Origin of the sequence: Verrucosispora sp. NA02020 (assembly GCF_013364215.1) — a bacterium.
Classification (GTDB): domain Bacteria; phylum Actinomycetota; class Actinomycetes; order Mycobacteriales; family Micromonosporaceae; genus Micromonospora.
In genome coordinates, this window is the sequence record NZ_CP054923.1 from 801,134 (window position 1) to 858,804 (window position 57,671).

Here is a 57,671-nt window from a genome sequence, read left to right on the forward strand (position 1 = left end):
CCGACCTGAAGCCGGTGACCGTCGACCTGATCCGCGACGACCCGCACTTCCTCGTCTTCGGTGATGCCGGCTCCGGCAAGTCGACGGCCCTGCGTACCTGGCTGGCGGCGCTCTGCGCGCGCCAGTCCGCCTGGGACGCGCGGGTGGTGCTGCTCGATGCCCGGCTCTCCCTGCTCGACGCCGTGCCGCAGGACCACCTGGCCGCCTACGCCGGCGACCCGGACACCGCCAGCGCCTACGTCCAGCAGGTGGTCGCGAAGCTCACCGAGCGGCTGCCACCGGCCGGCATCAGCCCGCAGCGGCTACGCCAGCGGGACTGGTGGGAGGGGCCGGACATCTACGTGGTGGCCGACGACTACGACCTGCTGCCCACCGGCTCCGCGGCCCCGCTCGCCCCGCTGTCCCGCTTCCTGCCGCAGGCCCGCGACATCGGCCTGCACCTGGTGCTCGCCCGCCGGGTCAGCGGCATGGCCCGCGCCATGGCCGACCCGCTGCTCAACCGGGTCAAGGAGATGGGCTGTAGTGGCCTGATCCTCTCCGGCGACAGCCGAGAGGGCGTCGTGCTGGGCAACGAGCGTGCCGCCGCCCGCCCACCCGGCCGAGGAAGCCTCGTCGAGCGGTCCCAACCGGGCCGACTGATCCAGGTCGCGCTCCCGCCGCCCGTCCCGGAGACACCCGAGCAGGACGGTCCCGACACCGCCCCGGCGTGACCGCCCCGGCGTGACCGCCCCGGTGTGACGTGGACGGCGTGGGAGGGCCGGCGTGACGTGGACGCGTGGATTTGCCGGGTATCGGCAGCCACGACCGTCGGCCGGCGACGACGAGCACGGGCTCACGGTCCGTCTCGGGGCCTGTCGAGCTGATAGCGGCAACGAATCACCCTGCCCGACGGCGTGAACGGTTCAGCTCGACAGGGCGACACCCGAAGTAGACGTGGCGCGCGAAGTAGACGTGGCGCGGCGGTGGCCGAATATCTGCTTCAACGGCGGGCAATTCGCCGGATGTGTTGCGTGGAGTGAAGCAGAGCAGAGGCGGCACACCGGTGGGTACGGACGAGAGCCGGGGAAGGGGAGGGGTGGCGTCCCCATTACGGGACGTCGGCATAGCCCCCGTATGAGCGTGCGGTGCCACGCCCTGCCGGGGTGGGTGCCGGATGAGGGACTACCGGCTGCTCCGTGTGTCCTGCGAGGCTGGGGCCATCGTCGCCGACGGCCGTGCGCGGTCGTCCGGAGGCGGATCGGCGAGGGAGGGGTTGCTGTGGTCAGCGGGCAGGCGGATTTCAGCGAGATGTTGGCTCGGACCCAGGCGCTTGAGCACGAGGTCGCCGAGCTGGCGCAGTCGATGAGCAACTCCGAGGTGGTCGGGTCGGCGGCCGGCGGGGGCGTGACGGTCACGTTGGCCGACAGCGAGTTCCAGGCGGTGTACATCGACCCGCGCGTGATGGAGACCTGCGACGCGGACGAACTGGCCGACCTGGTGCTGGCGGCGCTGCGGGACGGGACCGAGCAGTTGCGCGTGCAGGCTGCCGAGCGGATGACGCTACTGACCGAGTCGATCAGCAGGCTGGCCGGGTAACAACCGATCGTGGACCCCACCGAGGCGACGCAGACGCCGGCCCGGCGGGCGGTGCGGTGGCGGTCGGACTTCGTCACCGCGTTCGTCGAGCACGCCGGGTCGAAGCCGGCCAGCGACCGGTTGTCGGTCAGGCTACCGACGCTGATCACGGTAACCGCGGTGTGCATGCTGATCTCCCTGGTGGTGGGGATCTTCTGGCAGCTCATCAGCCCACGATCCAAGGCCGGTGCGGCGGACCCGGGCTACGTCGCGACGGCGGGCTGGGGCTGCGACACCACCAACGACCACGGGTTCGACGTGCAGGGACGGACCGACCAGTGGCGTACGGTGGCCGACGGCGGATGGTCCGAGGGCGGCTGTCGGGGTACCTTCCAGACACTGCCGATCAGCAACGACGCCGACCAGTCGGTCCAGTGGTGGTTCGTCCCGTCCACCGGCGGGCAGTGCCGAGTCGAGGTGTACGTGCCGCGTGGCACGTCCGGCGCCGGCACCTGGGTGACCAGCGTCCGCTACGAGGTGCTGGCCGGTCGCGGCGGCGCCGCGTACGCCGAGTTCGAGATGAACCAGGCGCAGAACACCGGGCGGTGGGTGGACGTCGGCGCGTTCCCGCTGCGCACCAACGAGTTGGCGGTACGCGTGACGGCGCGGGCGGCGGGCGAGGCCGACGCGCGACTCGCGGTCTCCGCCGTACGTGCCACCTGCGGCCGGTGACGGCCGCCGGCAGGTAGTGAGCCGGAAGAGGGAGGGGAACAGTGCGAGGGCTGCGCCGGATCGTCGTGGTGTGCCTGACCGCCCTGGCCGTGCTCGGGCCGGTCGGGCCGGTCCACGCCGCCCCGGCCGACACGCCGGCCGGCTCCAAGTACTACGTCGTCGGTGAACCGATCGCCGGCCAGCGCGAGTCGCTGTACGAGATCTCGGCCCGGACCCTCGGCACCGGCCGGCGGCACCTGGAGATCTTCGAGTTGACCAAAGGCCGTCCGCAGCCGGACGGTGGGCAGCTCACCGACCCGATGGTCCTGAAACCCGGCTGGGTGCTGACGCTGCCCGCCGACGCCAGCGGTCCCGGCGTCTACGACGAGTACCCGGTGGCGACGCAGGCGGCCCCGCCCGCGCCCCGGGACCTGTCGACTCCGGGACGGCAGGGCGCCCCCGTCTTCGAGGCCATCGGGGTGTTCGCGGCCGTCATGTTGTTCGCGGTGGCGGTGGCGGTGCTCCGCGGTGGGCGTGGTGCGCGCGGCGCCACGGCACCGGCGGTGTCCGCCGCCCCGCCACCCCTGTCGGACCCGCCGCCGCTCTCCGACCCGCCCGCGCCGTCGGACGCGCCACCCGTACCCGGTCACCCGGCCCGGCCCGGCCCGCCGCCGACCGACGCCGAGCGCGAGCTGGTGCTGGCCGGGGCGCACTCCTCCGCACCGCCGGTCGTGGACCCGTATCCGGCGACCGCCACGTCACGGGCCGCGTACCTCCCGCCGACGGCGCCCGAGCGACCGGTGGCACCGGAACGGCCGACCGCACCCGAACGACCGGCGCGACCGTCGCTCGCCGGCCGTCTACGGCCGGTGGGGCCGCCCTCTCCGGAACTACCGCGCCGGACGCCGTCGCCGTCCCCGGTACCACCCCTGCCGGAGCCGTCCGCCGGGCCGCGTCGACCGGAGGTCGCTGACGACGCCACCGAGCTCAGCGCCGACCTGCGGGCCGAAGGGCTCAAGCTGAGTGTCTCCCTGAACGGGGCCCGGGACGGGGCGGCAGCGCCGTTCGGCTGGTACGGCCCGGGTGAGGCACCGCCGGCCGCCACCATGCCGCTGCTGCTCGGCGACCGCGACGGCTGGCGGCTCTATGTCGACCTGGTCCGCTGCCCGGACGTGCTGACCGTCGCCGGCAACCTGCCCGACGGGCAGCGCTACGCGCGCCGGCTGATCCGGCAGGCCCTGGCCGACGGCAACGAGGTGACCGTGGTCGGGGACGTCCTCGGCGAGTCGCTGCCGAACGGATGCAGCCGGGTGGCACAACTGTCCGACGTGGAGCCGTCGCCGACTCCGGGCATCGTGATCTGCGCCCGGCTCGCCAACGGCGACGGACGGGTGGCCCGCGAGCTGCGTACGGCCGGAGTGCAGGTGCCGGTGGTGCTCGGTGAGGTGACGCCGTCGCGCTGGTCGATCTCGGTGCGGCCGACGGAGGAGCCCGGTGTCGAGCTGTCGTGAGTGGAGTGGACTACGATGCGGCGCGCCAGCCGTGCGACAGGTGCCCGTGGGTCAGCCGACCGTGCGTCACGCGTCCCTGGGTCACGTGACCCAACTCGATCGCCATCCGGGTCAGCTCCGCCTTGTTCGTCACGTTGAGCTTGGCCCGGATCCGCTTGGCGTACGTGTTCACGGTCGCCTGGGACAGCCCCATCCGGGTGGCGATCTGCGCATGGGTGAGCCCGAGCGCGATCCAGCGCAGCGTCTCCACCTCGCGCGGGGCCAGTCCGTTCTCGTCGGCGTCCGCCGGGCGCGACAGATCGGCCGCGAACCGGTCGGCCAGTTCCGCGCCGATGTGCAGCCCACCGGTGGCGACCACGCGCAACGCCAGGCGTACGTCGGGTTGCTCGGCGTACCGGGTGATCACGCCTCGGGCCCCGGCCCGGACGGCGGAGAGCAGGCCCGGCGGCTGTTCCCAGGTGGCGCAGACCAGCGGGGCGCCACGGGTGGCGAGTTTCCCGATCAGCTCCAGCACGCTCGCGCCGGGCAGCGCCGGCAGGTCGATGAAGATCACCCGGTAGTCGGCCGGTCCGGCCTGCTCCAACTCGCCGACCGAGCCGACCGAGGGGCCGAGCGCGAGGCCCGGCTCGTCCTGCACCAGCCGCTCCATCCCGACCCGCGACAACGGCTGGTCGCAGACGATCGCGACCGTACCCAGATCCTGTTCCATCGCCGTACCCCTTCTCTGCCCGGTGCATCACACGACGGACGCGGGACTCGCCGTGTTCAGTGCGGTGATGGCGGGGACTCGCCGACCTCGGATTGAGAAAACCAGGTACCGCCGTCCGTTGAGAGGACGTGCAAGGGGGGACATCGAGGAACGGACGAGCGTCATGACCGGCAGGCCGCCGCCGACACCGGCTGCCCGGGCGCGCCCGGAGCACCGGCGCATCGACGGGCTCTACGACATCTGGCTGCGTACCGGCCCGGACGGGCTGCCGGTCGCGCTGCGGGGCAGCGGGACGCCGCTCGACGCCGGACAACTCGCCGACCTGGTCCGCCGGGGCGGTGGGGCGGGCGACGACGTCCGGATCATGATGGACGGTGGCGAGGAACACGCGGAGGTCTTCGCCGAGCTGGCCGGGATCCTCGGGCGGGACGTGCTGATCAGCCCGGCCGGCAGCATGTTGCGGTACGACGGGGACCGCGAGCCGGAGCCCAGCCTGGTGGACGCCCGGACCGGGCGGCCGGCGGAGTGGCTCGTCGTCCAGCCCCCGGCGATGGCCACCGGGCTGCCCGGTTGGTACGAGACGACCGGCGGCGTGCTGCGGCCCCGGTCCGGTGTCGTCGCCGCGCCGCTGCCCGGCGGGCTGACGCTCGCCACCCGGGCCGACTTCGTGGCCCGCCGGGCCGCTGCGGTGGACCTGGCCCCGGGTCACCCGGAACTGACCACGATCGGGGTGTCCGTCCGGGGCGGCGGCTTCGTGGTCGGCGACTACACCGGCTCCTACCAGGTGACCGGTGGGCGTCAGCTCGCCGCCGCCCTGTCGGACGTGCCGCTCTACGGCAGTGAGATCCGGATGTGGCTGCACTGGCCCTCCGACCCGGACGAGCGGCAGCGGCTGCACGCCAACCTGGCCGCGTTCGCGGACAACACCGGGGCGATCGTGTGGGCCCCGGAGCGTACCGCCGCCCTGGAGATCCTGGAGAGTTGCCAGGACCTGAGCGCGGTGGACCGCGCCGGCGGTCCGGCCGAGTGGCGTACCTACCTGCCGCCGATGGCCGCCTCACCGCGCTTCGAACCGGACCAGGACGGTCGGTTGTCCCCGGCCGGGCGGATGGTCGTCACCCCCTATCCGGGTGCGCCCCTGGTCAGCGTCGCGCCCGCGCGCCAGCGGGCGATGAACTCGCGGTACAGCAGCCTGCGGGCCCAGCACGGGCTGTTCCGGATCGATCTGACCATCCTCAACGACGGTCGGTGGGCGGTGCAGTACGCCGACTCCGGGCCGCACGCGCTCGGGCCACGGGTGCTGCAACGGATGCTGCGCACGGCCGGCTGGCAGGGCGAGGACCTGCTGCTGCTGGCGAGCTATCCGGCCTCCGCCGAGGCGGGGGTCCGCCGCTACGGCAGCCGGCTGGTGGAAGGACTCCGCGCCGAGGTGTGGGTGCTGCCGCCGGAGGCCGCGTTCGACAGCGTCGACGGTACGGCCCGCGCCGTCGACGAGCGGGGCCGTCCAGTGGACTGGCAGCGCCTCGACCTGGACGACTCGCAGCGACGCTGGCAGAGCGACGACGGCGTGCTGGTGACGGCCGAGAGCAGCAGCCGTCCGGCCGGCACCGATCGTGTCGCCGGCACCGATCGCATTGCCGTCACCGGCCGTTCGGCCGACGCCCCTTCCCGCGCGCCGGAGAGCATCGCCGCTGTCCCGGACAGCGCTGAGCGGAGCACCGCGTCCGAGGCGACGCCCTCGATCGACCGGCAGCAGGCGGGGGAGCCCGCTCTGTCCACCTCGCCCTCGGCGTCCGACGTCCGGGCGTACCCGGGGTCGCCGTGGACGGGACGCCCTGCGGCGGCGACGTCCGGCCCGGTGTCCCCGGTCCCGGTGCACGCGGTCCTGCCGCTGCCCGCGCCGACGTCCCCGGCCCCGCCTCCGGCCCCGGCGGCGTCACCGTTCCGACCGGCACCGCCGCGACCGGCTCCGGCTGCGCCGGATTCGACGGCCGTGGCCCCCTCGTCGCCGATCGTGCCCTCTACGGCCCCCGCGTCGCCTCCCCCGTCGCCGGTGGTCCCGCTGTCTCCGGCCGCCTCGCCGGTGGTTCCTCCGTCCCCGGCCGCCCAGGCGGGTGCCCCTTCGTCGACCGCCGCGCCCACCGGGGCGGACTCCTATCCGGAGCGGTCCTCGCCCGTGCCGCCGCTTCCACCGCAGGCACGGGCGGGGGGCTGGGCCCAGCCCAATCGGACCGAGCCGAGGCGCGTCGAGCGGCAGGTCGGGCCACCGCGACCGGTGGTCGGGCCGGCGGCGGGCCCGCGTCCGATCGCCGGGCCGGCGCCGACGACCCGGCCGGAGGAGAGCACCGCTCCCGCTCCGACTTCCGACCCTGGGGTCGGCTACGAGCAGGGACTGCCCTCCACCGCCGGTCCGGCCCGGGATCCCCGCTCCGACGCCGGTCCCCGCTCCGACGCCGGGGGGCGTCCCGACCGCCCCGCCCCGCCGGGTGGGCCCGAGCTTCCGGTCAGTGCCGCGCCCCGGCTCGGCACCGTCCGGCGGCCCGTCGCGCACGCGATCTACTGGATCGCCGAGCGCCCGACGGTCAACGCCGAGCCGGTCGAGCTGTACGTCGTCGCCGGCTGTTCGCCCACCGACGCCACCGGCACCGGCGCACCCACCCCGAACCTGTTCCTGGTCGGCACGCTCCGCCCGCCGGTGCCCGCCGCGCTGCGGGCGGACGAACACCTGCTGCGGGTACGCGTCCTCGCCGGTGGCGCGGTGGACATGTCCTCGATCACCGTGCACGAGCCACCGGCCCTGCACGAGCTGCTCGTCGACCGGGACGAGTCGTACCTGCTCCCGGGGGGTCTGCTGGGCCGTACCGAGCTCGTCGCCGGTTACGGCGTCGACGCCTCCGGGCGGTACGTGGAGCAGCCGGTCGCCCCGGCGACTCCACCGCTGGCGATGCGCTGCACCGGCGCCGGGCACGGCATCGAGGGGTTGCCGGCCGACCTGCCCCGCTGGCCGTACGAGGCCGAGGCGTTCGCCTATGCGCTGGTGCGCGACCCCGAGGCCACGACCCGTAGTCAGGGCCTGGTGCTGTTGCGCAACCGGCCGCGTGCCCGTCGGGGGCGGCTGCTGGTGCAGGTGCGGGTGCCGTGGCGGTGCGCCGTCGACGTGCGCGCGACCGTGGCGCAGATCGGCGACCTGCCGCAGATCCACTCGACGGCCGGATCGATGCTGGAGGCCGGCGTGAGTCTGTTGCTGCCACGCGAGGCGAACGAGCAGGTCGAGGTCGTACGGCTGCTCTCGGCGGGCCGGCTCGGCTGGCGGACGGTGGGTGAGCCGGAGATGTCGCTGGCCGACTTCCTCGCCAGCCGGGCCGATGCCACGACCCGGCCGGGCAGCACCGCCCCGACCCGGTAGGGGTAGCGCCGTCCCGACCCGGCCGGACTGCGCCGCCGGGACCAGACCTGGGCCCCACTGAGTCCTTCGGCTCACGCCGCCCGCGGCCCGGATCACTAGCGTCCCGTTTGAGCGGTGCTGGGGAAAGGTCCGGTCCTGGGGAGGGCTGCAACGATGGGTGCCAACGTGGGTGTGCAGGAGCGCGTCGAGGCGGATGCCGACCTCGATCACCGGATGCGTCGCGTCTTCGCGGCGAACGCCCAGCCGTTGTACTACTACCTTCTCCGGCTGACCCGGGGACAGGGCCAACTCGCCGAGGACCTGTTGCAGGAGACCATGCTGCGGGCCTGGTCCCGGCTGAGCGAACTGCCCGCCGACGACGCCACGATCCGCCGGTGGCTGTTCATCGTGGCGCGGAACCTCTCGATCGACGTGGCCCGCGCCCGGGCCGCCCGACCGACCGAGGTCTACGGGATGGACGTGACCTGGGCCCACTCGCCGGACGACGAGTTCGACGGCCTGCTCGACCGGTTCGCCCTGGCAGACGTGCTGCGCAAGCTCACCCCGGAACACCGGGCGGTGCTGGTCGAGCTCTACTACGGCGACGTGACGGTGGCCGAGGCGGCGGCCCGGATCGGCATCCCGGAGGGGACCGTGCGGTCGCGGTCGTTCTACGCTCTGCGCGCCGCCCGGGGCATCATCGGGGAGCCCGCCGAACTGGCGGCGTGACCGCCAAACTCCCGACGCGGCGGCTGAACGACACGGCCGCCGGGACCGTCGTGGAGTCGTGAGTCCGCACCGGGACGGGCACGACGAGGGGGCGAGGGAGATGTTGGTCAGCCGGTACCCGTCACGGGTGGGACGGTATGTGGTGGTGGTGCTCGGCGTACTGCTGGCCGCGCTGCCCGTCCTCCCGGCCCGCGCCCAGGCCGCACCGTACGTGAAGTACTACACGGTGGAGTCCACCTACGTGGGCAAGCCGGAGGGCCTGCGTGACATCGCCGAGCGCTTCCTCGGCAGCCGGGACCGCGCGGAGGAGATCTTCAACCTGAACGTCGGCCGGGCGCAGTCCGGCGGCGGCGCCCTCACCGACCCGAGTCAGCTGCGCGCCGGTTGGCAGCTCGTGCTGCCGTGGGACGCGGTCGGCAGCGGGGTCGAGTACGGCTCGCTGCCGTCTCCGGCACCCCCGAGCACCCGTTCACCGTCACCGGGAGCGTCCGCCGCGCCACCTGCCGGTACTCCGTTGATCCGCCCCACCATCGGCTCCAGCCCCAGCCCCAGCCCGAGCCCGAGCCCGAGCGGCACCAAGAACTCCGGTGCCGGGGGCGCCAAGTGCGGATCGGCCGCGAAGCGCGGTGACAAGGACCGCGCGGACTGGGCGGAGCGGCGCATGTCGCCGGAGCGGGCGTGGTCCCGCAGCCGTGGCGAGGGCCAGATGATCGCGATCGTGGACTCCGGGGTGGACGGCAGCCTCGCCGAGTTGCGGGGCCGGGTCACCCAGGGCATGGACGTGGTGGCCGGCAGCGGCCGGGGCGACGTCGACTGCCTCGGCACCGGCACCGCGATGGCCGGTATCGCCATCGCCCAGTCCGGCTCGAAGCGCACGGTGACGGGGGTGGCTCCGGAGGCGACCGTGATGCCGATCCGGGTGGTCACCACCAAGGCCGAGGCGCAGCCGGCGGACCAGGCGGCCGGCATCGAGGTGGCGGTGGCCGCCGGTGCCACCGTGATCGCGCTCGGGTCGTACGTGGACCCCAACGTCCCGGCCGTCGCCGAGGCGATCGCCACCGCCGTCAAGCACGACATCGTGGTGGTGTCCGCCGCCGACCTGGAGTCGAGCGACCCGGAGTCGGGGCTGCCGGAGCAGGGCATGTTGCGGGTCGGTGGCATCGGCGGGGACGGCAAGATGGCGGACAGTTACCGCGCCGGCGGGGTGGACGTCGTCGCCCCCGGCGTGGACGTGGCCAGCCTCGGCATCGGCGGAGCGGGTGACTTCGTCGGCAGCGGCACCCAGTACGCGGTCGCCTACACGGCCGGCCAGGCCGCCCTGGTGCGCTCCGCGTACCCGAACCTCTCGGCCGCTCAGGTGACCGAACGGATCCGGAGCACGGCCAGCCGGACCGCCGACACCCCGGAGGACCCCGCCTCCTACGGCGACGGCGTCATCGACCCGTTCACCTCGGTGAGCGCCGCGATGGAGAACGACGGAGGGGCGGCTGCCCCGAACGGCCCGTCCGCCGATGACGGCGGATCGTCGACCAGCGGTGGCCAGGTGGCGATCTTCGTGCTCATCGGCCTGGTGCTGGTGGCCGTGACGGTGCTGTCGGTGTTCCGGCTGCGTACCGTGCTGCGCTCCGACGACCGCAAGGATCCCGAACCGGAGTTCGACCCGCCCGCGAACCGTCCGACCGACCACTCCGATCCACAGCGGTTGAGGTGATCGCCCAGTGACGGGGCAGCCCGCGGTCTCCACCCCGACCAGCGCACCGTCCGGCCGGATCGAACGGGTCTCCACCCGCCCGTGGAGTCGGCACCGCACCATCTCCTCGGCGATCCGGGCAGCCCGCGACGGCGGGGTGGTGTCGGTGGTGGCCGGGGTGTACCGCGAGTCGTTGACCGTCGACAAGTCCGTCACGCTGGTGGCCGAGAACGACGGTGGCGCGGTCGAACTGGTCGCGCCGCACGGGCCGGCGCTCGCCGTACGGTCCGGGTCGGCCACGATCCGCGGGTTCGTGTTGAGCGGCTCCGGTGCCGTGGTGGTCGCCGCCACCGGCCGGATCGCGTTGGAGTCGACCACGGTCACCGGGGGCGCGGTCCAGGTCAGCGGGGACGCGTCGGCGACGCTGCGGGACTGCGCCATCCTGCGTACCGGGGCGGCACCCGGGCTCATCGTCGCCGACCAGGCGACGCTGGAGGGCACCTCGGTCGAGGTGACGGAGACCGGCGGCGCCGCCGTCGAGGCCGCCGGAAGCGCCCAGGTCACCCTGGTCGACAGCCGGATGGGCAGCGTCGGCGGTGGCGCGCTGGTGGCGGAGAACGCCACGCTGACGCTCACCCGCTGCGAGATCGGGCCCAGCGGCGGCGTGGGCGTCGAGGTCAGCGGCGGTGGGCAGGCCCGGCTGACCGACTGCCAACTGCACGACCTGGCGGCCGAGGGCATCCGGATCAGCGGCAGTGCGACGTTCGGCCCGGACTGGTGGCCGCCGCTGCGGCCGGAACACGCCGGGACGCCGGGCGCCGGGGAGACCGGCGAGACCGGTGGGGTGCTCGTTCGGCGGTGCACGATCAGCCGCGCGGCCTCCGCCGGGGTGCTCCTCGCCGGGTACGGCCACCTGCACCTGGACGAGTCCACGGTGGACGCCGCGCGGGGTCCCGGCGTGCTGGCCGGTGGCGACAGCCGGCTCTCGATGGCCGGCAGCCGGATCAACCAGGCCGGTCAGACCGCGCTCGCGGTCCGGGAACGCGCCGAGGTCCGCCTCACCGACGGTGCCTTCGCCGACTCGGCCGCCAACGGGCTCTACGCCGCCGACGACGGGCGGATCCTGATGCACGGCTGCGAGATGCGGCGCTCCGAGTACAGCGCGGTGCACCTCACCGGCACGGCCAGCGCCGCGCTGGTCGAGTGCACGATCGCCGACACCCCCGAGTTCGGGGTACGCGCCTCCGACCGCGCCCTGCTGCGGGTGGAGGGCGGCACGATCACCGGCGCGGGACTCGGCGGGGTGCAGATCGACGGTGGCGCCGACGCCGAGTTGCGTGGACTGACCGTCAGCGACTCCCGGGCCGGCGTACGCGTGGACACCCCGCACCGGCCGCTGCTGACCGACTGCGAGGTCCGCGACGTCGAGCAGACCGGGATCGAGGTCGCCCCGCACGCCGCGCTGCTGGCCCGGAACTGCCGGATCGCCTCCTGTGGCGCGGCCGGGGTGCTCGTCGACGCGTACGCCACGCCGACGCTCGAAGAGTGCGAGATCACCGACATCGGCGGCAGCGGACTGGTGCTCTGGGAGGGCGCCGCACCGATGATCCGCAGCCTGACCGTGCGGGAGTGCCGCAAGAACGGCGTGTACGTCGGTGACGGTGCGCACGGCACCCTGACCGACTGCGACATCTCCCGGACCGACTACCCGGCCGTGCACGTCGGCGTGGACGCCGATCCGGCGTTGCTGCGCTGCCACGTGCACGACGCCGGGGCCGACGTCGACCAGACCGACCAGGGCCGGGCGACCTTCGAGGAGTGCTGGAGCACCGACGTCGCCGAGGCGACCCTGCCGACCGAACCCGTCGCCGCCCGCGCGGTGCCGGCCGGTGCCGGTCCGCGCCGCGCCGCCGCCGTGCCCCGAGCCGGTGCCACCAGCAAGGTGCCGGAGTTGGCCGACCTGCTCGGCCAGCTCGACGACCTGGTCGGGATGGCCCGGGTCAAGCGGGACGTGGGCACCATGGTCAAGCTGGTGCAGACCGTCAAGCGCCGTCGGGAGGCCGGTCTCGCGCCGCCGCCGATGTCCCGGCACCTGGTCTTCGCCGGTAATCCCGGCACCGGCAAGACCACCGTGGCCCGGCTCTACGGGCAGTTGCTCGCCGCGCTCGGCATGCTCGAACGCGGACATCTGATCGAGGTCGACCGGGGCACGCTGGTCGGTGAGTACGTGGGACACACCGCCCCGAAGACCCAGGCGGCCTTCCGCAAGGCCCTCGGCGGTGTGCTCTTCATCGACGAGGCGTACGCCCTGGTGCCCACCGGTGGCGGCACCGACTTCGGCCAGGAGGCGATCTCGACGCTGGTCAAGCTGATGGAGGACCACCGGGACGAGGTGGTGGTGATCGTCGCCGGCTACCCGGACGAGATGCGGCAGTTCGTCGCGGCCAACCCGGGCCTCTCCTCCCGCTTCTCCCGCACGCTGACCTTCGAGGACTACTCGTCGGTCGAACTGGTCCAGATCGTGGAGAAGCAGGCGAGCCGGCACCAGTACCACGTCGCGGAGAACGGCCGTGCCGCGCTGCTCAGCTACTTCGACGGCGTCCTGCGGGGCGAGGGCTTCGGCAACGGCCGGTTCGCCCGCAAGGTCTTCCAGATGATGACCGAGCGGCACGCCGCACGGATCGCCGAGATGGACGCGCCCAGCACCGCCGAGCTGAGCACTCTGGAGGCCGACGACCTGCACGTGGACGACCTGGAGGTGGCCGGATGACACGGCTCGGGTGCAGGGAGGACCGATGAGCGGCGAACGGAGCCGGATCACGGTGGTCGGCACCCGCCGCCGGTTGGACGTGTCGGTGCCCTCCGGGGCACCGGTCGGCGAGTACTCGGCCCGCCTGGCCGAGATGTGCGGCCAGGACCGGGCCGACGTGCTTCCACCGGCCTGGTCCCTGGCCCCCGCCGGCCACCCGCCGCTGCCGCTGGACGCCACCCTGCTCGACGTCGGCGTGGTCGACGGCCAGGTGTTGTACCTCCGCGACGCCGCTCAGGAGCCGAACGACGCGCCACTGGTGGAGGAGATCGAGGAACTCGTCGCCGACGAGACCCACCGGCATCGCCAGCAGCGGCTCCGGGGCGGGACGATCGTCCTGAGCCTGGGTCTGCTCTGGACGACGGTGGCCGCGATCACGGCCGGACTCCGGTTCGAGGGCGGTGCCGGCACCGCCGCGGGGCTCGTCCTGGCCGGGCTGGGTCTGCTCGCCGGAGCGTGGAGCCTCACCCAGCACCGCGAGGTGGTGCCGGACTGGTTGCGGATGGCGGTCGCGTTGACCTCGGTGCCGTGTCTGGCGGCGGCCGGCATGCTGGTGACCCGGGTGTTGGGCGTGACGGCGTACCGCTGGGACGGTGCGGTGTTCGGCGCCTGCCTGGCCGCGCTGATGGCGCTGGTGGTCATCCCGACCGCCGCGTTGGTCGTGGTGCAGTTGCACCTGACCGTCGGCCTGGCGTTGGTGTCCCTGATCCGGGCGCTGGACACCGACCGCGCCGGTGCCGCCGCGGTGGTCACCGTGACGGCGATGGGGATCATCGCGGTGGCCCGACGGATCGCCGCCACCGTGGCGTCCTGGGGACAACGCCGACCGCCTGACCAGTCGGCTGCCCTGCCGGTCACGATCGGGCTGGTCGACCGCTCCCACCGCCTGCTCTCGGTGGTGCTCGTCGGTCCGGCGCTGGCGCTGACCGCCGCGCTTCCGGTGCTGGCCTCCAACGGCGGCTGGGCGGTCGCGTTGACCGCGGTGGCCAGCATCGCCCTGATGGCCCGCTGCCGGCTGGTGGCGTTCTCCGCCGAACTGCTCCTGCTCGGCATCGCCGCACTGGTCGGCTGTTTCAGCCTGATCCTCGCGGTCGTCGGGATGCTCGGCGCGGGCCCCGGCGCGACCCTGGTCGTGCTCGTGCTGGCCGGGCTCGGCGTCGCCGGAGCCGGGGTGGCGCTGAGCCTGCTGCGCCCCTCGTCACCCGAGCCGCCACGCGACGGGCCGATGGTGCACCCCTCGGCCCGGCGCCGCAGCCGGGCCGAGGTGTTCGGGGTGATCACCAGTCTGCTCATGGTGCCGTTGGCGCTGGGCGTGCTCGGCGCGTTCCGACACATGGTCGAGGTGGGTCGCAGCATCTTCTGACCCCCGGGGGGGGACGGGACCACGGCCCGAATGGGGACTTTCGGGCATCCCGCTTAGGGGTGCCATGGTGTACGACGGGTGCGGCGTGCCGCGGTGGCGGCGACCCGCATGAAGTGGCGACAAGGCGAGGTATCAGGTGCCCGGCGGCGACGGTTGCAAGGAGATCATGGCCGTTCCGGGCCGCTTCGTGCTCACCGGCGCGATGACCCAGACGACGCACCCCGTCGCCCGGGCGGTCGCGGTCGCCACTCCGGCGCCGGACGACGGCACGCTGGTCTATCTGATCGAGGAGACGCCGCGCTCCGCCGCCGGCCTGGACTACCTGCGCGGACAGCCGTTCCCCGACGCCCTGGTGCTGGTGCCGTGGGACCTCGACCGCTGGGCCACCGGAGGGCAGCCGCTCCCGGACGACCCGGAGGGCCTCGGTGGCCTCGCCGACCTCTACCGCCTCCAGGTGCAGGTGCCGGTGGGCGAGGCGCGTGCACCGCAACTGGTGCCGGTCGACGCGCGCGGCCGGGAGGCGTCGTGGGACGACGCCACGTCGGTACGGGTGCTGCCGTGGTCACACGTGGCCGGACGAGCGGCGCTGCGGGCCGCGTACGACCGGATCGTCGCCGACGAGGAGCCTGGCCGCCGACGCGTCGAGGCCCTGCTGGCCGACCTGGAGGAGATCCGGCGGGCGCTGCGGGTGAGCATCCCGCCCGGGAGCCTGGCCGCCGCGATCCACCTGGTCCGGTCCGGTGCCGAGCCGGAGGCGGCGGCCCTGCTCCGAAAGGTGCTGCCCATCGCCGTTGCCGACGTGCCGACGATGGTCGGCGGGTCAGCCCAGCCGATCGCCGCCGACGTGCTGCGTGCCACGCTGCGCGCCGCCCCGGAATCGGCAGCGCTAGTGTCCTACCGGGCACCGAACGGCGGGCCGGCGGTGGCCTGGCTGCTGCCGGACGGCGAGGACGTGCGGTGGGTCGGGGCGTCGGATTCGGACACCATGCCGATCGCCGTCCGGCTCACCGACGACTGGCGGATGGTGGCGCTGCGCGACGCGGCCACCACGGTGGTGCTGCTCGACGCGGACCATCGGCCGGTCAGCGTGGACGTCGAGACCCCGCCCGTACCCGCCCCGTCCGGCGAGACTGCCGAAGAGTGGGCGGATCACCCGCCGGTCATCGAGCAGCGCTCCGCAGAGGTGGAGGCGCGCCTGGCCGAGATGCGGCGCACGTTCATCGAGACAGGCACCGAGCTCTGGGAGTTGCGCTCCGCATCGACTGCCATAGACCATGGCCGGGACGCCGAGGAACCGGCTGCCTCCTCCGGGACTGCCGACCTGGCCGCACGGGAGTGGGAGATCGCTGCCGAGGTCGATCGTCAGCGGACGCGAATCGCCGAGCTGACCAAGATCACTGAGCACGAGCCGATCGAGGAGACGCCGGACGGCATCCTGCACAGCCACGTCTGGGTGCGGCAGGCGGTGGAGGGGCGCGCCGGATACGTCCGAATCCCAGTGCGCGTCGACGAGGCGGGCGTGCGTAGCAGACACCCGGACACGGGTGCCCTGACCGGTGAGTTCCACCTGGACCGGGGGGAGTGGTTGCGCCCGTTGCGTGGCGGTGGTCCTGGCCTGGCCCCGGCGTGGGGATCCCCGGTCGGCCCTTCCGCGACAGCCGGACCGGTCGATGCCAGTCCCGCCGCCAGCGCCTCGGGGACGACGCCGCGCAGGTTGTTGGATGGCATGCCGCAGCAGTACCGGCCAAGCCAACGGTCGGACTGGACAGCCACCCCGCTGTTCGCCGTCGTCGCACTACCGCCCGAGGTGGCCTTCACGATCGGTCTGGAGGCGAGGACGACCGAGGACCACGCTGATGTGCACGTGCTGCGGCCCGTGCTCGACGGGTCCGCCGGAATGGCCAACGGGCTGGTGGGATTCGGAGTGGGGCGACTTCCCCGGATCCCGCTGGACGGCGACGTCATCTATGTCGCCCTTGCTCAGGGCGGTATTGACGTATCGGCGAGCCCGGCCTTGGCGGCGGTTTCCCCATCGGTACCCGAGGTGCTGGGTCAGGTAACGGGTAACAACGTGCTCGCCGCGTGGCGGGTGTCCGTCGACGCGTCCGGTGCGGTCCGCTTGGGGCCGGTACGGCCCAACCCGTTGGTCGATGTCCGTGACGAGACCGGTGCGACGGTCGGACTCCCCGACGTCGACCGGCTGGACGCCGAGATCGTCGAACTCCTCCACGTAATGGTGGCCCAGCAGGGCGTAGCGCCGGGCCGAGGACAGGACGATCCGGTCCGGCCGGCGAACTATCGGTCTTTCTGGTCGATGGATCCGGACTACTGGGCGGAGGTGCGTAGCCAGGTCCGGGACAACGTCGCAGCCTTCTCCGACGAAGTCGACGTCATTCGACAACAGGGGGCATGGCAGGAACTCGCCGATCGCTTCGCCGAACGGCTTCGTGCTCCGAGAATCGAAGTGCTGCTCCTCGACATCGACGGCCAGGGCTCCTTCGATCCGAATAGCTGGATCATGCATGTCGGTCGGAGAGGTCCGCTCGACCAACGGCTGACCACGTTCATTCACGAGTCCTTTCACGTCGAGCAGCATCTGGTCATGTTCGGAGCGGTTGCGCGGTCCACGAACGACTTCGCCGTTCTTCGGGCCATGGTGTCGCAGCCCAGCATCGCCGGGTCGCTGTGGAGGCATCCCCTTCCGGTGGAGGACCCGCGTTACGACGCGGCCATCCGCACTCTGTGGGACAGAAAGGTGGTGGACCGCGAGGGCGGCACCATCTTCATGGCGCGGAACTCCGCCTCCGCTGCTCTCAGCAGGGCCAAGCAGAGGTTGGCAACGGCCGATGCCGGGTTTAATCCGGTGGTGCGGGACCGCCTCGCCGCCGACCTGACTCGTTCGTATCGCCTGTGGCTGGAGCGGACCGTGCGCGCTCTGGCGCGTCCGATGGAGATCCCGGCGTACGTGGTGGAGCGGGCCTTCACCACGGGAGGGTCCGTCCGTGACTGGCAACGGGTCCACCCTGAGGCGCCGCGCCTGCCCGGATACCGGGCCGAGACGAACGCGGCCGGTGCCCACCTGTGGCCGGAACACGCCGAGCGGCTGGAGGACCAGGCCCGACTCGTTCATCCGGCGCGCCCGCAGATCGTCGTCGAGGTGGGCGATACCGGAAACGCCGCGTCGGTCCTGTCGCAAGCGGCGGAGGTGCTTCCCGCGTCGGCGATGGTGGTCCTGGTGACACCGCATCGGCTGAGCCCGGAGGAGGCCGTCGAGCTGGCCGGACTCCTCGCCGACGACCAGGTGCTGGCCGTCGGCGCTGCTACGGCCACTCCCCCCACCGGCGATGATCGGCTGATCGAACACTTCGTCGGTCACTCACCTTGGCACGACGTGTCGATGATCCCCTTCGCGGCCTATTTCACCGTGCATCGTGTTCCACAGGCTCCCGAGATCGTGGGCTCCGGGCTACCACAGATGTCCAGCCTCGGTGGTGGGACGTTCGACGTCTTGGGGTGGCAGGCGGTCCCGGTCGGTGACAACCTGTTTGTTCGCCCGGCGGACGAATCGCCGCAGGCGCAACCGGTCCCAGCCGATGCTGCGGCCGGGGTACCCCGCCTGGTCGTCGGGGTCCCGGGCCGCGACACCCCGTGGGGTGTGGTCCAGGTTGCGAACGCACTGGTCGACTACCTCACCGGAGTGCCGAACGCCGCGTCGGATCCACGCCTTCTCCAGGTTCACCGACCTGTCGTCAAGGCACCTCCGTTGCCCGGGCTCTCGATCGAGCCGGAGCCGAACGCACCGGGCTGGACTGACCGGTTGCCCTCGCTGATCTTCGGCGCGGACATCGACCGAAACGAGCCGCGGATCGACGCGTCGGCAGGAGACCTCGGTCTCGACCGGCATCTGCTGATGTACGCCCTGCTCGGTGCAGTGGACGCCCGGCCGGCGGAGGTGATGCCCGAGCAGCTTGTCGTCGCGATCGACGAGTTGACCGACCGGCTCAGCGTGACCCGGTCGGAGTTGCTGACGGTCGGCTACGTCACCGCCATGGCGTACGGCGTCGGTGGGGTGACCGAGCCACGTCTACGCCAGGCGCAGCGACTGCTCAGGGCACTGCTCGACACGGCCCCCGGCGTTCCCATGCCGGCCGGCGATCTCGCGGTCCGGTATCTGCTACAGGCGGTCGGCCACAACTCGGACGATCACGGTGACGTCACCGGTCTCCTACGGCTCTTCGAACTGGTCGAAGCGCGGCACTCGGAGGGGAACGCCGTGAGCCTGACCATGGCCGAGCTGGCCGCCGCCTTCGACGACGACCGTCGGTGGCGGGAGAGCCCGGCGCTGTCGCCCCGGCGACTCGACTCCGGCGAGGAGACCTGGTGGCTGGGGCCACCGACCGAGCAGCACGAGGTGTCCGCAGTTCCCGGCCATATCGTCGTGGGATACGCGGCGAACACGGATCTCATGCCGGCGCAGATGCCGGTACCTGCCGGCGTCGCGGCCCTGGCGATGACCGCCGTGGCGGTCCGGGAACGCCTGCCGAGGCAGTGGGGACCAGATCCCCTTCCCCTGCTGCTGGTGCCGGTGACGTCCGAGTTGGTGGACGCCGACGGGCTGCGGACCGATCTGGCTCGGCTCGATGATCGGGTGCGGTTCGGTCAGTTCCGCATGGAGCGTTTGAACCTGATGCTCGCGGAGCCGGTGATTCGTCCCGAGACGACGCCACCGGTGGCCGTGGGGTCGGCCCATCTCGCCGGAATGCGGCGCGAGCTGATGGCGCGGGCGGAGGAGTTGCGGAGACTGCGGTCGCGCCTGGAAGAAGCGAAGCGGGAGCGTGACCGGGCGGGCCAGGACCAGGTCCGGATGGCCGACGCGATCCGGCGTATAGCCGATCTGTCCACCCGTGAGTGGAACATCCAGGCCGACATCCACCATCGGCACAGTCGGATCACCGAGTTGACCAGGCTCGTGGGCGACGGTCAGGTGACGGCGACGGCATCGGGCCTGACCAGCCACGCCAGGGTGCGGATCTCGGCATCGGACGGCCGGCTCGATTGGCTGCGAGTCCCGGTGCTCGTCGATGAGGCGGGGGTGCACAGCACCCACCCGGAGACAGGCGAGATCACCGGTGACCTTCGCCTGGTCGACGGTGAGTGGACGCCCCGCCTCCTAGGCGGCGCGCCCGGCTCGTCGCAGCGACGGGTGGGTTCGTCGTCAGCTCGGCGGAGCGGGCCCGGATCATCGTCGGCGGCTAGGACGGCCGTGCCCGGTGCGACACCGAGTGCTCCCGCCATCGTGGTGCCTGCCGGTTACACCGAGCAGAACCTGCGGCGGACCTTGCCCGACCGGTATGTCGAGAGCCGGCGGCCGGACTGGGAGACGAGACCGCTCTGGGCCTCCGTACCGATTCCGCCGGAGCTTGCCTTCACCACCGGCCTGCAGCAGCGCGTGACCCGCCACGATGATCCGGGCGGTGTCCAGCCGGTGTTCGGCGGCACCGCAGGCATGGCGAACGGGCTGGTGGGCTTCGGAGTCGGCCGGTTGCACCGGATGCCCGCCGACGGCGAGATGGTCTATGCCGTCGTGGCGTCCGGCGGGATCGACGTGTGGGGAAGCCCGGCCACGGCGGCGGCACCGCGCACCGCACCCGACGTCCTGGGCCAGTTCACCGGGACCAGCGTCGTCGCCGGATGGCCGGTGTCGGTGGACCCGCACACCGGTCAGATCATCCTGGGCCAGGCGGCGGCGAACCCCAACCTGGCGGTGCACCGGGAAGGCTCACCCGCAGCCACGTTGACGGCTCTGGACGGTGAGCTCGCCGCCATGCTTACCCGCCTCGCGGGAAAGCATGACACGAAGCTCACTCGCGGGGACGCGGTGTGGACGCCGAGCAGGGTGATCGAGGACTACGGGTTGCTGGAGGCGACGAACCCGGCCTACTGGGCGGAGCTGCGGCGTCTGGCCCGGCGTGACCAGGGTGCTCTGGGCAGCGGACGCGAGCAGCACCGTGCCTGGCAGAAGGCCAGCGACCTGCTCTTCCGGTACCTCAACGCCGGTTCCAACGGCATTCCCGCGGCCAGAACCGTCGTCACCGATCTGGCGGGGACGGGCTCCTCAGCCATGTTCGACGGAACGGGCTGGACGGTGGAGGTCGGGGAGTCGGACTCCATCGACGACCGGCTCGCGTTCTTTGCGCACGAGGGACTCCACGCTGAGCAGTATGCGCTGATGGGGCGGCTCGTCGCCGGTGCCAGCAACGACCCCGAGACGCTGGACCTGGTCACTGGGGTCCCCATTGCGCGTGAGGCGCTGTGGGCACGGCCACTCGACCGCGGCGATCCACGCTATTCGTTGGCGCTGCGCCTCTGGTGGCACCACCACTCAGAACTGGATGGGCGCATCCATGACGTACGTCGGGACGCGGCGCTGCTGCGCAGACGGACCGAGGCCCAACTGGTCAAGGCCCTGGAAATCGGGCAGTTCAGCGCACCCGTACGCCATCTGCTGACAGCGCGGCTGGTCGGCCGGACGGCACACCACTTCGAACTGGGCATTCTGCTGGTCCGACTCGGGCTGGAAGGTCCGGCGTACCGTGCGGCTCTGGACTTCTCGACCGGCGGCTCGGTGCGGGACTGGCAGAAGGTCGCTGCTGCCGAGGTGCCGTCGCTCGCCGGCTATCAGGTCGAGAGAAACGAGGCCGGGAGCCACCTGTGGCCGGCGTCGGTCGGGCGGCAGGATTCGTCCTCGCGACTGGTGCACCACTCTCGCCCCACCGTCGTGGTGGAGTTGGGTCGAGCCGGGAACGCGCTGTCGCGTCTTGCCGACGTCGTGCCGCATCTGCCGGCGGACGCTCTGGTGGCGGTGGTGACCTCCGATCCACTGACGCCGACCCAGGCGGTGGAGCTGGCCTCGACAGTCGGTGAGGGACAGACGGTGGCTGTCTCCGTCTCGTCCGGTCCTCGGATCGATCCGGCCGATCCACTGTTCGACCACTTCGTGCCGTACTCGCGGTGGCACGCACAGTCGATGAGCCTCTTCGCCGACTACTTCACCGTCCACACCGAACCGCAACGGCCCTTGCTTCGACTCAACTACGCGCTGAAGCCGCTGTACAACGTCGGAGGCGGGGTCTTCATCCGGCAGGACCTGACCGACTGGCAGATCAGGCCGGTGGGACAGACGCTCTGGGTGCGTGCCTCCGACGAGCCGGCCGGGGCGTTGCCGGTGCCGGCGGAGCCCGACAACGGAATGCCGAGGATCGTCGTCGGCGCTCCCGGTCGGGACACCCCGTGGGCGATCGTCCAGCTCGGGCTGCTGCTGGCCGAGCAGCTCACCGGTGTTCCGGACAGTCGCGGTATGCCGGACCTGGTGCAGATTCACCGGCCTGTCCTAGAGCCACCCGAGCTGCACGACCTGACCCCTGTCGAGACCGCCGCTCCATTCACCCGGCAGCTCCTGGTCAGTGCCTTCGGTGAGCACGGCGTCGACGATCCGAGGCTCACCCACACGTCGAAGATCGAGGACTTCGACATCGACCCGTACGTGTTGACGGCTGCTCTGGTGGGTGCGGTGGACCCGGCACCGCAGGCGATGTCGGAGTCCCACCTGGTCGAGGTGTTGACCGGCCTGGCCGCCAGGCTCGGCGTGACCCGCGAGGAACTTCTTCCGGTGGGTTTTGTCACGGCGTTCGCTCACGGCATCGGTCATGTCACCGTGCCACGTCTGACCGTGGTGACGCGGGCGTTGCAGGCCCTGCCCGACCGGGGGAGGGAACAGCCGGACGAGAGCCGGATCCTGAACAGTTTCCGCAGCCTGGTGCCGGACGACAACGAGCGTAGTGCCAAGCACGAACTCTTGCGGCTGCTGGAGTGGCTCGGACATCCGGGCACGACCTGGCCCGCCGAGGGACTGTCCTCCGAGTACCTACAGCAGGTGGTCGGCAGGGACAGGAGCTGGACCGACCAGGTGCTGTCGCAGCGGACGCCGGACGGCAGTGGGGTCTGGTGGTTGGGGCCGGTGGTGCAGCGGCACCTCGTCGCTCCCGTCGAGGACACCCTCGTGCTCGCGTACGCGGCTGGTGCTGATCTTCTGCCGGTGGGGATGCCGGTCCCCGGGGGTGCCGCCCTGCTGATGCGGGTGGGCCAACTGGTGCGGCGACAGCTACCGGAGGAGGAGTGGGGCACTCCGGTGCTGCTGGTCCCGGTGATCTCTGCCCCGGCCGACAGCGATCGGCTGCGGGCCGAGTTGACAGAGACGGAGAACCGGCTCAGCCTCGGGGTGACGATGGCCGATCCGGTCGTTGTCGCCGTGGAGGACGATGCGGTCGCCGACCCGATGGACCTCGACGAGAGCGTGGTCGGGTCGGCGATGGGGCAGCAGCCCGAGGACGCCGGTCGGGTGCGCCTGGCCACGATGCGGGAGCATCTCACCAGGTGGGCGGAGCATCTGGTGCGCCTGCGTGCGGACGGTGCCGGCGCTGACACGTCGACGGAGGTGGCGCGGGCCCAGTCGGAGATCGACCGGTTGCGGGAGCGCATCACCGAGCTGACCGAGGTCGTGGCGTACGGTCCGGTCACGGCGACGGGGCGGGGCCTTGTCGGTCGCGTCTCCGTGCGGCAGTGGATGGAGGGCCGCTTCCAGCGGGTCGAGATCCCGGTGTTCATCGACGATGCCGGGGTGCACGGTCTGCACCCGGAGACCAGCGAGCTGACGGTCGACCTTCGCCTGGTCAACGGCGAGTGGATGCCCCGGGTGCTGGGCGGCGCGCCCGGCTCGTCGTCGTCACGGCGGGGCGGCTCCGGGTCGTCCTCAGCGCGGCGGGGGGGCTCCGGGTCGTCCTCGGCGGGGACGGCTGCGGCCGCCTCGGCACCGAGCGTTCCCGCCATCGTGGTGCCTCCGGGGTACACCGAGAAACAACTACGGCGGAACTGGCCCGACTGGTTTGCCAAGAGCCGGCGGCCGGGCTGGGAGACGGAGACGCTCTGGGCCTCCGTGCCGATCCCGCCGGAGCTTGCCTTCACCACCGGTCTGCAGCAGCGCGTGCACGACGGCCCGGACGGCGTCATGCCGGTGTTCGACGGTCTTGCGGGCATGGCCAACGGGCTGGTGGGCTTCGGGGTCGACCGGTTGCACCGGATGCCCGCCGACGGCGAGATGGTGTACGCGGTCGTGGCGCGCGGTGGTATCGACGTGTGGGGGAGCCCAGCCACGAAAGCGGCGCCACCGACGGCCCCCGACGTCCTGGGGCAGTTCCCCGGGAGCACCGTCGTCGCCGGGTGGCTGGTCTCGGTGGACCCGGACACCGGTGAGGTCACCTTGCACAAGGTGGCGGAGAACCCCAACTTCTCGGTACGCCGCAAGGACGACCACTTCCAGCGGGTCACCCCACCGGACCCGGTTGACCTGGATGATGCGCTCGTCGCCATGCTCGCTGCGATGCTCGCCGACCCGGCCGGAAATCGTGGCACGACGCTCGTTCGCGGCGTCGAGGTCTGGCAACCGCGCAAGGCCGCCGATGAGTACGGTTCGCTGTGGGCGAGGGACCCGGCCCTGTGGGCGGAACTCCGAGTTCGGGCACGGAAGGAGTACCGCACCCTGGGCGGCGGGGACCGGCAGCGCCGCGCCTGGCAGGAGAAGACCGACCTGATCTTCCGGCACGTCCGGCGGGGGGCCGACGTCGACCTCACTCCGGCCAGATCCATCATCACCGACGTGTCGGATGAGCACCATGCGGCCAGGTTCGACGGCACGACCTGGGAGTTGGAGGTCGGGCAGTCGGATTCGGTCGACTACATGCTGGAGGGTCTCGCGCACGAGGGGGTCCATGCCGAGCAGTACACGTTGATGGGCCGGCTCGTCGCGGGTGCCACCAACGACCGTGAGGCCATGGACCGGGTGACCCGCGCCGGGCACGTGCAGGACGCCCTGTGGGCACAGCCACTGCGTCTCGACGACGAGCGCTATCCATTGGCACTGAACCTGTGGTGGAACCACTACACGAGAATCGATCTAGACCACAGCAACCTGCACATCAGGGCAGAGGAGCTGTCTTTCCGCAATGCGGCGCAGGTGCTCAAGGTCAGAGGGATCGAGCAGTTCAGTCCGCCCGTACGTCAACTGCTGGAAGCGCGGATGATCGGCCGGGCGGCCCGTGACTTCGACACCGGCGCCATGATGTTCCGGCTCGGTCTGGAAGGTGCGGCGTACCGCGCAGGCCTGGAGTTCTCGACCGGCGGTTCGGTGCGGGACTGGCAGAAGGTCTCTGCCGCGAAGGTGCCGTCGCTCTCCAGGTACCGGGCCGAGACGAGCGAGGCCGGGACCCACCTGTGGCGGGCGTCGGCCGAGCGGCAGGACTTCTCCCCGCGGCTGGTGCACCGCTCTCGCCCGACGGTGGTGGTGGAGCTGGGGCGGGCCGAGAACGCACTGTCACGTCTTGCCGGCATCGTGCCCAGACTGCCGGCGAACGCCCTGGTGGAGGTGGTGACCACCGATCCACCGACGCCGACTCAGGCGGTGGAGCTGGCATCGGCGGTCGGCGCGGGACAGGTGCTGGCCGTCTCCGCCTCGGCCGGCCTCCGGATCGACCCGGCCGATGAGCTGTTCGACCACTTCGTCCCGTACTCGCGGTGGCATGCCCAGTCGATGAGTCTCTTCGCCGACTACTTCACCGTGCACCCGGAACCGCAATGGCCCGATTTCCACCTCACCAACACCCTTGCGTCGCTGATCAATCTCGGGGGCGGCCTCTTCACGCGGACAAACCAGGTGGACTGGCAGATCGGGCCGGTGGGGCAGACGCTCTGGGTGCACACCACCGATGTGCCCTCGACCGCGCTGCCGGTGCCGGTGGAGTCCGGTCTCGGCATGCCGAGGATCGTGGTCGGTGCGCCCGACCGGGACACCCCATGGACGATCGTCCAGCTCGGACTGTTGCTGGCCGAGCGGCTCACCGGCATCGCGGACAGTCGGGGTGACCTGGGCCTGGTACAGGTCCATCGGCCCGTCCTCGACCCCCCCGAGTTGGACGATCTGCCCCCTGGTGAGACTGCGGCACCCTGGACCAGGCAGCTCCTGACCAGCGCCTTCGGTGAGGACGCCGTCCACGATTCGCAGCTTGAGCACACATCGGGCGTGGGCGACTTCGACATCGACCCCTTCATGCTGACCGCCGCTCTGGTGGGAGCGGTGGAACCGGCACCGGAAGCGCTCTCGGAGTTCCAACTCGTTGAGGTACTCAACGGCCTGGCCGCCACGCTCGGCATCACTCGTGAGGAACTGCTCCCGGTGGGCTTCGCCACGGCGTACGCCTTCGGCATCGGTCACGTCACCGTGCCACGCCTGGCCCTGGTGACGCGGGCTCTGCTGGCCCTGACCGACTATCGGCCCGACCTCGATTTCGGCGACGGATACGAGTCGAACGCGCCCAGGGACACCGGTGAGCCGATCAGAAGCTGGCTCCTCACCGATTTCCGCCGGCTGGTCCCGCAGGACGACGAGCGTCACGCCAAGCAGGAACTCGCCCGACTCCTGGAGTGGCTTGCCCAGCCGGACACGACCTGGCCGTCCGACGGACTGACCTCCGAGTACGTGCAGCAGGTCCTCGGACAGGACCGGAGCTGGATCGACGGGTCGTTGGCGCGGCGCACCAGGGACGGCAGAGGTGTCTGGTGGCTGGGGCCGGTGGCGCAGCGGCACCTCGTCGCGCCGGTCGAGGGCGCGCACGTGCTCGCGTACCAGGCGGATGCCGATCTTCTTCCGGTGGGCTTGCCGATCCCCGGTGGCGCGGCGCTGCTGGCGCGGGTGGGCCAACGGTTGCGGCGGGACCTACCCAAGGGCGAGCGGGGCAAGCCGGTGCCGGTGCTGCTGGTGCCGGTGACGAGCGGGCCAGTCGAGAACCACTGGCTGCGGTCGGACCTGACGGACTTCGAGAACCGGCTGGCTCTCGGGGTGACGATGGCCGAGCCGGTCGTCCTGATGTCGAGCGACGACGTCGACGCGGCACTCGCGCAGATGAGCCTGGACGAGGTGGCGGCCACGATGGGGCAGCCTTCCGGTTGGCCGGCCTCTGACGAATCGATCGACCCCGAGAGCCCGCTCTGGTGGACCGGCAGTCCGGTGGATCCCGTTGAGGAGCCGGTGTCGATCGGCGGAGCCACGCAGGAGTCCCAGTCATCCCCGCCGCCCGTTCCCATCGGTACGAACGGGGTCGAGGACGAGCTGGTCGTGACCCGGGCGCAGGCACGGCTGGCCAGTTGGGCGGTGCCGGACCGGCTCGTCGAGCTGCGGCGGTTGGCCGACGAGGGCCGTCCGGGCGCTGGCGACGCGCTGGCCGCCGTCGAGGCGTACCGGAGCGCGTTGGCGCGGGCCGAGAAGGGATCGCTGAACGAGGCCGGAGAGGTGGCTACCGCCTACCGGAGCATGCACGACCGGTTGGCGGCGTTGAACCTGGCGCATCTCGCTCCGCCGACCTCGCCGACCGAGACGGACGTCGCGCCTGGCGTACCGGTGCCGGCGGCCACCTTCCCGGTGGAGCTGACTCCCCCTGCCGCACCGGCCCGGCCCCGACTCGCCGATCTGATGGCGGATCCGCAGGAGGTGCGGTGGGCCGAGCGCGTGGGGGTTCCGGCTGCCCAGGCCGCCCGACTGCTGACCGACGGACGCCTGTGGTTCGACCCGACCGAGGTCGACCGACTGTCCACCGCTCTGCGATTCGACGAGGACGAGGTCCGTGACCTGGTCGATCTGGTCGAGGTGCTCGGCATGGTGCCGCTCGACCTGCCCGCCAGGTCTCGGGCCATGGGGCTCGCCGGGCTGGGGCCACTCTTCGGTGTGATCCAGGAGTTGGCGGTGTCACCCGACGACGTCGCTGCGATCGGCGACGTGCTGGTGCGGGCTGCGGCGGGCTCCCGGGACGTCGAGCCCGACGAGGGGACCTGGGCCGACCGGTTGCGGTCGGAACTTGCCGACGCCGGGGTACGCACCAACAGCGATCTCGTGTGGTTCATGCGGTTGTCCCGGCGGCTGGAGTTGGCGCCCGCCGACCGGACGAGGTTGGGGGAACTGCGAGAGCTCGGGGTGTCCCTGGAACTGCTGCACGAGTTGCCCGACGAACACGTGCGGGCGGCGCTGGAGGGCCGGCGCCTGGCCGCGACGGGTGTGGCCACCTTGGCCGCTGCCGCCGGCCTGGGCGGTCCCGTCGCGTTGGAGGCGGCGGCCGAGCGGCTGGACGTATCTCCGATCGACCTGGCGGTGGCGCTCGGCGGCCAGCTCCGGGAGGCTGCGGGCGGGGTGCCGCCCACCGGCGCGAGGGACCAACTGCGGCTCCAGGGGCAGCAGGTGGCGGACCGGCTGTTGGACCGGTTCGAACCGGGCGGGCCCACGCTGAGCGACTGGGTGCGGTGGAGCGCCCGACTGGGCTTCCCGGTGGACCAGCTCCGCCCGCTGGCCTCCGCCCCGGTCATGTCCGGGCTGATCTGGGAGGCGCTCGGGGACGTGCCGAGGGGGCGGGTAGCCGACGCGCTGGTGCCGGTGTTCCCCGCGACGGCCGCGTCGGAACGACTTGCCGCAGCGCTGGCCCGGCAGCGGAGTGCGGCGGTACCTCGTCCGGGTGAGCTGGCCGCCTGGGCGGCCCGGCTCGGCGTTCCCGGCCCGTACCTGCGTCGGGTCCTGGTGCGGTCAGACGTCGACGGAAGTGACGTGGTCGCGTTGGCCGACCATCTCGGACTCTCCCCTGACCAGGCGGCGGCCCTGGTCCGGCTGACCGAGGTGACCGGCCGGGTGCCGGGCGACGCGCTGGCTCTCGCCTACAGACTGGGTCTGCCGCACTTCCCCTATCTGCTGATCTGGCTGGCCGCGTACTGGGAGACCGACCCGCGCCGGTTGATGCCACTGCGTCCGCTGTTCGCGAGGATCAAGGAGCTGCCTCCGGACAAGCGACCCGATCCACGGCAGGTGGAGGAACTGGTTCGCACGTGGGCGGCATCGCATGCTCAGGACGAGGCTCTGCCCCGTTCGGCCCCGGACGACCTGGACTTCGACCTGTCGAACATCCTCGTCACCAGCGCCGACTTCGCCGACTTTCCGGACATCTCACACTTTACGCCGGCCTTTCCGGAATTTGGGGACCTCCCTCCGCGGCAGGTTCCGAGCGCGGACGCCAGCAGCGCGAGAAGCGTGCAGGGTGACCGACCGGCCGGTGCGCCCGTGGCCGACTCCGATAGTGACTCGACATCGGGATCAGAGAGCCTCCCGAGCATCTACCGGGGCTCTCTGCCCGGCAACTCGTCGGTGCGGAGCCCTTGGGGAGAGCGGAGGGCAACGGCAGAGCAGCGCGGATTGCTCGCCGCGCTGGACCACGGCAACGGATCGATTCTGATCGACTCCGATGACACCGCCCCGGACCGCCGGGATGTCGCTGCGCTGCTCTGGTTCGCGAGCAATGGCGTGGGCCCGGATGGAGTCGGGCTGCGGGTGGTGAGTCCGCTTCGCCAGAAACGGATGGCGGCCATCACCGAGCGGTACGAGGCGCTGCAGCGGTGGCAGGGCGTCCCCGGTCAGGCAATGACTGAGTTGTGGCGAGACGCCGACTTTGTCGCCAAAGATCCTGACCTGGGGTACCTGATCGGCCGGGTGGCGGTGGTCGCTGCGGCGGCCAGAGCGGCCGTTTCCGCCGTGACACTCGAGACCACCGCCTCGAACCGAGGCGAGGCCGTCCGCGCCGCCAGCCGTGCCGTCGATGCGTTGATCGATGGTGTGCGGTGGTGGACACAGCACCGAGCTGGCCGGTCGATACCTCCGGTCGATGCCGAGACGGTGGCGTCCGGAGACATCCCCGCGCTTATGGCTGACCTGCGCCACGAAGCAGGGCGGAGCCCGGCGTCACGAGGTGACGACTTCGGCCCGATGGTGGCGAAGCTTCGTGGACTACTCGACACGTTGCACGGTGCGGACTCGCCCCGGGACACCTATCAGGTGCTGACCGGACTTCTTCACACCGTGGTGGCGCAGTTCGCCCGCTTGGTCGTGGCAGCCGCCGCCGACAAGCCGGCATCGACGACGCTGGCCGCGTACGGCCTGGTGGCCCAGACGATCGGAAGCGTTCGCAACGTCGCCTTCGCGCTGGCGGACTGGGACCGGCTGGCCGGTGGCCTGACGGCGGTGCAGGTGAGCGGGGCCGCCGCCGACGTCGTCACCAGGGCCGAGGCCATCCGGGACACCTGGGACCAGGACGGGGACGTTCTGCTCACGTCCTGGTGGTCGGAGCGGATCGGTGTGTCCAGGGAGCAGGTCGAATGGAATTATCACGACCGACCCTGGTTGGATCACTCGGCGGTTCTTGAGACGGCCGAAGAGTTGCGGCTTGAGCCGGATCTCGTCTACGAGCACGCCATCCGGCATCAACACCTCTCCCGTCGGACTCCGGAACTGATCAGGCAGTGGAATCCGCACCACGCGAGCCGGACAGCGTACAAGTTGGCGGACGAACTGCAGGTGCCGGTGCGGCTGCTGGAGCCGTTGATGGGCGGGCAACCGCCGGCCAGGACGCGTGAACTCCGCCGCTCATTGGACCAACTGTCCGGCGTCCCGCAGGCGTTCAGCGAGCACTCGGCTCGGCGGCTCGCCTTCCTGACCGACCTCGGGGCCGGCCTGCCCCAGACCATCGATCCGGATCAACTCCGTGTTCTGGGCGAGCAGTGGCTCACCGAGGTCCTGGCAATCGACCCGGTCGATCTGGAGTTCCTCGACCGCTACTGGTTCGACCGGCTGTACTCGGTGGTGGAACTGCTGCGTGAGCACTACGAGGAGCGCGAGCCCAGCGGCGGCTGGAGCGTGCACGACATCGAACTGCTCGCTGACGACCTGGGTCTCAGTAGCCTGTTGGTGACGGGCCTCAGCGTACGGATCGGCCGGGTGCCTCGAGAGTTGGTAGGCCAGGCAGGCGGCAGGATCGCCCTGTTGGTGGCCAGCCGGCTCCAGTCCGACCCGCGCGACCTGGCATCGATCCACGATCTGGTGGCGTCCGTGGATTCCGATGGGCCGCGGCACCTCATGGTGGATGCTCTGGTGGCCGAGCTTCGCCGCGCCGGCCGGGCACCCGCTCCCCGGCCGTCCCTCGCCAGTCGGCTGTTGCGTCTCGGTGTCGAGGCCAAGCGCCTCCCGCCCTCCCTCGGCGAGGTGACACGAGACGCCGGTATGTCCGTCGACGAACTGGTCGAGACGGCTGAACTGGCCGGCAACGTCGACCTTCGGACGGTGTCGGAGTTCGTCAGATTCGCGTTCGGCGGCGACCCCGGGAAGGCCGGTCCGAGCCGTTCGCCGGGCACCGGCGGTACGGCCACCTCCCGTGCTGATCTGTCGCCTCAGGTCGTGGCCGGTCAGCTGCGCGACTGGATCGGCCGACTCCACGACGAGTTCCAGGTCGAGCGGCACGACATGCCGACGGTGTTGCGGACCGCCAACCAAGGGCGGTGGACCTCGGCGACACTGACGACGCTGCCGGCCGACTCGGCCGACCGGGTTCTCAGGGCCCTGTCGAGCTTCTCCGTCGAGAAAGTGGTCGGCGAACTCCTCGACATCTCCTACGACGAGGCCGACGTCGCGCAGATGCTCGACCGACTCGTTCCGATGGTGAACGGAGCGGTCGACGCCCGCATCGACGAGCTACTGCCGCTGTGGCTGGAGGCGGGCGAAACCCCTCCCATGCACCTGGAGCTGATGCTGCCGGCGACCGAGCCGGCGCAGTCGCCAGCGGCCTCCCCTGGGTCGTCGACAGGCTATCGGGCGCTGCGTCTGTGGGAGTACTCGCGCGTTGAGGACCTGGAGACGGCGGCGGACGAACTACGTCGACTGTGGCAGGCGGGTCACCGATCCGTGCCTGCCCTCCTGTCCGCCAGCCCCGAGGGCGGCTCCCGGGGAGAGGTCTGGATCAGCGAACTGGACCCACACCCGCTGTTGGTTGGCGCCCTGATCGCCGTGAACAGTCTGCCCGGCGGGCTGGCGGGGTATCCCGATCTCCTGGCGTACCTGGGCTACGAGGTCTCTCCGTACGACGTGAAGCGCTTGGACCGCCGAGTCAGCTGGGTCCGACCGTTGCACCCAGAGGCGTTCGAGCCGTTGACGGCCGGAGCGGCTCGGACCATGGTGATGACGGCGGCCGTCTGGCACCGACGACAGTCACCACAGCCTGATCCGGTGGCCCGACTGGAACCATCGACGACCTGGCTGCTCGGCGATTCCGAGCCCGGCCCCGGCCCGGCAGCGGCCTACCGGCTCGGCCCGCAGGATGTGGGAATCGGGGCGGGCAGCCTGCTCCGGTCGATCCTCGACGGCGCTCGTGCACAGGGCGTCGACCTTCCCGCCGGCGTACGCGACGAGGCGACGCTGATCGCGCGCGCGGTGCAGACCGTGCACGGCGATCCGCATCGGTTCGTGCTCCGCAGCATCGGCACGGTCCTCAGCGCCGACCTCGACGAACGGACGATGGTCCGACTCGCCGAAGTGCTCTGGCCCACCGAGCAGATCGGCCCGCGACGGGAGCTGCTGCGCTCCCGGATCGCGCTTGCCGCCGACCACGACGACCCGCGCCTCAACCGCCTCCTCGCCCTCTCGCCACCGCCGTCCGGCACCGGCCCGGAATGGATCGTGCGCCGCGCGACGACGAGAGAGAGCACCCGGACCCGCGAGGTGTCCCGTCTCCTGCAGGATGTGATCCGTGATCCGCGGCTCTGGGACTCGACGCTGCGCGAAGAAGTCACTGCGGTCCTCGCTGTCGCACTCGGCGTCGACCTGGTGGTCGTGGAGGACGACACTGCTCGTACCTATCCGGGTGGAGGCTCGACCCTCTATCTGCACCGGGTCGAGCGGGATCGTTTCCAGCCCTATCTTCCGGCCAGCGTTGCCGGCGGAGCGGTCGACCTGGGGGCCGCGCAGGGAATATTCGGCCACTACGACCCGGCCTCGGACGTGGTACGCCTTCCCGTCGTCCTGGCCGGTGCCGGTGGCCAGCAACAAGGTGGCCTGACCGCGCGCCTCCGCAGCGAGGAGCTGATCGGTCTCTGGGCGAGGCGACAAACCGGCCCCGTGGGCCCCGTGGTGTTGGTCATGGGCGGAGCAGCTCAGCAGGTCGGTGCAGGCGATACGCTCGCCGCCCGATTCCGGGACCGACTCGGCCAGGGCGTCATCGCCAGTGCGGACGACATCGTGCTCGACACCGACGGGCGGGTGTCCGCGGTCGCGCTCCGCCACCTGCCCGACGGCACAGTCGACCTGGACAGTCCGGAGCGAAGCGAGTTCCGGTACTTCCCTCCCGACGGCGGCGCTCCCGTTCCGCTCGGCGACGACCTGGTCTCAGGGGCGGCGTCGGTCGGCCTACGGCTCGTGGTGGACCTTCCGCCGGCCGAGGACACACCGACCGTCCTGGCCGTCCGGCCCGCCCCGGCAGCCGAGGTCGAGGCACTGGGGCCCCGCCTGTTCACGGACGGTGAAGGCGTCTTCCACATCGGTCGGCACGCCACACCGCCGGACGGGTGGCTGCCGCTTGGTGACGCCAGCCCGTACCTTGCCCTCCGCTGGCTGCGGAACGACGGGTCGGCGCGCGTGCCCGACGCAGCCGTCGAGCAACGGGACCTCCAGACCGTCGCGTCGGACGCCGTCGGACTCCGACTGGGTCAACGGTCGGTACGTGATCTGCCGCACCAGATGGCTTCGGCGCTCACGGAGCGGCCCAGGGGCGGAGTGCGGATGCACCGGCGGCTCCCCGCAGTGTTCTCTGGGGACGAGGTCGTCTTCGTCAGCCGTGCGGGTTGGGCACATGCCGCCACCGTGCGACCCAACGGCGAGTTGCTGGTCTACCGGCCCACGCATGACGACGTCTCGGTCGAGCGGATGTCCCATGCCCGGTTCGTTGACGAGTCCGGCCCCGGGTGGTACCTGGTCCGCAGTCGGCTCCGCAGTGACTGGACTCCGGTGTATCCCGCCGACCGCCCGGCGGTTCCGACCGACTCGGGGTGGTCTGAGCGGCCGCCGGATGTGCTACCCACCCGGGTGCTGGAGATCGAGCAGGAGCCCTGGAATGAGGAGGTGCGCGGGGCCGACACCCGTGGCGCCGAGGTGCGGCTGAATCCGCTGTGGATGCCCCTGGCCGAGTTCACCCCGGAGGTGTGGGCGGGACGGCCGGGGCACAAGTGGCTGTACCTGGTGCTGGAGCGTCGGGCGTACACCGGCGGCTCGGAGCCCGAGTCCTCTGCCGGACGCCCCGACGACCTGTTGGTCTTCGTCGGCTCGGAAGCGGCCTCCGAGGCGCTCTCCGATAGTCAGTTCAACGACCTGCTGGCGTCGATCCGGCAGGTGGATCCGGACATCACGCCGGGACTGGTCAGAGACATGGTCGACGGTCCCGGGCATCCTTCGCTGGGGGTGCGGTTCACTGCGGCGTCGCCGGGGCAGGGCACCGCAGTGGTGACGTCGGCAGGTGTCGCGGGCGAACTCCGCAGAGTCCCGGCAAACGGGACCTGGGAGATGAACGACTCCTCCGGTAGGTACATGCGAGGAGAACAGCGCTCGACCGACGCGACACAACGATGGATGCGGGTCGCCGCGCAACTCGTCGCAGATCAGGTGGGCGAGCCGGTCCTACCGCGGACGGTGCGGCTGGACGGCGGGATGACGGCGAGCATGAGCCGTCAGCAGATCCACTCCGGACTGTATTTCGCGCATCCCGACGACACCCAGGACACCGTCGCAGCGGTGCGGCGGATGCCTGCGTACGCCGGCTTCAAGTCCGTGTACGCCACCCTGGATCCGCGAACGCTCGAAGTGGTGACGAGGGCGGGACGGTTCGGTCCGAGGAATTTCAACAGCCAGATCGACCACGTCGAGGTGGAGACCCACACGAAGCTGTTGCTGGTGCTGTTCCTACCCGCCGATGCGGACGGGTCGGCGTCGGAGCGCGAGGCGGTGGTGCGGTTCGCAGGGCAGCTCCACGATGTCCGCTCCAGCGACATCGTGACCAACTACGGGGTTGCCCGAATTCTGCCTGACTTCGACGATGTGCAGTTGGGGATCCTGGCGACGGATGATCGCGGTGCACCGGTGGTGGCGCCGGATGGCTTTTTCGTATTGCTCAGCTCGGGTATGCACACCAGTGAGTTGGGACCGTCGGCGTCCATGTCCATGGAAGCGCTCGGTTCCTACCCGGATGCCTACGGTGGTGGGGAAACGGGTCAGCAGTACCCGGTTCCGTTCAGCGCACCTGGCATCGAGCTGCCGCCGGGCGCCGACTACGACCGCGGTGTGCTGGTGGTGGGCGACCTGGCCAGGTGGCGGGAGCGGCCAGAGGCCGGCGCGGTGGTGGAGGCTGCGCGAGTGTCGGCCCGACCGATCGTCGTCGCCGAGGTCGGCGCTGTCCCCGCTGCACGGGCTGCCGAGATGGCCACTTTCGCCGAGACGATGCAGCGGTTCGTGCAGTGGCGCCTTCGGCCCCTGGTGGTCACGACCGCGATTGTCGCCGAGCTGAGGGTGGAGGCGACGCTTCACCACGTACCGGTGGTGTTCGCAGAGACCTCCGGCGATGGCACGCGGTGGCACGCGGTCGACTCGGACGGCGTGGTCCGGTGGTCCACGTCAGTGTTCACGCCGGCACTCTTCGTGGCGGCCGGTGAATCCACGTCCGGGCCGGCGGTCGCGTCGCGGCCTGCCGATGTCGGTCAGGTGCGCCTGGCGGAGATGCGGGAGCATCTGGCCAGATGGGAGGGGCATCTGGGGTGGTTGCAGGCGGACGATCGGAGCGGTCGCGCGGGCGGGTCGGCGGATCGGCTCCAGGCTGAGTCGGAGATCGGCCGGTTGACGGCGCGTATCACCGAGTTGAGCGCGATCACCGCCCACTACCCGGTTGAAGAGACCGAACGAGGTCTGATGAGCTACATCAGGGTTCGTCGGCAGCCGGGTGGTGATCGGGGGTTCGACGAATATCGGGTGCTGATCGACGACTACTCGGGGGTGCGGAGCATCCACCCGGAGACGGGCGAGGTGACCGCTTCCTTCTGGTTGTCGAACGGCCAGTGGATGCCCCGCCTTCTGGGTGGCTCGCCCGATTCGACGGTGGTGCAGGACGTCCGGCGGACGCCGCCCATCCCGCCACCGGTTCCCGCCAGCAGGAACGGGGTCGAGGACGAGCTGGTCGTGACCCGGGCGCAGGCGCGGCTGGCCAGTTGGGCGGTGCCGGACCGGCTCGTCGAGCTGCGGCGGTTGGCCGACGAGGGCCGTCCGGGTGCCGTCGAGGCGTTGGCCGACCTGGAGAAGTACCGGGAGGTTCTGGCGCAGACCACCGCACCGAACCGGCAACAGCCCGGCAACGCGCGGCGGAACGTCGCTGCGGTGGCGACCGCCTATCGCGTCGTGCACGACCGGCTGACGGCGTTGGCGTCGGCGCTGGACCTGCCGCATCTGGCACCGCCCGGCCCACCGGCGGTCTCCGTCGACGACAGCGTCGTGCCGGTGCACGCGGTGCCGGTGCCGGCCTTCCCGGTGCAGCTGGTGCCACCCGGGTCCAAGGCGGCAAAGGAGGCATCCGGCTCCAAGACGGCACCCGGGTCCCCAAAGCCACCCGCGATCGCCGACCTGGTGGCCGACCCGGCGACGCGGGCGTGGCTGACCTCGAACACCATCCCACCCCACCAGGTCGCGCGACTGGTGACCGGTGGACGTCTGCGTTTCGACCCGGGACAGGTCGACCAGGTGGTGCGGATGTTGGGCGGGGAGGGAGACGCCCGGGAACTGGTCGCGCTGACCGAGGTCCTCGGCGCGGTGCCGCTGGACCTGCGGGAACGGTCCGAGGCTGCGGGGCTCGCCGGGCCCGGTCCGCTGTTCGGTGTGGTCCGTGAACTCGCGGTGTCCCCCGCAGACGTGGCAGCGCTCGGCGATGTGCTGGCCCGGGTCGCGGACGGCTCGTCAAAGTTCGAACCGGACAAGGGCAGCTGGGTCGACCGGCTCCGGACGGCACTGGCCGACGCCGGTGTCCGCACCGACAGCGACCTGGTGTGGCTGATGCGGCTGACCCGCCGGATGGACCTGGCCCCCGCCGACCGCAGGTGGTTGGGCGAGCTGCGCGACCTCGGGGTACCGCTGGAACTGCTGCACGAACTGCCCGACGAGTACGTCCGGGCGGCGCTGGACGGCCGGCGTCGGGCCGACACCGGTCTGGCGGCGCTGGCCGCCGATGCCGGCTTCGCCGGCCCGGCCGCGTTGGAGGCGGCGGCCGAGCGACTCGGCGTACCCCCGGTCGACCTGGCCCTGGCCCTCGGCGACCGGCTGCGGACGGCCGTGTCCGATGCTCCACCGCTGTCCGACGCGGGGCCGGACGGCCTCCGGGAGCAGGGGCAGCGGGTCGCCGATCGCCTCCTGGCCCAGGTCGCGTCGACCGGACCCGGACTCGACCGCTGGGTGCGCTGGAGTGCGCGGCTCGGATTCCCGGTGGACCGGCTCCGCCCGCTGGCCGAGATTCCGATGCTCGAAGGTCTCATCTGGGAGGCCCTGGGTGACGTGCACGGGGGCCGGGTCGCCGAGGTGCTCGTGCCGTTGGTGCCGGAGGCGGCGGCCCCGGCGCCGATCGCTGCTCGGCACATCGCCGTGCCCACCCCGGAGGAGTTGGCCGCGTGGTCGCAAAGACTCGGTGTGCCCGACTACTACCTGCGGCGGGTGCTGGTCATGCCCGGCGTCGACGGGCGAGCGCTGCCGGCGATGGCCGACCGCCTCGCGTTGCCCCCAGAGCAAGCCGCCGCACTGGTCCGGCTGGTCGAGGTCACCGGTCGGGTGTCGGCCGACGACCTGCTCATGTTCGCCTACCGGCTGGGCACGCCAGCGGGTCCCTATCTGCTGGTCTGGCTCGCCAGCTACTGGGAGATCCATCCGCGCAGGCTGATGCCGCTGCGTCCGCTGTTCGCACGGATCGCGGAGCTGCCCACTCGGAGTCGACCGTCGATGCAGGAGATCGAGGAGCTGGTCGGTCGCTGGGCGGACCCGGGCCGCGCGGGCGCGGGGTATCACGCAGAGCCCGCCGCCGACCTCACGGACGGACTGCTGCTCGACCGGCACGACACCTTCGACGACGACCAGTTCCGGATGTGGCCCACTGCCGAGGAAACGGCGGCGAGCGTCCGCGCCCCTCAGCCTGCCCCCCAGAGGGACAGTGGTCGCGACGACGACTCGGACCGAAGCTCGGCGTCGGAGTCGCACCGCTCACACAGCCTCTTGTCCATCCCGGACGATGACGAGCAACAGGCACAGCACACGAGCCTGGCCGCGCTCGTCTACAGCGGTCGCTCGACCTGGACCAGGGCGGACGGTGCCGGCCGGAGCCGCCGGAACGCCTCGGCACTGTTCTGGGCAGCCGGTCTCGGATCAGGCCCGGAGGGAGCCGGACTGGAGGTCCTGGACGGCCTCCGGACGTTCGTGCCGACGGCGGTCCGCGATCGGCGCGACAGGCTGCGTCGGTGGGCGGAGATCAGTTCCGTCGAGGCCGAGGAACTGTGGCAGGACACCGAGAAGGTCGCCGCCGACCCCGACCTGGGAACGCTGACCCGGCAGGCGGCGATCGTCGCCTCGGCGGCGACCGCAGCGGTACCCGCGCTGACCCGCGACATCACCTCACCCGACGTGACGGAGGTGGTTCGGGGAGCCGTCCAGGCTGCCGACGCCGTGGTCGACGCCGTACGCGCCTGGACCGATCGGCACGCCGACCGGCCGATACCGTCGGCCGGAGACGATCCGGCCCGGCCGGTGCGCGTTCCCGACCTGCTGCGGTCGCTGCCAGCGGGCGAGAGGCTGGCCTCGGCGCAGGCCGGTCGTGACGACCTGGCCGCGATGTTGACCGGGGTACGCACGCTGCTCCACACGTTGACCCGGACGACCGAGGCGGGCAGCGTCTATCGGACGGCTGCCATGGTGATCGAGGCGGCCGCCACGCACATCGCCCGTCTGGTGGTGGGGGCGGGCACACCCGCTCGGCCCGGGACGGCGTTGATCGCGAACGCGGTCGCCGCCCAGGCGATCGAGGCTGCTCAGCGGCTCACCGCGACCGTGGCGGCCTGGGACCGGCTGGCCGGTGGCCTGTCCGCAGCCGAACTCGCCGCGGCCGTGACCGACGGTCAGGCAGAGGCCCGGAACAGAACGGAGACCGACGACCAGAGCGCGGACGTCATCCTGGCCCCGTCGTGGGCGAAGCTCATCGACGTACCCGAGTCCGAGATCGAGGAGGACCGCTACCTCCGCCCCTGGTTGGATCACCTGGCGATCGTGGCGGCGGCCGGCAGACTCAAGGTCCCGCCCGGCGTGGTCTACGAGTACGCCCGACGCAACGGGTACCACTCCGAGCGCGCATCTGGTCTGCGGGCGACCTGGAGCCTGGGACCGCCGCACGAGGACCTCTACCGCCTGGCGAACGATCTGTCGGTGCCGGTGCGGTTGCTGTCGCCGCTGCGGGCCCTGCTGAGTGCGAGGGCGGGCACCGCACCCGACCTGGAGCAGGTGAGGGATTCCCTGCTGCGGGTACAACTGCCGGACCGGATCGCGAAGTGGCCCCGGCGCCGGCTCGCTTTCCTGGCCGACGTCGGCCTGCGGACCACCCAGGCCACGCGCCCCGGCGAACTCGAGGATTGGCCGCACCGGTGGGTGGCCGACATCCTCGGCCTGGACCCGGAGGATCTGGACGGCGCCGACGGGGTCTCCCTCCGGTCGCTTCTCGAACTCGTCGATCTGGTGCGTCGCGAGTACGCCGTCCGCGAACCCGACGGAAACTGGGCACGGCACGACCTCGAATCGCTGGCCGACGCGCTGGGCCTCAGCAGCTACCTGGTCACCGGCCACAGCGTCCGGATGGGCCGAGTGCCGATGGAACTGGCGGACAAAATGTACGGCGCGTACCTGTTCCTGCTCGCCACCGCGCTCCGGATGGACTCTCGGGAGGTGACGAAACAGTTCGGGACGGTACTCACCGAGGTGATGGATCGGGCACTGCCCCGGCAGGTCGTGGTGGAACGGGCGCTCGCGCGAATCCGGGCGAAGGGGAAGGCCCCGGCGCCGAGGGAGAGCCTCACCGGCAAACTGCTCCGGATCGGTGTGGCCTCGAACGACCGCGTACCGCGACACCTGGGACTCCTCGCACAACAGGCCGGCGTCTCCGCGACGGAACTGGTCGAGACGGCCTACCAGGCAGGTGAGGTCGACCTCTGGCTGACCGCCGACGCCATCGGACTGGCGGTCGGCTCCCGTCCCGTACCCCAGGGCGGCCCGGAGGCCGAGGCGCCCGTCCACACCGTGGACCCCGCGGCGCTGCCACGCATGGTCAACGAGTGGGTCGACTGGCTCGGCGGGATCGCCTGGACGTCCACACGCCTCCACCCTCCGTTGACCGCGCAGGCGCGGCGGGTCGGCTGGACGTTCGACGAGCTGTCGGCGCTGCCCGGAGACGAGCGGAAGAAGGTCCTTGCGGCCCTCGCGGCGTCCGCCTCGGAGGCGGGGCTCAACCGCGTCTACCACAACACCGTCTTCTGGTACGGCCGCAACGTCGAGAAGCTCCTCCCTGTGCTGACCACATTCGTCGCCGATGTCGCCGGTGCCCGCCTCGAACTCCCGATGCCCCGGTGGGCCGAGCCCGATTCACGGTTTCGCGTCAACGTTCACGTGCCGCACTCGGTCGACGCTGACTTCGCGACGTTCGCAGCGGTCGAGACCCGGCGGGAATGGATCCTCACGAACGACCCGGCCACCTGGGAGGAGATGGAGCGGGGCCTGCGTGAGCTCCGACAGGACGGAACACGTGTCGCTGCCGCGACCGTCGCCCTCGCTGCCTCCCCCGATCCGGCCACACGGATCGCGGAACTGGACCTGACGCCGCTGACCGTCAGCGCGTTGATCGCGGTGATCGCCCTCCCGGGCGGCCTCACGATGCACCCCGAACTGCTGGGATACCTGGGGTACGAGGTCGACCCGTATGACTCGACGCGACTGGATCGTCGGGTCAGCCGACCCGAGCGGCTGCGCGTCGACCCGTTCCTGCCCATCGAACATCCGCCGGCCCGGGCGGCCGTCATGGCGGCGGCGATCGTACGCCAGCGGAAGCCCGCACCCCTGGTCGTGGCCGACCGCCCGAGTACGACCACCACCTGGTTCCTGGACGACGGGGATCCCGCCCGCGTCGGGGCCGACGAGCACCACCTGGTGCCGCACGACGTGGGTGACGCACCCGGCAGCCTGGTCCGGGCCGTCCTCGACGGCGCCCGCGCCCAGGGGCTGCGGCTGCCGTCGCAGGTGCGCGACGAGGACGGCCTGATCCGGCACGCGCGGCAGGCGGTCCAGGACGACCCGACCAGGTTCCCGTTGCGGACCATCGGTGACCTGGTCGCCGGAGATCTCGACGATCAGGCACTCCTCGGCCTGGCGCAGGCGCTGCCGATCAGGGTCGAGTCACTAGATGACCTGGCGACCCTGCGGTGGACGATCATGACAATGATCAGCGAGGGCAATCCGCGCCTGCGCAGACTTCTCGGCACCGCCGTCGCTTCGCCGAGCCGGGGCGCGGCATGGACACTGAGTCGCGTCGGCGCTGGCGGTGCCACCGCTGCCAGCCATGTCGCACACCTGTTGCCGGACGCGATCGGGGATCCGACGCTGTGGGACTCCGCGCTGGTCGACGAGATCCTCGGTGTGCTCGCCGTCGTGCTGGAAGTGGACCTGGTCGTGGTGGAGACCGAGGCTGCCCGCCGGTTCTCGGGCGGGGGAGGCTCGACCCTCCACCTGCTCAGGGGCGAGCGGGGCCGATTCCAGTCCTACCGCCCCGCACCGGTGCCGGCCCAACTCACCGCGATCGAACCCGCACAGGTGATCTTCGGCGAGTACGACCCGGCCACCGACGTGACACGGCTGCCTCTCGTGGTGACCGGTATGGACGGTCGGCGCCTGCGGGACCTGACCGCCGACCTCACCGGCCAGGAGCTGATCGACCAGTGGGCGGTCCACCCCGGCCGGGGACCGCAGACGTTGGTCCTGGTGATGGGCGGGGCCGCCGACGAGTCCGGTCCGTACGGTGCGCTCGCCCGCCGTTTCCGGGACCGTTTCGCCACCCCGGTCATCGCCAGCACCGTCGACATCGTGCTGGGCGCCGACGGGAAGGTCTCGGCCGCCTCCGTGGTCCGTGCCCCGGACGGAACCGTCGACCATACCCGGACGGAGCCTGGCGAGTTCCGCTACTTCCCACCGGCCGGAGGCGGGTCGGAGTCGGTCGGGAACGACCTCGCGGCGGGTGCGGAACCCCTCGGGCTGCCGATCGTGGTGAACCTCCCGATCCCCGACACCGGGGCGACCGTCCTGGCGGCCCGACCGGCCCGGCCGGCGGTCGAGGAAGCGCCGGTGCCGCGCCTCTTCGTGGACGGCGACGGTACGGCGCGAATCGGTAGTGCCGCCGCACCACCGCCGGGCTGGCTGTCGCTCGGCGACGCCACGCCGTACCTCGCCCTGCGATGGCTGCTCGACGGCGGCCCGGATGAGGGGCTCGACCTGGGCGCACTGGGACAGGAGGAGTTGGAGTTCGCCGCCGCGCAGGCCGTCAAGTTGCGCGGGGGGCGGATGGTGCCGGTGGACCTTACGGAACTGGTGCTGGCCGCGTTCGCCGAAGCGCCCGAGGGGGCGGCTCGGGTGCAGGACTGGCCGACCGACCTATGGCCCAGTGACTCCATCCTCTTCCTCAGCCCGACCGGGACGGCCCGCGCGGCCGTCGTACAGCCCAACGGGGAACTGATCGCCTACCGGCCGGTCCACGGCGGCGTCGGTGTCACCCGGCTGTCCCAGAGGCAGTTCGTCGAGGAGACCGGACCGGGCTGGTACGTGGTGCGCGAAGGACTTCGGGGCGTTCAGCAGCCGGTGCTGCCGTCCCCGGAGAGCGTGGATCCCCGCGAGTCCCGGCGGTACGACCGGCCGGCCGGAGTGCTGCCGCACCTCGTCCAGTCGATCGAGCAGATCCCTGCCGTCGACGAGATGACCGTCGTGGACGAGATGACCGACGTGGACGGACTGGAGGTGCGACTCAATCCGCTCTGGATGCCGCTGGCCGAGTTCACGCCGCAGGTGTGGGGTAGGCGGCCCGGCCACACCTGGATGTTCGTGGTGCTGGAGCGTCGGGCGCACACCGGGTCGGAGCAGGAGGATCCCGAGGCCGGGACGCATCCCGACGACCTGTTGGTCTTCGTCGGCTCGGAGGCCGCGTCCGCCGCGATGTCGAGCTGGCAGTTCGACGAGCTGTTGGCGACGCTGCGGCGGACCGACCCGGAGGCCACGCCGGGTCACGTCAGAGACCTCGTCGACGGCCCGGGCCATCCCTCCCTGGCAGTGAGGTTCTCCACCGACCCGGCGACACGTGACGCGGCCCTCGTGGCACCTGCCGGTGTCGCGGGCGAACTGCGCTGGAACCCCGGCACCGACATCTGGTATATGAACGACAATTCGGGCAGGTTCAACGACACGGAGGAACGTCACCAGCACAGCCCCCGATCGATGCATGACTGGTTGATCGTCGCGGCGCGGCTCGTGGCCGACCAGGTGCGGGCACCGGTGCTCCCGCTGAGCGTCCGGATCGGGTCCGGCACGGGAAGGCCTGGCGCCCGACACGACATCCCTGCCGGGGTCCACTTCGTCCATCCCGCCGACAACGAGGACACATTCGCCGCCGTCCGGCGAATGCCCAGGTACTCGACCTACACCTCGGTCTTCGCCACCCTGGAGCCGGCGACCGGCGAGGTGGTGACCCGAGAAGGTCGATACGGCCCACAGACCTTCGTCCACCAGCTCCACCGTGCGGGCCTCGACGAGGAGGTCTCCCTGCTGCTGGTGTTCTTCCTGCCCGGCGGCGCCGAGGGATCCGCAACGGATCGGCAGGCCCTGATGCGGTTCGCGCAGGCCGTTCACCGCCACGGGAATTTCGAGGATGTCGTCGTCAACGACGGTCCGGCCCGCATCCTGCCCGGGGACACCGACGTGCGGCTGGGGACGCTGACCGTCGACGTTCACGGCGGTCCGCTGATCCAGGAGGAAGGCCAGTTCGTCAAACTGACCTTGTTCGGCGAGCAGAGGCGACTCGGATCCTCGGCCGATGCGGCGATGACGTGGCACCTGCACCAGCATCGGGAGGCGTCCGATGCGGAGGTAGCACCTCAGCGGTATCCGGTTCCGTTCGGCGCACCCCGCGTCGAGGCGCCTCCGGGCACGGCTTACGACGGCGGCGTGCTGGTCGTGGGGGACCTGACCCGGTGGCGGGCATGGCCGTTCGCGGAGAGGGTGGCCGAGGCGGCAGCCTCCTGGGCGCGTCCGGTGGTGGTGGTCGGCCCGGAGCCCGAGCCGAAACACGCGGCGTTGACCGCACTCGGCGCGACGCTGACGCTGTTCGGCGCTCGACGTCAGCTACCGCTGGTGCTCGCGGCCACGCACAGTGCCGAACTGACGGCCCTGGTACGCCGGCACGGCCTGCCCGTGATCGGCGCGGACGAGGCGGGTCCCGCCGCACCGTGGCGGGTGATCGGTCCGGACGGTCGGGTGCACTGGTCCACCACCGGTTTCACGCCCGCCCTGTTCGTGGCCGCGCGCGAGGTCACCCCGGCAGAAGCGGCGAGCGTCGACCGCGTCCGCCTCAGTGAGATGACGCGTGCCCTGATCGACAGGGCGAAGGCTCTCACGGATCTGACTGCCGACCGGACAGCCGTCGAGGAGGGCCGCAACCGCGACGAGCTCGAACCGACGGCAGCCGCTGCGCGGATCGCCGATCTGTCGGACGAGATCCTGTCCGTGCAGACGGAGATCCACCGCCTACGGGAACGTAAGGCCGAGCTGACCGAGATCGCCCGGCACCAGCCGGTCGAGGCGACGCCGGAGGGCTTGACCAGCCACATCCGGGTCGAGCAGTCGGTGCCGGGCGCCGATCGGTGGCTGCTCGTGCCGGTGCTGATCGACGACACCGGCGTGCACGGCCGGCACCCGGAGACCGGTGAACGGACCGCCGACTACTTCCTGACCACGAGGCGGCAGTGGCTGCCCCGCCTGCGCGGTGGCGCACCCGGTGCGATCCGTGATGCGTCCGTCGAGGCGCCGACCGCGAGCCGGACCGACACGGCACCGGCCGGGACGAGCGCATCCCCGGCGGCGGCCGGCGTGGTGCCACCCCGTGGGGCGGCTGGTGCCGCCTCGCCGTCGCCGTCCGATCTGCCAGGCGCACTCGCCACGACCGAGGCCCAGGTGCGATTCGTCGCCTGGGCGGTGCCGGATCGGCTGGCGGCCCTGCGGCGGCTGGCTGCCGAGGGCCATCCCGGAGCCGGTGCGGCCTCGGCAGCCGTGGACGCACACCGGCGCGTGTTGTTCGGAGCTGCCCACGGCCCGGCCCCGCAGGTCTCCGAGGCGGATCGCACCACCAGCTACCAGCGCATGCACGAGCGGTTGGTGGCACTGGACCTGCCCTACCTGGCGCCGCCGACGACCGACCCGTCGGGGGGTGACGACGCCGTCGCGTCGCTGCCCGTCGTGCCCGAGACGGACTTCCCGGTCGTACTGGTCGCCCCCGGAGCGGACGCCGGCCCCGACGGCCGCACGACGGACACCGACGACGCGCGATGGTTGCAGGGTGTCGGGATCACCGGCCCGCAGGCGGCTCGCCTGCTGGATGACGGGGAACTGCCGTTCGACCGGACCGAGGTCGACCGGCTGGCCCAGCGACTGGCCATGGCGGGCGACGAGGTCGCCGAACTGGTGAACCTGGTCGAGGTGCTCGGCACGGTGCCGCTCGACGTGGGCACCCACGCGCGAGGAATCGGGCTCGCCGGACCCGGGCCGCTGTTCGGTGTGGTCCGCGACCTGGGGGTGCCGCCGGAACTCGTCGTGACGGTGGGGGATGTGCTGGCGCGCGTCGTGGCGGGCTCCCGCGAGATCGAGCCGGACGAGGGCTCCTGGGTCGACCTGCTGCGCACGGAGCTGGCCGGGGAGGGCGTCCGCACCGACAGCGACCTGGTGTGGTTGATGCGACTGGTCCGCCGGTCGAAGCTGTCGCCCGCCGACCGGTCCGCGCTGGGGGAGCTGCGCGAACTCGGCGTACCGCTGGAACTGCTGTACGAGCTGCCGACGGCCCACGTGCGCGCGGCGCTGACCGGCCGAAGCCGGGCGGCCGGGAGCCTGGCGACGTTGGCCACGGAGTCGGGCCTCGCCGGCCCGGTGGCTCTGGAAGCGGCGGCCGAGCAGTTCGGCGTACCCCCCGTCGACCTGGCGCTGGCCCTGGGGGACCAGCTCCGGGCGGCCGCCGCATCGGTGCCCGTCGCCAGTCCGGACGACCCGGAGGAGCTGCGCCGTCAGGGGCAGCGGGTCGCCGAAGCGGTGTCGGCGCTGCTGCCGGCGGACGCCGACGTCGTCAGATGGGTGCGGTGGACCGCGCGCCTCGGGTTCCCCGTCGAGCACCTCCGTCCGCTGGTGGACTCCCCGGCGATCGCGGAGTCGGTCTGGGCCGCCCTGGGCGATGTGCCGAGCGAGCGGGTGGCCGATGCCCTCGTGCCGGTGGCACCCGAGCCGGCGACCACGGCCGAGCTGACCCGGGCGCTCGCCCGGAAACTGGACGTTCCCACGCCCGACCCGACCGACCTGGCGCAGTGGGCGGAACAACTCGGTGTGCGGGTCGCCTATCTCCGTCGGGTGACGGCACTGCCGGGAGTCGACGGCGCGCGCCTGTCGGAGTTGGCCGACCGTCTCGGGCTGTCGGCCACGCAGGCACCGGCGTTGGTACGACTGGTGGAGGTGACCGGTCGGGTACCGGTCGAGCTGCCCTGGATCGCCTACCGGCTCGGCCTGATGCGGCTCCCGTACGTGCTGGTCTGGCTGGCGGCCACCTGGGAGACGGACCCGCGCACGCTGCTGTCGTTGCGCCCGCTGTTCGACCGGATCCGGGAGATGCCCCCCGAGGTGCGGCCCGCTCCGGGACAGATCGAGGAACTCGTCACCCGGTGGGCCGCGCTCGGCCGGCCGGCACCGCGTGGCGACGGCGAAGGTGACGCGCAGGAGTGGCCGGTCCGGAGCAACGCGTCCATCATCAGCGAGTCCGCCTCCGATGATCAGCGGCCACGGTACGTCCGGGAACTCCTGCGGTTCGCCGAGGTCGGCACCGGTCCGCAGGGCGGGGGACTGCACCTCGCCGATCGCCTCCGGGCCGTACACGTCGCGGAACTGACCCGCGATGTCGAGCAGTTGCGCCGGTCGCGGGATGTCGCCGTGGCTGACCCGAGCGCGGTGTGGCAGGAGGTCGACGCGGTCGCGGACGATCCGTTCGTCGGAGCGTTGACCCGGCAGGCGGCGATCATCGTCGGTACGGCCCGCTCCGTGACGCTGACGCTCCACCACCCCGTCGCCGACCCGGGCGACGTGATCCAGGCAGCCACCCGTGCGGCCGGTGCCCTGACCGCCGCCGTCCGGTGGTGGACGGAGCACCACGCCGACCGATCGATACCCGGCGTGGACGAGACGACCACGCCGGCTGGTCTCGCCGAGCTGGCGGCTGCGCTACCCGGGCCGAAGCCGGGCGGGCGACGGGACGCGGCCGGGCAGATGCTGGCCGAGATGCACACCCGACTCGAACCGCTGAGCCGACCCAGCTCCACCTGGCACATCCACCGCAACGCCGACCTGGTGATCCGTACGGCGGCGGTGCACGTCACCCGACTGCTGGTGGCGGCCGGTGCCGCCGCGTCGCCGTCGGCGTCGCTGATCACGGCCGCGGTGGCAGACCAGGTGGTCGAGGCGGCTCGACAACTCGCCACGGCGATGCGGACGTGGGACCGATTGACCGGCGGTATGTCGGCAGCGGAGGTGTCGGCGACGGCGGAAGCTCCGCCCGGTGCCGACGATCTCCCGCCCGCGCAGTTCGTGGACAACCTGCTGGCCGCGTCCTGGGCCACGCTGTTCGCTGTCCATCAGCACGACATCGAGGGTGACCGACGCGAGCGTTCGTGGCTGGACCCCGAGATGGTGTACTCGCTGGCAGTCGAGGAGCAGGTGCCGTCGGGGCTGGTCTACCGGCAGGCCAGGGCGCAGGAACATCTGTCCGAGCGGACCCCGGACCGGCTCCGGGCATGGGGTGTGCAGCCGCCGTACGAGGCGGTCTACCAGTCGGCCCTGGATCTGCAGGTGCCGGTGCGGCTGTTGCAACCCTTCCTGCGGGCAGGTGGGGTGGCGGCGCATTCCGATGCGGCCTGGATCCGGGGCGTTCTCAGTGACATGGCGCAACGGGCAGGAACGGTCATCGAGGAGCCGAGCCGGCACCTGGCCTTCATGACCGACCTCGGTTTCGACGCCAACCAGCCGGTGACCGGGCGCGAACTGGACTCTGCGGACCGGCAGTGGACCGCCGACGTGCTGGGTATGGACCCGTCGGACCTGGACGGGATCGGCACGGCGAGGTTCGACGACCTCGCGCGGGTCGTCGAGAAGATCCGTGAATACCACGACGGGAGGACGCCCGGCGGTTCCTGGGGCCGACACGAGATCGAATCCCTGGCGGACGCGCTCGACCTGAGCTACCTGCTGGTGCTGGGACACAGCGTACGGGTCGGCCGGGTGCCGGTGGAGCTGTCGGACGACCCGTACGGGTCCTGGGTGTTCCTGCTCGCGAACCGGGGTCGGGTGGACGCGCGCGACCTGGCACCGATCCGTGGCGAGATCGCGGTCCACGTCGACCGTGGTGGTCCTCGGCACGTGGTGCTGAACGAACTGGCCGCCCTGCTGCGTGAGCACGTGGGCGGGGTGCCGCCGCGCGACTCGCTCACCCGTCGTCTGCTGGGCGTCAGCGACGCGGAGGAACTCAAGTTGCTCCACCTCAGGGAGCAGTACCAGCTCGTGGGTACGCCCATCGAGGACGCCCTCACGGTCGCGGAACTGGCCGAGGTCACGCTGGACGTGGCGCTGGAGTTCATCACCATGGCGGCGGGCCACCTCCAGTCCGGCGCGGACGGTGCGGCGGCACGCGGTACCGCCGAGCTACCGTCGGCCCCTGAAACGCCCGAGGTGACGGCGACCCGGCTCCGGGAGTGGGTCGCCCGGTTGGACGGCATCCAGGACTTCGACGGCGACGTCGCTGAGGTCCTCTGGGGCGCGCGGGACGCCGGCTGGACCCTCGAAGACCTCTCGGCGCTGTCGGTCGACGACGCGGAGCGGGTGCTCACGGCCCTGTCGATGGCCCTCAAACTGGACGTCGAGTTCCGGAGCATCACCGTCGGGTACGGCCGCGACGTCGGGGCGATGTTCAGTCGGCTGAAAGAACTCGTCGAGTACGCCGCCGACAGCCGGTTCGACCAGCGGAACCTCATGTGGACGGACGTCGCACTGACCGGGGTCCGGATCGACGTCGACCTGCCCGGGGCCACCGGTGCGGAGCCGGAGTCCCGCGGCTGGGATCTGGAACGCGAGCCCGACCGGCGGTCCGTCAACGCCGAACTGAGCCGACTGCACGGCGCCGGGACCACGATGGTCTCCGTGGCCTTCCAGAACCCGGCCGGCGACGTCGTCCGGGTGGCGGAGGTGGACACCGCAGGACCGGTCTTCGGCGCGTTGGCCGCGATCCACGGGCTGCCGGGCGGGCTGGCTCGTCATCCCGATCTGCTGGCCCACCTCGGATACGAGTTCGCCCCCTACGACCGCAGCCGGCTGGACCGCCGGGTCAGCGCGGTGCCACCGCTGCCCCTCGCTTCCTTCGCGCGGGTGGCGGATCCGTCGCTACGCGCCGTGATCATGATGGCGGTCATCTGGCGGGAACGGCAGTCCGCGTCTCTCGTGCCCGCGAGTCGCGTGGAGCCGCTCACGACCAGGCTGCTGGCCGACGGCGAACCCACCGTCGTCGACGAGTGGGAATACCACCTGGGTGCCCGGGACCTGGGCACCGAGCCCGGCAGTCTGACCCGGGCGGTGCTCGACAGCGCCCGCGCCCAGGGCCTGGAGCTGCCGGCGCACGTACGGGACGAAGCCACCCTGCTCCAGCACGCCGGACAGGTCGTCCGCGCCGATCCGCACCGGTTCACGATCCGGTCCATCGGCGAGCTGATCATCGGCAGCCTGGCGGACGAGGCGGTCGCGCTGCTCGCCGGGGCACTGGGCCTGAACGAGCCGTCCCTCGGCGAGCCGTCGCTGCGCACCCGGTTGGTCGCGATGGCCGACGAGGACACGGCCCGCCTGTACCGGTTCCTCACCCTGCTCACCCCGGACTCCGACGCGGCGGGGGCGCTGGTGCGCGCGGGCTCGCCCGGGGCGAACCCGGCCCGGGATGCCGCCGCGCTGCTGGTCGCGGCGATCGGTGCGCCCCGGATGTGGAACTCCGCCATCCTCGACGAGGTCGTCGCGGTATTCGCCGTCGCACTGGGAGTCGACCTGGTCGTGCTGGGCGACGAGGACGCCCGCACGTACCCGGGCGGCGGCCCGACACTGTTCGTACGCCGGGTGGGCGGAGACGTCTTCCAGTCGTACCGGCCGACCGGCTCGTGGGGTCAGCCGGCGGCCTTCGGCTCGTCGCCGGCCCTGCTCGCCGAGCACGACCCGACCACGGACGTGGCGCGTGTCCCGGTGGTGCTCGACGGTCGGCGCCACCGGGACGTGACCGCCCGGTTCACCGGAGACGACCTGATCGACCGATGGGTGTCGCAGGCCGCCGACACCTCGGCACCGCTGGTCCTGCTGGTGGGGGGCGCCGCCCGAGGCGACGGCACACACGGCCTGCTGGCCGCTCGCTTCCGCGACCGGTTGCTGAAGCCGGTGATCGCGCCCCTCGACGACATCGCACTCGACCCCCAGGGACGGGTGTCGGCGGTGCGGGCGGATCGACGCACCGACGGCACGGTCGATCTCCACGAGGCGCAGCCCTCGGAGTTCTGGCACTTCCCCGCCAACGGCGGCACCGCGGTACCGCTCGGCGCCGATTTGGTGCCAGGTGCGGCCACGGTCGGCCTGCGGCTCGTGGCGGACCTGCCGCCCTCGGGCGGGGGACGCACCGCGCTGGCGCTGCGGCCCGTACCTCCTCCTCGCGACGACCTGCCGCCCCCGAGCCTGTTCGTGGACGGCGACGGCGCGGTCCGGCTCGGTCGTTTCGCCTCGCCTCCGGAGGGCTGGTGGCCGCTCGGCGACGCGTCGCCGCTGCTCGCCCTGCGCTGGCTGATGGCCGGCGGACCGGTCGACGGGATCGATCCGTCGGCCCTGGGGCAGCCGGACCTCCAGGTCGCTGCCGAACACGCCACCCAGCTGCACGAGCATCAGATGGTGATGATGGACGTGCCCTACCGGCTGCGCTCGCTGCTCGCCGCCGATTCGCCACGGGCGACCACGGTGGACGACAGACTTCGCGCGTTGCAACGAGGCGACGGCGTCATCTTCGTCGGTGTCTCCGGGCAGGCGCAGGCAGCCACCCGACTACGCAACGGTGACCTGCTCGTCTATCGGCCTGCTCGCGGCGACACGTCCACCGAGCGACTGTCCTGGGCCCGATTCGTCGAGGAGGCGGGCGACGGCTGGTTCCTCGTGCAGCACCGCGCGGCGGACCCGGCGCCGGTGGTGCTTCCCACCGACGGACCCGTCGATCCGACCGCCTCACGGTGGTACGACCGGCCGGAGAACGTCGGAGCCGGCGTGGTGCCGGAGATCGAGCAGGCGCCGCAGAGCGGTGTGGTGCGGGGCGAGAAAACGGACGGGCTCGACGTCCGGCTCAACCCGTTGTGGATGCCGCTGGCCGACTTCACACCCGAGGTCTGGGCCGGGCGTCCGGACCACGACTGGCTCTTCCTCGTCCTGGAACGCGGTTCGTACGCCGAGGCCCAGGAGGGTGAGGACGCCCGCGACCTCCTGGTGTTCGTCGGCTCGGAGACCGCGACCGACGCGATGTCGCCGGCGCAGCTCGACGACCTGCTCACGTCGATGCGGAAGGTCGACCCGACCGTCACCCTGGCCGATGTCCGGGACATGCTCGACGGTCCCGGACATCCCTCGCTGGCCGCGCGGTTCGAGGGCGACGGCACCGCGAGACTGACCCGGGCCGGGGTGGCCGGGAACCTGCGTCGGGATCCGCAGACCGGCACCTGGGCGTTGGACGGTCTCTCCGGCCGGTACTCGTCAGGCCGTCTCGGCCCGCTTGATCATCTGGACCGGTGGTTGCGCGATGTGGCCCGGCTCATCGCCGACCAGGTGCGCGAACCGGTCAGGTCGAGCGTGTACAGCAGCCGGGGACGGATCGAGTCACGGTACGAGTTCGACTCGAAGATCTACTACCCGCACCCTGCGGACACCCTGGACACGTACCACGCGGTGCGGCGGATGCCCGACTTCCGGCCAGGGGTGTGGTCGGTCTACGCCACGCTGGATCCACAGACGGGCGAGGTGGTCACCCGCAACGGACGGTACGGCCCCCGGAACTTCACCCGCGAGTTGGCGCGCAGCAACGCCAGGTACGAGGGCGCGTTGCTGTTGGTGCTCTTCCTGCCCGGCGATGCGGAGGGCACCGAAGCAGAGCTCAAGGCCCTGTCCCGCTTCGGGGAGCGAGTGCAGGAGGCGCGCCGCACCGACGTGACGGTGTCGGTCGGGACCGCCCACATCCTGCCCGGAGACGGGGACGTGCGGTTGGGCACGCTCACCGCCGACGTCGTCGGTGCTCCCATGGTCGAGCCTGCGGGTGCGTTCGTCCGGTTCCGGCAGCCGGAGCCGGGGAGGGAGTCGGAACCCAAGCCTCCGCCGGAGTTGCTCGACGCGTCGGCCGACGCGTCGATGATGGCGCTGCTGGCGATCGGCTACCCGTCGGGCGTGCACGATGCGCCACAGCGGCACCCGGTGCCGTTCGGACCGCCACGGATCGACGCACCCCGGGGTGCCGCGTATGACGGTGGGTTGCTGGTCGTGGGCGACGTCGACAGGTGGCGGCAGCGACCGGTCGCCGAGGCGGTGGCGCGGGCGGCCCGCGCGGTGCGGCGTCCGGTGGTGGTGGTCGAGGTCGGTGCCCGAGTCGACGAACGAAGCGCCGTGCTGACCGTGCTCGGCATGACGCTGATCAAGCTCGGTGAACGGCAACTCCAGCCGATCGTGGTCGCCACCGCGCCCGCCGCGGCCCTGACCGCACTGGTGAACCGCTACGACCTTGCGCTGATCAGTCCAGAGAGCACCGCCGCGGACGCCGGTTGGCAGGTCACCGGGCCGGACGGTGCGCAACCCTGGTCGACGTCGGCGTTCGTCCCGACGCTTCTCACCACCGCCGGTCAGATCACCACAGGCCCGGTCGCGCGGTCCGGATCGGTGATCCTCTCCAAGTGGCTGGGGCAGCCCGACTGGCCCACCGCCGAGGAGTACCTCCGCGAGAACGTCGCAGACCTGCGGCACCCGTACGTCGCCGACGAGCTCGCTCACCTCCAGGCGCGGGACCCGGACAACCGACTGCTTTCCGCCCACAAGGCGGTGCTCGAACTGGTCGAGGCGGCGAACGGGGCGATCGACCCGACCGAGTCCCGCTATCAGCCGACCGAACCGATCCAGACGTTCGAGATGGAGCCCCGCACCACCGTGCGGGGCCCGATGACGGTCTCCTTCGCCCTCGACTACCTCGAACCGAAGCCGAAGCCGTTGCACCGCAAACCCTGGGACGACCGCCTGCTTCGCCTGATGTACACCGACGGTAGGGCCCGCGAACTGGCCGCTGCACTGGCCGCCGGCATCGTCGGCGAACAACCGGACCAGGTCGACGACGGACGCTGGAACGCCACCGTGTTCGGTGCCGTTTCCATCGTGCTGGGGATGACCCCACAGGAAGCCCGGGAGCCTGGCTTCGTCGACGCTTGGAGAAATGCCCTGGAGGACGTGGCCTGCTGCGAGGCCAACCCCACGCACCGCATGTACTGGGTGGACAGACTCGACGAACTCCTCGGGGAGGTCGGCGCGAACGGCATTCCGGGCCACGTGGACGGCCCGGCGCCACACCACGCGGCACTACTGGTGGTGCTGACCTACACCTTGGCCAACTGTTGAGCGCCGTCAGGAGCCGGGCGGGGTGCCGTAACTGTTGCGGTAGACCTTGCCCGGCTTGGGGTGGGTGAACTTCAGGCCGGCCCACACCTCGTCCACCCGCAGGCAGGTGCTCTCGACCAGCCCGAAGTCGTAGCCGATCCGGATCACGCTCTTGAGCTCCAGGTCGGAGCCGAGTCGGCCGCCCTTCGGCCAGGAGAGCCACAGCATTCCGCCCCGGCGCAGGTGCTCCCGCAGCACCGGGAAACGGTGCCGCATCTCCTCCTGCGTGGTGACGAAGAGGTGCAGGTAGTCGAACTCCCCGGCCAGGATGTCGGCGACCGCCAGCTCGGGCAGCCGCAGCGCCTCGACCGCCGAGGCGGGCGCCGCGTCCAGATAGGCCCGGCTGCCCGGCTTGACGCCCATCTTCTGCGCCACCGTCCGCCCCGACGTCACTCGTTCCCCCGTTGTTTGTGCCATTCCGCGACGCTAACCCGCCCCTGTGACAACGCTCCGTCCGCCACCGGCGACGAGCCCACGTCACCGCGGACGGAAGCCCGCCACCAAGGACAACGGCCCGCCACCGACAAGGACAACGGCCCGCCGCCACCAAGGGCGACGGGCCGTCCGTGGGTCAGAGCGCGGTGCGGATCGCCTCGGCGAGGGTCACCGGCGGTCGTCCGATCAGCCTGGCCAGGTCGTCGCCCTCGACGTACAGCTCACCCTCGGCGGCACCCCGGTCGCCGTCGGCCAGCACCTCCGCGAACCCCTGCGGCAGTCCGGCGCCGACCAGCACCTCCACGTACTTCTCCACCGGCAGGTCGAGGTAACCCACCTCCCGGCCGCTCTGCCGGGACACCTCGGCGGCCAGCTCGCCCAGGGTGAACGCCGGACCACCCAGCTCGTACACCCGGTTGGTGTGCCCCTCGCCGGTCAGCACCACGGCGGCGGCCTCCGCGAAGTCCGCGCGGGCGGCGGCGCTGATCCGGCCCTCACCCGCCGCACCCGCCACCCCGTGCTCCAGGTACGTCGGCACCTGCGGGAGATAGTTCTCCAGGTACCAGCCGTTGCGCAGCAGGACGTACGGCAGCCCGGAGGCGACGATCTCCTGCTCGGTGGCGCGGTGCTCGGTGGCGAGGATCAGGCTGGACGTGTCGGCCTTCGGGATGCTGGTGTAGACGACCAGCCCGACCTCGGCCTCCCTGGCAGCGGTGACCACGTTGCGGTGCTGCGCCACCCGTCGGCCCACCTCGCTGCCGGAGACGAACATCAGCTTCTCGGCACCGGCGAACGCGGTCCGCAGCGACTCGGGATCGTCGTAGTCCGCCTGCCGGACGGTGACGCCACGCCCGGCCAGGTCGGCGAGGCGGGCGGTCTCCCGGCCGAGCGCCACGATCTGCCCGGCCGGTACGCCCCGATCCAGCAGCGAGGTGACGATGAGCCGGCCGAGGTGCCCGGTGGCACCGGTGACGACGATGGACATGGATCCTGCTCCCTCCACGGAAACTGCCTGACGTCGGAGGCAACCGGAAGATCGCCCGACCACTTCCCGTTGGAGAGTAGGCACCTTGAAGTGCGCCACATCCTGATGGAGAGTAATAGCGTGGAACCCGACCTGTACGACCGGAAGTGCGGCAGCCGACAGGTCCTCGACCGGATCGGGGACCGGTGGAGCGTCCTGGTGGTGCTGACCCTCGCGAACGGCCCCAAAAGGTATGGCGAGCTGGCCCAGCGGATCGACGGGGTGAGCCAGAAGATGCTCACCCAGACCCTGCGCGGCCTGGAACGCGACGGCCTGGTCACCCGCACCGTGCACGCCACCGTCCCGCCCCGGGTCGACTACGAGCTCACCGACCTGGGGCACGACCTGCGGTCACTGGTCGCCGGCCTGGAATCCTGGGCGACGGACCACCTCGCCGAGGTGGAGGCCGCCCGCGCCCGCTACGACGCCCGCCAGCAGGCGTAGTCACCCTTTCCGCCAGTCGGCGTGGCCGCTAGCCGGCGGTCAGGGGCGTCGGGAGGTCGGTGGCGGCGCGGACCACCTGGTCGATCAGGCCGTACTCGCGGGCCTCGTCGGCGGTGAACCAGCGGTCCCGGTCCCAGTCACGTTGGATCTCGTCCAGCGGACGCCCGCTGTGCTGGGCGATCAACTCCAGCATGGTCCGCTTGACGTGCAGCATGTTCTCCGCCTGGATGGTGATGTCGCTGACCGTGCCGCCGAAGCCGCCGTGCGGCTGATGCATCACCACCCGGGTGTGCGGCAGCGCGTACCGCTTGCCGGCGGCACCCGCGCAGAGCAGGAACTGGCCCATCGAGGCGGCCAGGCCCAGCGCCAGCGTCGCCACGTCGTTGCGGACGAAGCGCATCGTGTCGTAGATCGCCAGTCCCGCGCTCACCGAGCCGCCCGGCGAGTTGATGTACAGATGGATGTCCCGGTCCGGGTCCTCCGCCGCGAGCAGCAGCATCTGGGCGTTGATCCGGTTGGCGACCTCGTCGGTCACCTCGCTGCCGAGAAAGACGATCCGCTCCCGCAGCAGCCGCTCGTACACCTGGTCGCCGAAGGACCGCTGACCGTCGTCCAGCATCGTGACCATCTCGTCCACCTCCACCCGCCGGTGGCGACCTCCGCCGCCCGGGAACCGGCCCGTCCAGCGTGCGCCGGTCGGGTGGCCGTTCCCCAGCACTTCTGCCCGGGGCAGATCCGCCCACGGCAGAACGGCTCCGGCGGTCACCGTCCTGCTGGTCGGCCCGGCCGTGACCACGCCCCGGCCGCCACCAGGTCCCCGGCGAGCAGCCGGGGCGGGACAGACGGCGACCTCGTCGGTGCCGCGCCGACGAGCCTGAGGGCGTGGGCGGATCAGCTCGACAGTGGTTGCAGGTGACGTCCTGCCGGTTCGGCCGTGGCCTGGTCAGGGCCGTGGGCTCCCGCGTCGGCCTCGGCGGTGTCGCCGAAGACGATGATGCGAAGACCGCCATTGAAGCCGAATCCGCCGGCCGGTCCGGCAGCGACACCACCGGCGACGACACCGCCAGCAACGACACCGCCACCGGCGGCGCCACCGGGGGCGAAGTCGCCGCCCAGCCGCGTGTACCCGCCGACCGTCGCCGACCCGCCGCTGCCCTGGAGCCCGCCGGCCAGGCCGGTGCCGAGGGACGCGGTGTCGATCAGGGTGCTGCCGAACCCGATGCCGCCGAACTGCGCGACCGGGTGGGCGAAGCCGTCCGTGCCGCGCGGGACGGAGGCGGTGGGGCCGCCACCCCGGACGGCCGGGACGTAACTGCCCTGGGGGGTGGTCGGGGCGGGCCGCTCGACCCGGCGCAGCTCGTCGCGTACCTCTCCGAGCAGGTCGGAGAGCGGAAGGCCGAGCGCCCGGGAGACGGCGCCGAGCACCTCGGAGGAGGCTTCCTTGCGCCCCCGCTCGACCTCGGAGAGATAGGGCACCGACACGCCGGCGGCCTCGGCCACCTCGCGCAGCGTGCGGCGCTGTCGTTGGCGCTGGCGGCGCAGGACCGCACCGATCACCCGTCGCAGCAACGTCATGCCGGGACCTCACTCTCGCCGGTCTGCGCTGACCGTTCCCATCATGCCGGGCCGCCGCCCGCCGCGCCGCCCCTCGCTGCGCCACCCCGCCGTGCGAATCGGCGGGCAGGGGCTATCTTGTGGGCGTGCAGTCGACCGAGTCTGGCCAGGCCCCGCGGTGATCCACTTTCCCGCGCAGCGGCGGGGCCCGCTCAGCGCGTTGAGTATGCGGCTGGCCGCCGCCGTCGGACTGGTGCTCGCCGTGGTGACGGTGGTCTACCTCGACCGCGACGGGTACCGGGACGTCAACGAGGACGGCATCACGCTCCTCGACTGCTTCTACTACGTGGTCGTCTCGCTCTCCACCACCGGGTACGGCGACATCACCCCGGTCAGCGACTCGGCGCGGCTGATCAACGTCCTGTTCATCACGCCGGCTCGGGTGCTGTTCCTGATCATCCTGGTCGGCACCACCCTCGAAGTCCTGACCGAGCAGTACCGGACCGGCCGCCGCCTGCACCGGTGGGAGAGAAAAGTGAAGGATCACGTCATCATCTGCGGCTACGGCACCAAGGGCCGTAGTGCGGTCTCGGCGCTGCTGGAGAACGGGTTCGAGAAGTCCCGGATCGTCGTGGTGGAACGCAACGGCGCGGCGCTGCGGCAGG

At 71.7% G+C, this 57,671-nt stretch carries 17 protein-coding genes (2 of these 17 running past the window's edge); 12 read left to right on the forward strand and 5 right to left on the reverse strand.

The features are described 5' to 3' along the window. The 4 genes from eccCb to HUT12_RS03500 form a co-directional block, all read left to right on the forward strand. Positions 1–710 carry the 3' end of a type VII secretion protein EccCb gene (eccCb, locus tag HUT12_RS03485; RefSeq protein WP_131051003.1) on the forward strand. The gene continues 3,340 nt to the left of window position 1, outside the view, so only the last 710 of its 4,050 coding nucleotides appear in the window; its start codon lies off the left edge, out of view; the stop codon is at positions 708–710. A 577-nt stretch (positions 711–1,287) separates the two neighbouring features. Further along, entirely contained in the window at positions 1,288–1,575 is a 288-nt protein-coding gene (locus HUT12_RS03490) for a YbaB/EbfC family nucleoid-associated protein (RefSeq protein ID WP_161594869.1), read from the forward strand. A 9-nt stretch (positions 1,576–1,584) separates the two neighbouring features. Beyond that, a complete protein-coding gene (locus HUT12_RS03495) occupies positions 1,585–2,286 on the forward strand; it encodes a hypothetical protein (protein WP_176092457.1) in 702 nt (233 codons plus the stop codon). 41 nt (positions 2,287–2,327) lie between these two features. Then, the gene (locus tag HUT12_RS03500; protein WP_176092458.1) at positions 2,328–3,776 is read left to right on the forward strand and encodes a hypothetical protein; all 1,449 of its coding nucleotides are present in this window, start codon (positions 2,328–2,330) and stop codon (positions 3,774–3,776) included. Between the two features lie 10 nt (positions 3,777–3,786). Here the strand turns inward: HUT12_RS03500 and HUT12_RS03505 are convergent, their stop codons facing one another. Continuing rightward, entirely contained in the window at positions 3,787–4,485 is a 699-nt protein-coding gene (locus HUT12_RS03505; RefSeq protein ID WP_131051007.1) for a response regulator transcription factor, read from the reverse strand. 163 nt (positions 4,486–4,648) lie between these two features. Between HUT12_RS03505 and HUT12_RS03510 the strand changes: the two genes are divergently transcribed. The 6 genes from HUT12_RS03510 (at position 4,649) to HUT12_RS03535 (ending at position 53,510) form a co-directional block, all read left to right on the forward strand. After that, positions 4,649–7,891, forward strand: a complete 3,243-nt coding sequence (locus HUT12_RS03510) for a hypothetical protein (protein WP_176092459.1) — start codon at positions 4,649–4,651, stop codon at positions 7,889–7,891. 153 nt (positions 7,892–8,044) lie between these two features. Beyond that, positions 8,045–8,599, forward strand: a complete 555-nt coding sequence (locus tag HUT12_RS03515; protein ID WP_131055982.1) for a sigma-70 family RNA polymerase sigma factor — start codon at positions 8,045–8,047, stop codon at positions 8,597–8,599. Positions 8,600–8,726: 127 nt separating this feature from the next. Further along, positions 8,727–10,310 (forward strand): S8 family serine peptidase, encoded by a 1,584-nt coding sequence (locus HUT12_RS03520; protein ID WP_254876707.1) that lies wholly within the window; start codon positions 8,727–8,729, stop codon positions 10,308–10,310. Positions 10,311–10,317: 7 nt separating this feature from the next. Further along, positions 10,318–13,059: a right-handed parallel beta-helix repeat-containing protein gene (locus tag HUT12_RS03525; protein WP_176092460.1), complete on the forward strand. Its 2,742-nt coding sequence runs from the start codon at positions 10,318–10,320 to the stop codon at positions 13,057–13,059. A 25-nt stretch (positions 13,060–13,084) separates the two neighbouring features. Then, entirely contained in the window at positions 13,085–14,461 is a 1,377-nt protein-coding gene (locus HUT12_RS03530; protein ID WP_176092461.1) for an EsaB/YukD family protein, read from the forward strand. Positions 14,462–14,627: 166 nt separating this feature from the next. After that, complete coding sequence (locus tag HUT12_RS03535) at positions 14,628–53,510, forward strand: hypothetical protein (RefSeq protein WP_176092462.1); 38,883 nt, start codon at positions 14,628–14,630, stop codon at positions 53,508–53,510. 6 nt (positions 53,511–53,516) lie between these two features. Here HUT12_RS03535 and HUT12_RS03540 read toward each other — a convergent pair whose 3' ends face one another. Together HUT12_RS03540 and HUT12_RS03545 are read right to left on the reverse strand one after the other, a co-directional pair. Further along, the gene (locus HUT12_RS03540) at positions 53,517–53,966 is read right to left on the reverse strand and encodes a hypothetical protein (RefSeq protein WP_217705944.1); all 450 of its coding nucleotides are present in this window, start codon (positions 53,964–53,966) and stop codon (positions 53,517–53,519) included. Between the two features lie 154 nt (positions 53,967–54,120). Then, complete coding sequence (locus HUT12_RS03545) at positions 54,121–54,969, reverse strand: SDR family oxidoreductase (protein WP_176092463.1); 849 nt, start codon at positions 54,967–54,969, stop codon at positions 54,121–54,123. Between the two features lie 120 nt (positions 54,970–55,089). Here HUT12_RS03545 and HUT12_RS03550 point away from each other — a divergent pair, with 120 nt between their 5' ends. Continuing rightward, complete coding sequence (locus tag HUT12_RS03550; protein ID WP_343232756.1) at positions 55,090–55,452, forward strand: helix-turn-helix domain-containing protein; 363 nt, start codon at positions 55,090–55,092, stop codon at positions 55,450–55,452. Between the two features lie 28 nt (positions 55,453–55,480). On the opposite strand, the gene HUT12_RS03555 is transcribed toward HUT12_RS03550, so the two are convergent. Both HUT12_RS03555 and HUT12_RS33320 read right to left on the reverse strand, forming a co-directional pair. Continuing rightward, complete coding sequence (locus tag HUT12_RS03555) at positions 55,481–56,080, reverse strand: ClpP family protease (protein WP_176092464.1); 600 nt, start codon at positions 56,078–56,080, stop codon at positions 55,481–55,483. A 263-nt stretch (positions 56,081–56,343) separates the two neighbouring features. Further along, positions 56,344–57,027: a helix-turn-helix domain-containing protein gene (locus HUT12_RS33320; RefSeq protein ID WP_368660226.1), complete on the reverse strand. Its 684-nt coding sequence runs from the start codon at positions 57,025–57,027 to the stop codon at positions 56,344–56,346. Positions 57,028–57,184: 157 nt separating this feature from the next. Between HUT12_RS33320 and HUT12_RS03565 the strand changes: the two genes are divergently transcribed. Next, positions 57,185–57,671, forward strand: partial view of a TrkA family potassium uptake protein gene (locus tag HUT12_RS03565; protein WP_131052010.1) — the beginning only. It continues 527 nt past the right edge of the window; 487 of the gene's 1,014 nt are visible here — the first part of the coding sequence; its start codon is at positions 57,185–57,187; its stop codon lies beyond the right edge, outside the window.

What these genes read in the sequence shown, in the direction of transcription:
- HUT12_RS03490 (WP_161594869.1), top strand. Translation starts at nt 1,288, where the DNA reads ATGTTGGCTCGGACCCAGGCGCTTGAGCACGAGGTCGCCGAGCTGGCG.
- HUT12_RS03505 (WP_131051007.1), bottom strand. Translation starts at nt 4,485, where the DNA reads ATGGAACAGGATCTGGGTACGGTCGCGATCGTCTGCGACCAGCCGTTG.
- HUT12_RS03510 (WP_176092459.1), top strand. Translation starts at nt 4,649, where the DNA reads ATGACCGGCAGGCCGCCGCCGACACCGGCTGCCCGGGCGCGCCCGGAG.
- HUT12_RS03515 (WP_131055982.1), top strand. Translation starts at nt 8,045, where the DNA reads ATGGGTGCCAACGTGGGTGTGCAGGAGCGCGTCGAGGCGGATGCCGAC.
- HUT12_RS03530 (WP_176092461.1), top strand. Translation starts at nt 13,085, where the DNA reads ATGAGCGGCGAACGGAGCCGGATCACGGTGGTCGGCACCCGCCGCCGG.
- HUT12_RS03535 (WP_176092462.1), top strand. Translation starts at nt 14,628, where the DNA reads ATGGCCGTTCCGGGCCGCTTCGTGCTCACCGGCGCGATGACCCAGACG.
- HUT12_RS03540 (WP_217705944.1), bottom strand. Translation starts at nt 53,966, where the DNA reads ATGGCACAAACAACGGGGGAACGAGTGACGTCGGGGCGGACGGTGGCG.
- HUT12_RS03545 (WP_176092463.1), bottom strand. Translation starts at nt 54,969, where the DNA reads ATGTCCATCGTCGTCACCGGTGCCACCGGGCACCTCGGCCGGCTCATC.
- HUT12_RS03555 (WP_176092464.1), bottom strand. Translation starts at nt 56,080, where the DNA reads ATGGTCACGATGCTGGACGACGGTCAGCGGTCCTTCGGCGACCAGGTG.
- HUT12_RS33320 (WP_368660226.1), bottom strand. Translation starts at nt 57,027, where the DNA reads ATGACGTTGCTGCGACGGGTGATCGGTGCGGTCCTGCGCCGCCAGCGC.